This is a genomic window from Paeniglutamicibacter terrestris, from assembly GCF_012271785.1.
Taxonomy (GTDB): domain Bacteria; phylum Actinomycetota; class Actinomycetes; order Actinomycetales; family Micrococcaceae; genus Paeniglutamicibacter; species Paeniglutamicibacter terrestris.
In genome coordinates, this window is the sequence record NZ_JAAWVT010000003.1 from 56,600 (window position 1) to 113,660 (window position 57,061).

The 57,061-nt window shown below is 61.3% G+C and carries 55 protein-coding genes (1 of these 55 only partly in view); 32 read left to right on the forward strand and 23 right to left on the reverse strand.

Annotation, left to right across the window (positions count from 1 at the left end; translation table 11 throughout):
• Together HED64_RS07995 and HED64_RS08000 are read right to left on the reverse strand one after the other, a co-directional pair.
• Nucleotides 1-82: the beginning of a YigZ family protein gene (locus HED64_RS07995; RefSeq protein WP_168151527.1), read on the reverse strand. 593 nt of this gene lie to the left of the window's left edge; only the first 82 of its 675 coding nucleotides appear in the window; its start codon is at nt 80-82; its stop codon lies off the left edge, out of view.
• A gap of 12 nt (nt 83-94) precedes the next feature.
• A complete protein-coding gene (locus HED64_RS08000; RefSeq protein WP_168151528.1) occupies nt 95-241 on the reverse strand; it encodes a hypothetical protein in 147 nt (48 codons plus the stop codon).
• Here HED64_RS08000 and coaE point away from each other — a divergent pair.
• From coaE to HED64_RS08030, 6 genes are all read left to right on the forward strand, one after another.
• Nucleotides 240-848, forward strand: a complete 609-nt coding sequence (gene coaE / locus HED64_RS08005; protein ID WP_168151529.1) for a dephospho-CoA kinase — start codon at nt 240-242, stop codon at nt 846-848. The genes HED64_RS08000 and coaE overlap by 2 nt on opposite strands.
• A complete protein-coding gene (locus HED64_RS08010; RefSeq protein ID WP_168151530.1) occupies nt 838-1,179 on the forward strand; it encodes a hypothetical protein in 342 nt (113 codons plus the stop codon). Before coaE ends, HED64_RS08010 begins: the two co-directional genes overlap by 11 nt.
• Nucleotides 1,176-1,649 carry a hypothetical protein gene (locus HED64_RS08015; protein WP_168151531.1) on the forward strand — a complete coding sequence of 158 codons (474 nt, stop codon included), beginning with the start codon at nt 1,176-1,178 and terminating at the stop codon, nt 1,647-1,649. Before HED64_RS08010 ends, HED64_RS08015 begins: the two co-directional genes overlap by 4 nt.
• 47 nt (nt 1,650-1,696) lie before the next feature.
• Nucleotides 1,697-3,799: an excinuclease ABC subunit UvrB gene (gene uvrB, locus HED64_RS08020; RefSeq protein ID WP_168151532.1), complete on the forward strand. Its 2,103-nt coding sequence runs from the start codon at nt 1,697-1,699 to the stop codon at nt 3,797-3,799.
• Between the two features lie 315 nt (nt 3,800-4,114).
• On the forward strand, nt 4,115-5,131 hold the full coding sequence (locus HED64_RS08025) for a TerC family protein (protein WP_245325842.1): 1,017 nt from the start codon (nt 4,115-4,117) through the stop codon (nt 5,129-5,131).
• A gap of 100 nt (nt 5,132-5,231) precedes the next feature.
• Complete coding sequence (locus HED64_RS08030; RefSeq protein ID WP_168151534.1) at nt 5,232-6,557, forward strand: MFS transporter; 1,326 nt, start codon at nt 5,232-5,234, stop codon at nt 6,555-6,557.
• On the opposite strand, the gene HED64_RS08035 is transcribed toward HED64_RS08030, so the two are convergent.
• Both HED64_RS08035 and HED64_RS08040 read right to left on the reverse strand, forming a co-directional pair.
• Complete coding sequence (locus HED64_RS08035) at nt 6,554-7,837, reverse strand: alpha/beta fold hydrolase (protein WP_168151535.1); 1,284 nt, start codon at nt 7,835-7,837, stop codon at nt 6,554-6,556. The genes HED64_RS08030 and HED64_RS08035 overlap by 4 nt on opposite strands.
• A complete protein-coding gene (locus HED64_RS08040) occupies nt 7,834-8,313 on the reverse strand; it encodes a GNAT family N-acetyltransferase (protein WP_168151536.1) in 480 nt (159 codons plus the stop codon). Before HED64_RS08040 ends, HED64_RS08035 begins: the two co-directional genes overlap by 4 nt.
• A gap of 114 nt (nt 8,314-8,427) precedes the next feature.
• Between HED64_RS08040 and HED64_RS08045 the strand changes: the two genes are divergently transcribed.
• Entirely contained in the window at nt 8,428-9,282 is an 855-nt protein-coding gene (locus tag HED64_RS08045; RefSeq protein WP_168151537.1) for a metal-dependent hydrolase, read from the forward strand.
• A 69-nt stretch (nt 9,283-9,351) separates the two neighbouring features.
• Here the strand turns inward: HED64_RS08045 and HED64_RS08050 are convergent, their stop codons facing one another.
• A complete protein-coding gene (locus HED64_RS08050) occupies nt 9,352-11,886 on the reverse strand; it encodes a DEAD/DEAH box helicase (protein WP_168151538.1) in 2,535 nt (844 codons plus the stop codon).
• Nucleotides 11,887-11,938: 52 nt separating this feature from the next.
• Between HED64_RS08050 and HED64_RS08055 the strand changes: the two genes are divergently transcribed.
• The 3 genes from HED64_RS08055 (at nt 11,939) to HED64_RS08065 (ending at nt 14,642) form a co-directional block, all read left to right on the forward strand.
• Nucleotides 11,939-12,727, forward strand: coding sequence for a trans-aconitate 2-methyltransferase (locus HED64_RS08055; RefSeq protein ID WP_168151539.1), 789 nt, complete (start codon nt 11,939-11,941; stop codon nt 12,725-12,727).
• Between the two features lie 35 nt (nt 12,728-12,762).
• A complete protein-coding gene (locus HED64_RS08060; protein WP_168151540.1) occupies nt 12,763-13,059 on the forward strand; it encodes a hypothetical protein in 297 nt (98 codons plus the stop codon).
• Nucleotides 13,060-13,190: 131 nt separating this feature from the next.
• The gene (locus HED64_RS08065) at nt 13,191-14,642 is read left to right on the forward strand and encodes an HNH endonuclease (RefSeq protein ID WP_168151541.1); all 1,452 of its coding nucleotides are present in this window, start codon (nt 13,191-13,193) and stop codon (nt 14,640-14,642) included.
• On the opposite strand, the gene HED64_RS08070 is transcribed toward HED64_RS08065, so the two are convergent.
• On the reverse strand, nt 14,629-15,291 hold the full coding sequence (locus HED64_RS08070; protein ID WP_168151542.1) for an MBL fold metallo-hydrolase: 663 nt from the start codon (nt 15,289-15,291) through the stop codon (nt 14,629-14,631). The two genes, HED64_RS08065 and HED64_RS08070, sit on opposite strands and share 14 nt — an antisense overlap.
• An 84-nt stretch (nt 15,292-15,375) precedes the next feature.
• Between HED64_RS08070 and HED64_RS08075 the strand changes: the two genes are divergently transcribed.
• From HED64_RS08075 to secG, 13 genes are all read left to right on the forward strand, one after another.
• On the forward strand, nt 15,376-15,759 hold the full coding sequence (locus HED64_RS08075) for a GntR family transcriptional regulator (protein ID WP_168151543.1): 384 nt from the start codon (nt 15,376-15,378) through the stop codon (nt 15,757-15,759).
• 62 nt (nt 15,760-15,821) lie between these two features.
• Entirely contained in the window at nt 15,822-18,704 is a 2,883-nt protein-coding gene (gene uvrA / locus HED64_RS08080; RefSeq protein WP_168151544.1) for an excinuclease ABC subunit UvrA, read from the forward strand.
• 80 nt (nt 18,705-18,784) lie between these two features.
• Nucleotides 18,785-19,504 carry an HAD hydrolase-like protein gene (locus tag HED64_RS08085; protein WP_168151545.1) on the forward strand — a complete coding sequence of 240 codons (720 nt, stop codon included), beginning with the start codon at nt 18,785-18,787 and terminating at the stop codon, nt 19,502-19,504.
• A complete protein-coding gene (locus HED64_RS08090; RefSeq protein WP_168151546.1) occupies nt 19,505-20,173 on the forward strand; it encodes a lysophospholipid acyltransferase family protein in 669 nt (222 codons plus the stop codon).
• A 15-nt stretch (nt 20,174-20,188) separates the two neighbouring features.
• On the forward strand, nt 20,189-22,150 hold the full coding sequence (gene uvrC, locus HED64_RS08095) for an excinuclease ABC subunit UvrC (RefSeq protein ID WP_168151547.1): 1,962 nt from the start codon (nt 20,189-20,191) through the stop codon (nt 22,148-22,150).
• A gap of 36 nt (nt 22,151-22,186) precedes the next feature.
• Complete coding sequence (rapZ, locus tag HED64_RS08100; RefSeq protein ID WP_168151548.1) at nt 22,187-23,080, forward strand: RNase adapter RapZ; 894 nt, start codon at nt 22,187-22,189, stop codon at nt 23,078-23,080.
• Between the two features lie 6 nt (nt 23,081-23,086).
• Nucleotides 23,087-24,127 (forward strand): gluconeogenesis factor YvcK family protein, encoded by a 1,041-nt coding sequence (locus tag HED64_RS08105; protein ID WP_168151549.1) that lies wholly within the window; start codon nt 23,087-23,089, stop codon nt 24,125-24,127.
• A gap of 10 nt (nt 24,128-24,137) precedes the next feature.
• Entirely contained in the window at nt 24,138-25,118 is a 981-nt protein-coding gene (whiA, locus tag HED64_RS08110) for a DNA-binding protein WhiA (RefSeq protein ID WP_168151550.1), read from the forward strand.
• A gap of 92 nt (nt 25,119-25,210) precedes the next feature.
• Nucleotides 25,211-25,840 carry a superoxide dismutase gene (locus HED64_RS08115; RefSeq protein ID WP_168151551.1) on the forward strand — a complete coding sequence of 210 codons (630 nt, stop codon included), beginning with the start codon at nt 25,211-25,213 and terminating at the stop codon, nt 25,838-25,840.
• A 243-nt stretch (nt 25,841-26,083) separates the two neighbouring features.
• On the forward strand, nt 26,084-27,097 hold the full coding sequence (gene gap / locus HED64_RS08120; RefSeq protein ID WP_168151552.1) for a type I glyceraldehyde-3-phosphate dehydrogenase: 1,014 nt from the start codon (nt 26,084-26,086) through the stop codon (nt 27,095-27,097).
• Nucleotides 27,098-27,125: 28 nt separating this feature from the next.
• Nucleotides 27,126-28,358: a phosphoglycerate kinase gene (locus HED64_RS08125; protein WP_168151553.1), complete on the forward strand. Its 1,233-nt coding sequence runs from the start codon at nt 27,126-27,128 to the stop codon at nt 28,356-28,358.
• The gene (tpiA, locus tag HED64_RS08130; RefSeq protein ID WP_168151554.1) at nt 28,355-29,170 is read left to right on the forward strand and encodes a triose-phosphate isomerase; all 816 of its coding nucleotides are present in this window, start codon (nt 28,355-28,357) and stop codon (nt 29,168-29,170) included. Before HED64_RS08125 ends, tpiA begins: the two co-directional genes overlap by 4 nt.
• 28 nt (nt 29,171-29,198) lie before the next feature.
• Nucleotides 29,199-29,450 carry a preprotein translocase subunit SecG gene (secG, locus tag HED64_RS08135; protein WP_168151555.1) on the forward strand — a complete coding sequence of 84 codons (252 nt, stop codon included), beginning with the start codon at nt 29,199-29,201 and terminating at the stop codon, nt 29,448-29,450.
• Between the two features lie 99 nt (nt 29,451-29,549).
• Here secG and pgl read toward each other — a convergent pair whose 3' ends face one another.
• The 6 genes from pgl to tkt all read right to left on the reverse strand — a co-directional run bounded on the left by pgl (nt 29,550) and on the right by tkt (nt 37,857).
• Nucleotides 29,550-30,314, reverse strand: a complete 765-nt coding sequence (gene pgl, locus HED64_RS08140; protein WP_168151789.1) for a 6-phosphogluconolactonase — start codon at nt 30,312-30,314, stop codon at nt 29,550-29,552.
• Entirely contained in the window at nt 30,304-31,245 is a 942-nt protein-coding gene (locus HED64_RS08145; RefSeq protein WP_168151556.1) for a glucose-6-phosphate dehydrogenase assembly protein OpcA, read from the reverse strand. The genes pgl and HED64_RS08145 overlap by 11 nt, the downstream gene beginning before the upstream one ends.
• Nucleotides 31,242-32,801: a glucose-6-phosphate dehydrogenase gene (gene zwf, locus HED64_RS08150; RefSeq protein ID WP_168151557.1), complete on the reverse strand. Its 1,560-nt coding sequence runs from the start codon at nt 32,799-32,801 to the stop codon at nt 31,242-31,244. The genes HED64_RS08145 and zwf overlap by 4 nt, the downstream gene beginning before the upstream one ends.
• Before the next feature lie 131 nt (nt 32,802-32,932).
• Entirely contained in the window at nt 32,933-34,564 is a 1,632-nt protein-coding gene (locus HED64_RS08155; protein ID WP_168151558.1) for a glucose-6-phosphate isomerase, read from the reverse strand.
• Nucleotides 34,561-35,676, reverse strand: coding sequence for a transaldolase (gene tal, locus HED64_RS08160; RefSeq protein WP_168151559.1), 1,116 nt, complete (start codon nt 35,674-35,676; stop codon nt 34,561-34,563). The genes HED64_RS08155 and tal overlap by 4 nt, the downstream gene beginning before the upstream one ends.
• Before the next feature lie 39 nt (nt 35,677-35,715).
• On the reverse strand, nt 35,716-37,857 hold the full coding sequence (gene tkt / locus HED64_RS08165; protein ID WP_168151560.1) for a transketolase: 2,142 nt from the start codon (nt 37,855-37,857) through the stop codon (nt 35,716-35,718).
• Nucleotides 37,858-38,141: 284 nt separating this feature from the next.
• Here tkt and HED64_RS08170 point away from each other — a divergent pair, with 284 nt between their 5' ends.
• Nucleotides 38,142-39,128 carry a heme o synthase gene (locus HED64_RS08170; RefSeq protein ID WP_168151561.1) on the forward strand — a complete coding sequence of 329 codons (987 nt, stop codon included), beginning with the start codon at nt 38,142-38,144 and terminating at the stop codon, nt 39,126-39,128.
• A gap of 285 nt (nt 39,129-39,413) precedes the next feature.
• Here HED64_RS08170 and HED64_RS08175 read toward each other — a convergent pair whose 3' ends face one another.
• From HED64_RS08175 to HED64_RS08185, 3 genes are read right to left on the reverse strand one after another with little or no spacing between them, the layout of a single operon-like run.
• Complete coding sequence (locus tag HED64_RS08175) at nt 39,414-40,376, reverse strand: COX15/CtaA family protein (RefSeq protein WP_168151562.1); 963 nt, start codon at nt 40,374-40,376, stop codon at nt 39,414-39,416.
• Between the two features lie 19 nt (nt 40,377-40,395).
• Complete coding sequence (locus HED64_RS08180; RefSeq protein WP_168151563.1) at nt 40,396-41,169, reverse strand: ABC transporter permease; 774 nt, start codon at nt 41,167-41,169, stop codon at nt 40,396-40,398.
• Complete coding sequence (locus HED64_RS08185) at nt 41,159-42,115, reverse strand: ATP-binding cassette domain-containing protein (RefSeq protein ID WP_168151564.1); 957 nt, start codon at nt 42,113-42,115, stop codon at nt 41,159-41,161. The genes HED64_RS08180 and HED64_RS08185 overlap by 11 nt, the downstream gene beginning before the upstream one ends.
• 153 nt (nt 42,116-42,268) lie before the next feature.
• Here HED64_RS08185 and HED64_RS08190 point away from each other — a divergent pair, with 153 nt between their 5' ends.
• The 5 genes from HED64_RS08190 (at nt 42,269) to HED64_RS08210 (ending at nt 46,981) form a co-directional block, all read left to right on the forward strand.
• On the forward strand, nt 42,269-43,057 hold the full coding sequence (locus HED64_RS08190) for a helix-turn-helix transcriptional regulator (RefSeq protein WP_425351791.1): 789 nt from the start codon (nt 42,269-42,271) through the stop codon (nt 43,055-43,057).
• Nucleotides 43,054-44,514: a Fe-S cluster assembly protein SufB gene (gene sufB, locus HED64_RS08195; RefSeq protein ID WP_132365278.1), complete on the forward strand. Its 1,461-nt coding sequence runs from the start codon at nt 43,054-43,056 to the stop codon at nt 44,512-44,514. The genes HED64_RS08190 and sufB overlap by 4 nt, the downstream gene beginning before the upstream one ends.
• 2 nt (nt 44,515-44,516) lie before the next feature.
• The gene (sufD, locus tag HED64_RS08200) at nt 44,517-45,800 is read left to right on the forward strand and encodes a Fe-S cluster assembly protein SufD (RefSeq protein ID WP_168151566.1); all 1,284 of its coding nucleotides are present in this window, start codon (nt 44,517-44,519) and stop codon (nt 45,798-45,800) included.
• 75 nt (nt 45,801-45,875) lie between these two features.
• Nucleotides 45,876-46,634, forward strand: a complete 759-nt coding sequence (sufC, locus tag HED64_RS08205) for a Fe-S cluster assembly ATPase SufC (RefSeq protein WP_168151567.1) — start codon at nt 45,876-45,878, stop codon at nt 46,632-46,634.
• 2 nt (nt 46,635-46,636) lie between these two features.
• Nucleotides 46,637-46,981 carry a metal-sulfur cluster assembly factor gene (locus HED64_RS08210; protein WP_132365281.1) on the forward strand — a complete coding sequence of 115 codons (345 nt, stop codon included), beginning with the start codon at nt 46,637-46,639 and terminating at the stop codon, nt 46,979-46,981.
• Nucleotides 46,982-47,054: 73 nt separating this feature from the next.
• Here HED64_RS08210 and ypfJ read toward each other — a convergent pair whose 3' ends face one another.
• From ypfJ to HED64_RS08240, 6 genes are all read right to left on the reverse strand, one after another.
• The gene (gene ypfJ, locus HED64_RS08215; RefSeq protein ID WP_168151568.1) at nt 47,055-47,969 is read right to left on the reverse strand and encodes a KPN_02809 family neutral zinc metallopeptidase; all 915 of its coding nucleotides are present in this window, start codon (nt 47,967-47,969) and stop codon (nt 47,055-47,057) included.
• 64 nt (nt 47,970-48,033) lie between these two features.
• Nucleotides 48,034-48,660 carry a CbiQ family ECF transporter T component gene (locus HED64_RS08220; RefSeq protein WP_168151569.1) on the reverse strand — a complete coding sequence of 209 codons (627 nt, stop codon included), beginning with the start codon at nt 48,658-48,660 and terminating at the stop codon, nt 48,034-48,036.
• On the reverse strand, nt 48,657-49,319 hold the full coding sequence (locus HED64_RS08225; protein WP_168151570.1) for an energy-coupling factor ABC transporter ATP-binding protein: 663 nt from the start codon (nt 49,317-49,319) through the stop codon (nt 48,657-48,659). Before HED64_RS08225 ends, HED64_RS08220 begins: the two co-directional genes overlap by 4 nt.
• A 113-nt stretch (nt 49,320-49,432) precedes the next feature.
• Nucleotides 49,433-50,041 carry a biotin transporter BioY gene (locus tag HED64_RS08230; protein WP_132365285.1) on the reverse strand — a complete coding sequence of 203 codons (609 nt, stop codon included), beginning with the start codon at nt 50,039-50,041 and terminating at the stop codon, nt 49,433-49,435.
• A gap of 133 nt (nt 50,042-50,174) precedes the next feature.
• Nucleotides 50,175-51,629 (reverse strand): cardiolipin synthase, encoded by a 1,455-nt coding sequence (cls, locus tag HED64_RS08235; RefSeq protein WP_168151571.1) that lies wholly within the window; start codon nt 51,627-51,629, stop codon nt 50,175-50,177.
• Nucleotides 51,626-52,660, reverse strand: coding sequence for an AI-2E family transporter (locus HED64_RS08240; RefSeq protein WP_168151572.1), 1,035 nt, complete (start codon nt 52,658-52,660; stop codon nt 51,626-51,628). Before HED64_RS08240 ends, cls begins: the two co-directional genes overlap by 4 nt.
• A gap of 135 nt (nt 52,661-52,795) precedes the next feature.
• Between HED64_RS08240 and soxR the strand changes: the two genes are divergently transcribed.
• Genes soxR through HED64_RS08255 form a run of 3 tightly spaced genes read left to right on the forward strand, consistent with a single transcriptional unit; the run spans nt 52,796 to nt 54,559 of the window.
• Complete coding sequence (soxR, locus tag HED64_RS08245) at nt 52,796-53,260, forward strand: redox-sensitive transcriptional activator SoxR (protein WP_210149445.1); 465 nt, start codon at nt 52,796-52,798, stop codon at nt 53,258-53,260.
• Nucleotides 53,257-53,871: a flavin reductase family protein gene (locus tag HED64_RS08250; RefSeq protein ID WP_245325826.1), complete on the forward strand. Its 615-nt coding sequence runs from the start codon at nt 53,257-53,259 to the stop codon at nt 53,869-53,871. Before soxR ends, HED64_RS08250 begins: the two co-directional genes overlap by 4 nt.
• 58 nt (nt 53,872-53,929) lie before the next feature.
• Nucleotides 53,930-54,559, forward strand: coding sequence for a superoxide dismutase (locus HED64_RS08255; RefSeq protein WP_168151551.1), 630 nt, complete (start codon nt 53,930-53,932; stop codon nt 54,557-54,559).
• A gap of 98 nt (nt 54,560-54,657) precedes the next feature.
• Here the strand turns inward: HED64_RS08255 and HED64_RS08260 are convergent, their stop codons facing one another.
• Both HED64_RS08260 and HED64_RS08265 read right to left on the reverse strand, forming a co-directional pair.
• The gene (locus tag HED64_RS08260) at nt 54,658-56,106 is read right to left on the reverse strand and encodes a DUF5129 domain-containing protein (protein WP_168151573.1); all 1,449 of its coding nucleotides are present in this window, start codon (nt 56,104-56,106) and stop codon (nt 54,658-54,660) included.
• A 96-nt stretch (nt 56,107-56,202) separates the two neighbouring features.
• Nucleotides 56,203-56,967, reverse strand: coding sequence for a LysE family translocator (locus HED64_RS08265; RefSeq protein WP_168151574.1), 765 nt, complete (start codon nt 56,965-56,967; stop codon nt 56,203-56,205).
• Nucleotides 56,968-57,061: the final 94 nt, after the last annotated feature.

A 57,061-nucleotide genomic window follows, 5' to 3' on the forward strand; every position in this document is an offset into this window, starting at 1 on the left:
AGCGCGAGCGCTTGATCTCCAGCTCGGCCACATGCTCGCCGTCCAGCGTTGTATAGGCCGTCGCCACAGAATCGTTGTCCATTACCGATCCATTCTAGTCAATCGGCGCGTGGCCTTCGCTGCGCCGGTGCGCGGTGGTTGAATCGCTGAGCACCATGCTGGAGGAGGGAAACGAACCCAGCCGCGCCCAGCGCATGGTCCACAGCTGAATGTTGTAGTGGCGACGGTAGGCTAGAAGCATGCTTAACGTTGGTCTGACAGGCGGAATCGCCGCCGGAAAATCTGCTGTGGCTGCCCTGCTGGTGAAACACGGCGCCGTGCTCATTGACGCCGATGCCATCGCTCGCGCCGTGGTGGCGCCCGGGACCCCCGGGCTCGCCGCGGTGGTTGCCGCCTTTGGCCAGGACATCCTCACCCCCGCCGGGGCACTTGATCGGCCAGCGCTGGGCACGCTGATTTTTTCCGACACCGCCGCGCGACTGAAACTCAATTCCATCGTGCACCCGCTGGTGCGCGCACAGGCCGAAAAGCTGCGCGCCGACGCCGTGGAGCAGGCAGTCATCGTTCAGGACATCCCGCTGCTGGTGGAGAGCGGGCAAGCCGCGAACTTTGACCTAGTGATCGTGGTCGCGGCCCCGCTGGAGCAACGCCTGCAGCGGATGGTGCACGAGCGCGGCATGAGTGTGGAGGATGCCAAGGCGCGGATCGCAGCTCAAGCCACCGATGAAGAGCGTGCGGCCGTCGCCGACATCGTCATCACCAACTCCGGCACGCTCGAAGAATTACAACACCACGTTGACTCAGTCTGGGAGACCCACATTGTCCCGAATAACACCCATGCCCGCTGACGCCGAATCGGCCCCGACCTCCGCTGCTAGGGAGCACCTCGAGGCGCTCCTGGCCGCCGAAATGCTCAAGGCCCGCAACGAGATGCGGGTCATCCGCGGTATGTGGCTTTTCTCCGGGCTGGCCCTAGTGATCGCCATTCTGCTCTGGACACTGGCCGGGGGCCGTGAACAATTCATCACACGCGACTCGGGCTACGACGCCACGGTATTGCTGCCGGGGTGGCTGGCACTGGCCGGACTGCTGGCCGCGGGAACCGCCACGGTGCTGTTCATGATCAGGCTGATGCGAGCAACGCTCGGAAACATCGAGGAGCGCCCGGCCCGCAAGTGAAAACCTCCATGATCGCCGAATCCTTCCTCCGGCACGAACCCGCGGACGGCTCACCACCCCACCTGGTGAGCATCCAACGCGACCCCTCACGCGCGGCGGGCGTTGACGGCACCTTAGGATCCGTCCAGCTGCGCTACCACTCGCTGCAGCTGATCCCCGTCGAGTGCATCGATGAGCTGCCGGGGATCTGGCACGCGCTGCTGGACACCGTCGAGGGCTTCCTCACCGACGGGCGCGCGACGGTGCCCTACCCGTGTATCGAAGCGGAATTCACGCTGGAGTCCAGCGGGAGCCGGACCAAGTTCACCGCCGGGAAGGTACGCCACATCGTGGAGGCAGGCGAGCTAGTCAACGGCATCCTGGACGGGGCGATGGAGTACTTCGACTTCGTCTCCGGCACGCAGGATGCGGCGATGACACGCATCGGCCGGCTGCGTGAGCGGGCCAATGCGGCGGGTCTTTGCGCCTAAGGCGAGCATGCCCCCAAACGGTCGGTGTCAGGGCGTAGCCTAGATACATGTCTCTTGCGCAGCAGATCAATCGCGTCGTCGCCCCCTTCGAAGTCATCAGCGAGTTCTCGCCCGCCGGTGACCAGCCGGCGGCCATCAAGGAACTGACTAGTCGCGTTAACGCGGGGGAGAAGGACGTGGTGCTGCTCGGTGCCACGGGTACCGGCAAATCGGCCACCACCGCCTGGCTCATCGAACAGGTTCAGCGCCCCACCCTAGTGCTGGTGCAGAACAAGACGCTGGCCGCCCAGCTGGCCAACGAGTTCCGTGAGCTGTTGCCCAATAACGCGGTCGAGTATTTCGTCTCCTACTACGACTACTACCAGCCCGAGGCTTACGTACCGCAGACCGATACCTTCATCGAGAAGGACTCATCGGTGAACGAGGAGGTCGAGCGGCTGCGCCACTCGGCTACCAACGCGCTGCTGACCCGCCGCGACGTCATCGTGGTCGCCACCGTCTCCTGCATCTACGGTCTGGGTACCCCCGAGGAATACGTTGCGGGCATGGTCACCCTGAAAAAGGGTATGGAACTGAACCGCGACGATTTGTTGCGCAAATTTGTGTCCATGCAATATGCCCGCAATGACATGGACTTCCACCGTGGCACCTTCCGCGTGCGTGGGGACACCGTGGAGATCATCCCGATGTACGAGGAGCAGGCGCTGAGGATCGAATTCTTCGGCGACGAGATCGAATCCATCCATACGCTCCACCCGGTCACCAGTGAGGTGATTCGTGAAGAAAACGAGATGTACGTGTTCCCCGCCAGCCACTACGTGGCGAGTCCCGAACGGATGAATCGCGCCATCGGGGACATCGAGGACGAGTTACGTATTCGCCTTGACACCCTGGAATCGCAGAACAAGTTGGTGGAAGCCCAGCGGCTGCGCATGCGCACCACATACGACCTGGAGATGATGGAGCAGATGGGGTTCTGCAACGGCATCGAGAACTACTCGCGGCACATGGACGGCCGTGAGCCGGGCACATCCCCGCACTGCTTGATCGACTACTTCCCCGACGATTTCCTGCTGGTTATCGACGAATCGCACGTCACCGTCCCGCAGATCGGCGCGATGTACGAGGGCGATATGTCGCGCAAGCGCACCCTGGTGGAGCACGGCTTCCGGCTTCCCTCCGCGATGGATAACCGGCCGCTGAAATGGGACGAGTTCCTCGAGCGCGTCGGACAGACGGTGTACCTTTCGGCGACCCCGGGCAAATACGAGCTGGGCAAGGCCGACGGCGTGGTGCAGCAGATCATCCGCCCCACCGGTCTGATTGACCCGGAAATTATCCTCAAACCCACCAAGGGGCAGATCGATGACCTCCTTGATGAGATCCGCGTCAGGGTTGAACGCAACGAACGCATCTTGGTTACCACGCTGACCAAGCGGATGGCGGAGGACCTCACCGACTACTTCACCGAACACGGGGTTAAGGTCCAGTACCTGCACTCGGATGTGGACACGTTGCGCCGCGTCGAGCTACTGCGCGAGCTGCGGATGGGCCTGTTCGACGTTTTGGTCGGCATTAACCTTTTGCGTGAGGGACTCGACCTGCCCGAGGTGTCGCTGGTGGCGATCTTGGATGCCGATAAGCAGGGCTTCTTGCGCTCGGCGACCTCGCTGATCCAGACCATCGGCCGTGCCGCCCGTAACGTGGATGGTCAGGTGCACATGTACGGGGATAAGATCACCGCGGCCATGGCCCAGGCCATTGATGAGACCAACCGTCGCCGCGAGGTCCAGCAAAAGTACAACACGGATCATGGTGTTGACCCGCAGCCGTTGCGCAAGAAAATTGCCGACATCACCGATTCGCTGGCGCGTGAAGATGCCGACACGCAGGAGCTGCTGAATAACCAGCGCCTGACAAAGGATGCAAAACGTTCAAGTTCCGGCACCAAAAAGGCGCATGAGACGGTGCGTGCCGACGGCCTGGCCGCCGCCCCGGCGGAGAACCTGGTGGACATGATCAGCCAGATGACCGAGCAGATGCATGCTGCGGCCGCCGAGTTGCACTTTGAGGTGGCCGCCCGGCTGCGTGATGAAGTTTCGGAACTGAAGAAGGAGCTTCGGCAGATGAAGAACGCGGGTCACGCGTAAGCAGTCGTGGCGTTCCGGATCCGTGTGCAACTGCGCGCGCTGCAGGTGGATCCGGACCGGGTCGTAAAAGCTTCGCCTAGCGCGTGCACCGTACTTCAGCACATCCCAGCGAATTCACAAGTTCGAAACATGGATGCGATAGACTAGTCAGAGCGTAGGGGAGTATCCCAAAGTGCTGTGATCGTCAACACGCAAGGCATCGATGCCTCGCCGGGCGCAGCGGCCGATCCAATCTGAATGGGCGGCGGAGAGACTTGCGGTAAAAAACGTACCTCCCTTTCGAAAGGCCCCACATTGGGAAACCACGGTTTAACACTGCAGTTTGAGATTATTGCTCTCGCTGCTTTGTGTATCATTCTTCTTCTTGATTTGCTGTACGTCGTCAAGAAGCCGCACGAACCCTCAATGAAGGAATCTGGCCTTTGGGTCGCGTTCTACGTTGGACTCGCAGTCATCTTTGGCGTCGTTGTCTGGTTCCAGGCAGGCCCGGATCTCGGTCAGCAATTCTATGCCGGTTGGGTGACCGAGTACTCGCTGAGCATCGATAACCTCTTTGTCTTCATCATCATCATGGCCCGCTTCTCGGTACCGCGAAAGTACCAGCAGGAAGTGTTGATGTTCGGCATCATCATTGCCCTGATTCTGCGCGCGATCTTCATCGTCGCCGGTGCAGCCGTCATCGAGCACTACTCGTGGGTCTTCTACATCTTCGGTGCCTTCCTGCTCTTCACCGCCTGGAAGCAGGCCACTGACAACGGTGAGGACGAATCCGAGGGTGCCAACAACGGCATCGTTTACAAGCTGACGAAGAACCTGCCGATCTCCAAGGAATACGACGGTAACAAGCTGCGCACCGTCATCGACGGCAAGAAGATGTTCACTCCGATGGTGATGGTCTTCGTGACCATCGGCATGACTGACCTGCTCTTCGCCGTTGACTCGATCCCCGCGATCTTCGGATTGACTCAGTCCCCGTTCATCGTCTTCACCGCGAACCTGTTCGCGTTGATGGGCCTGCGTCAGCTCTACTTCCTGCTCGGTGGGCTGATGGACCGCTTGATCTTCCTCAAGCACGCATTGTCGATCATCCTGGCCTTCATCGGTGTCAAGCTGGTCTTCCACGCCATGCACGTGAACGAACTGCCGTTCATCAACGGTGGTCAGCACATCGAATGGGTGCCGGATATCTCCATCACCGTTTCCCTTACGGTCATCCTCGGTACCATCGTCATCGCGACGGTAGCCTCGCTGCTCTCCCCGGCCGGCCGCCGCGCCGCCGCCGAGCAGAAGGCTGCAAAGGCGGCAGAAACCGCTGAGATCGACGGCAAGTAACCACTTGCAGCTCTAGAACCACCCTTCTCGGGGCCCGTCTTCCTTATGGAAGACGGGCCCCGACGGTCTTAACCCGCAGCCCATTGCTAGGCTGGGGCAGGTGAACAACTCCCCGATCCCGCCGGTCGCCCTCCAGCTGCGAGACCGCGTCCGCGCCCAACGCCGCACCGTGGCCACGCTTTCTGCCTCGCAGCTGCTTTCCGGGGTGGGCAACGGCGCGGGACTGGCCATCGGTTCGCTCATGGCCGTGGAACTGACCGGGTCCAACGCTTTTGCCGGGGCGGCCACCACCGCGATCTCCGTCGCGGGGGCACTCAGTGCGCTGCCGCTGGCGGCGCTGGCGGTGAAGCGCGGACGCCGCGTGGCCCTGTCCTTCGGCTACTTCCTGGCCGCGCTGGGCGCCATCGGCATGATGCTGGCGCCGGTGGTGCAGAGCTTCGCCATGCTGCTGCTGGGGGCGGCGCTGCTGGGGGTGGGTACCGCGGCGAACCTGCAGGCTCGCTTTGCCGCCACCGACCTGGCCGCCGACGCCACGCGCGGGCGCGATTTGGGGCTGGTGGTCTGGGCCATCACCATCGGTGCCGTGGCGGGCCCGAACCTCATCGGACCCGGAGCGGTGCTGGGTCAGGGACTGGGGCTGCCGCCGATGAGCGGGCCGTTCCTCTTTTCGCTCACCGGTATGGTGCTGGCCATCGTCATCCTGAACATCGGGCTGCGCCCGGACCCCATCGACGTGGCCCGTGCCTGGGAGGCCGCCGATGGTACGGCCCCGGCCCCGGCCGCGCCTCAGGTTGGCCGCCGCCGGGGCTCACTGGCCAAGGGACTGGCGGCGGTGCGGGCCACGCCCGGAGCCACCCTGGGCATATCCAGCATCGTGGTGGCCCACCTGGTGATGGTCGGGGTGATGTCGATGACCCCGGTGCACCTCAAAGATTTAGCCACCATCCCCGGACACGAAATGCACGGCGGCAGCACCGACATTCTGATCGTGGTGGGTTTCGTCATTTCGCTGCATATCGCAGGAATGTACGCCCTGTCTCCGTTCATCGGCGCGCTGGCCGACCGGATCGGCCACCCAAGGATGATGCTCATCGGGCAGGGCACCCTGGTGGCGGCGGTGCTGGTCTGCGGGCTGGGCGCCAGCTCCCGGGCTGCCATCACGGTGGGGTTGGTGCTGCTGGGAGTGGGCTGGTCCATGTGTACGGTATCCGGCTCGGCCTTTTTGGCGCAGCGGGTAGAGCGCGAACGTCGGGTCCTGGTCCAGGGCGTGGCGGATACCCTGATGAGTTCCGCCGGAGCGCTGGGGGCCGCCGGCTCCGGAGTGTTGCTGGCGACCCTGGGCTACGCCGGGCTGGGCTACCTGTGCCTGGTCTTTATTCTGGCCGTGGCAGTTTTCACCCAGCGCGAGGTAGCGCGCTTGTCTTAGTCTTCGGTCTTGCTCAGCTCCAGCAGCTTCGCGAAGATCATCGGGCCATCATCACCAATCCCGTCGTGGTGGTACTCATCGGTCTCCCACACCCGGGTATTGCCCACCGCTGCGGCTGTTTGTAGCGACAGCTCCCTATCCACATAAACATCGTGCGTGTACACGGCGGCCGCCACCGGTACGGTATTGGTCGCCAATACCGCGGGGTCATAGAGCGGTTCCCAGTGTTCATGCTCGGCCAAGATGCGCGCGGTTTCCTCCAGCGGGCGTAGGGCCGGATCATCTTGGAAGTACCAGCGGTACACCATTTCGCCGGTCAGCAGCGGGGTGTCCGCCGTGGGGGAGAAGGCTTCGAATTCCTCCAGCACACGTTCGGCTGACCAATTCGTGGCCGCGCCCTGCGCATAGATCGATTCGTGCAGCAGCGCGTAGAGCGGGTTGGTGGTGCGCTCGGCCTGCTCGGCGATCACTGCCAGGAAGGTATCGGAGAGCCGTTTGCCACCCGGGGTATCGATGAAGGCACCCTCAAAGACATGATGCAGCGCGTGCACCCGGGTATTACCGCCCAGGAATTGACCCAACAGCTGTACCAGCGGCACGGTCAGTGCCCGGCCACCGGGCAGGTGTTCCTCGGTATGGGCCAGGTGGGCCACGATCTGTGTCAAGACCTCACGGTCGCGCGGGTACCAGGCGAAGTATTCCGCGTTGCGTTCGGCCATCCGCGCATAGGTCGCGCGGTACACGGTGTCCGCATCGGCGGTGATCGAGGCCAACCCGCCGGTGACGATGCAGCGCTCCAGAGCTCCCGGGGCGATCGAGAGGTAACTCAGCGTGCAGAAGCCACCGTAACTTTGCCCGAAGGTGCTCCACGTATCGATGCCCAGGGCCTCGCGGATGGCCTCGGCGTCGCGCACGATCGAATCGGCGCGGAAGTGCGTGAGGTAGGCGGCCTGCGCCGCGCCATCCCCGCGTAGCGGCAGTGATTGCCGGTTCGCCGGGGTGCTCAGGCCCGTTCCGCGCTGATCAAGCAGCAAGATCCTAAAGGTCTTGGCGGCCTCGGCCAGCCAGCCGCTCAGCGATGCCGGCCGGGGGGACTTACCGCCCGGACCACCCTGCAGGAAGAGCAACCACGGCAAGGCTGTGGGATCACTATGCTCGGTGGAGGAAATCTCCCGGGCGAAGACCGTGATCTTTTCGCCCTGCGGAACGGCGTGATCCAGCGGAACCTGGAAGTAATGTTCGGTGGTATTCATCCCACGGAAGCTGTAGCTGCGGCTCATGCGCCGGCCCCCAGTTCCGCTAGCGCGGCACCCTCGAGGCGACGGACGCTCCAGCCATCCATGGTTCCGGCGCCCAGGGAGTCGTAGAAGCCGATGGCCGGGGCGTTCCAATCCAGTACGCTCCACTCCACGCGCTTGTAACCGCGTTGTACCGCTAACCGCGCCAGCGTGCTCAACAGTGCCTTGCCGTGCCCGGCGCCGCGCTGGGTTTCGGACACATAGAGATCCTCGAGATGGATTCCGTGGGTGCCCTCCCAGGTGGAGTAGGTCAGGAACCACAGGGCGAAGCCGAGCACCGTGCCCTCCTCCTCCACCACGTGGGCGTATACCTGGGGATCCGGCCCAAAGAGGTGAGCCGTCAGCTGCTCCTGCGTGTTTTTGACGGCGTCGGGCTCGCGCTCATAGACCGCCAGTTCATGGATGAGGGAAAGGATCGCTGCGGCATCGTCGGGCCGCGCGGGGCGAATCAGTGACATGTGACCAAGCCTACCGGCGTGCCGCCGTGCCGTGAATCCAACGCGTGGGTGCCGCGGCCTAATGTTGGGGACGTTTCACCCGCTAGAAAAATCGTTAGGACGGCACCAACTACCATGATGGGCGGCCACCACGCGGCCACAGGCGCAGCAGCCTGGATCGCGATCACCACCAACTTCCAGCTTCCCACCGGGAGGCTCGCCGAGCAGTTTAGCTGGCTGCCCGACACCATCCCGCTGGGGTTTGGACTGCTGCAACAAAGCCCGATTGCGGGGGTGGCCGGGGCCATGGTGTGCGCCGGTGCGGCGTTGCTGCCCGACGCCGATCACCGCCGGGCCACCATCGCGCACTCATTGCCACCGGTATCCAACGCGATCTGCGCCGGCATCGGCGAGGTCTCCGGCGGACACCGCAACGGCACCCACTCGTTGCTGGGCATCGCGGCCTTCACCGTCATGGCCTGGATTCTGGGGCTGTGGACCATGCAGAACTCGCACTTCGGGCTGATTTACCCCGGCGCCGGGCTGCTCGCGGTGCTGCTGGTGTCCTTCGCGCTGAAGGCGTTAAAGTTCATTCCCGACACCATGGCCAGATTGCCGTGGATCATCGCGGTGCCGGCCGGCGTTTTTGTTGCGGTCTTCTCGCCCGATGAACAGCACTGGTTGGTGCTGGCCGTCGCCGTGGGCTGTGCGATCCACATCCTGGGCGACATGCTCACCGTGGGTGGCTGCAACCTGATCTGGCCCATTCGGATTCGCTCGCCGAAGTTGCTGCGGCGCGTGCCGCTGCTCAAGGATGTCTGGAAGCCCGGAGGTCGGGTGGCCTTTCCGATCCTGGGTAGGGCCGGATCGTGGCGCGAATGGTTACTCTGTGTCCCGGTGTCCATCTACGCCATCGCCGGGTTGGTGGTGCCGATGGTGCTCGTGGCCCACAACCAAGTTCAGCCGCTGACTAAGCTTTTGGGTTTCTAATGCACCAACAGCTGTGCCCGCCGGAATTAATCCGGCGGGCACAGCTGTTTAAGCTCGGTGGCGAACTAGTTACGCGTCTTGGCGTCCCACATTTGTCACGGTGATCACCGGGTAACCGGCCTCATCGGAGTCGGCCAGATTCACCGTGGCGTCGATGCCCCAGTCATGGTTGTTCGCCGGGTCAGCGAAGACCTGACGCACCTTCCAAGAGTCCTTGGTGGGGGTGATCATCAACAGGTTCGGTCCGCGGCCGCCGGGGCCATCGTCGATGTCCTCATGTTCCTCGAAGTAGGCGTCCATGGCGTCCGCCCAGGCGTCGGCGTCAAAGCCGCTGTGCCCATCAAGCTCGGCCAGTGCACCATCTTGCTCGTCGGCAAAGAGCTTCACGCGGCGGAACATCTCATTGCGGACCATCACGCGGAAGGCCCGCTGATTACTGGTGAGGCGTTCGGGGGCCGGTGGGATGATCTCTGCGTCGGGTTCGTGCAGCACCCCGTTGGCCAGTTCCTCCCATTCGTCCAGCAGTGAGGAGTCGACCTGACGGATCAGTTCCCCGAGCCATTCGATCAGGTCCTCGAGGTCCTCACGCAGCGCGTCCTGCGGGACGGTCTGGCGCAGCGCTTTAAACGCGTCGGTGAGGTAGCGCAGCAGCACGCCCTCCGAGCGGGTCAGGGAGTAGAACGCCACGTATTCACTGAAGCTCATGGCGCGTTCGTACATGTCGCGAACCACCGACTTGGGTGCCAGCTCAAAGTCGCCGAGCCACGGGGCGCCGGCGCGGTACTGCTCAAATGCGCTGCCCAGTACCTCGGCCAGCGGCTGCGGGTAGCTGACCTCTTCGAGGGCCGCCATCCGGTCGTTGTACTCCATACCCTCGGCCTTCATGGCGGCAATCGCCTCACCGCGGGCCTTCTTCTGCTGGGCTGCGAGCACCTGGCGTGGCTTTTCCAGCGTGGCTTCGATGACCGAGACGACGTCCAGCGCGTAGCTGGGGGACTCGTTGTCAAAGAGCTCCAGGGCCGCCAGCGCGAAGGGTGAAAGTGGCTGGTTCAGCGCGAAGTTCTCCTGCAGGTGCACCGTGAGGGCCAGCATATTGCCGTGCTTGTCCGGGTGATCCAGTCGTTCCACGACGCCGGTGGCCAGTAGCTCGCGCAAGATGCCCAGCGCCTTACGCTGCAGGATTCGCTGACGGACCGGGGGCTCGTGGTTCTCGGTGAGCAGCCGGCGGGCGGCGGCAAAGGAGTCGCCCTCGCGCGCCAACAGGTTCAACAGAATGGAGTGGGTGACGGTGAAGGAGGAGCTCAACGTTTCGGGGGTGGAGGCAATGATGCGGTCGAAGGTCTTCTCGCCCCAGCTCACAAAGCCCTGCGGGGGCTTCTTCTTGGTCACCTGACGCAGCTTCTTGGAGTCATCACCGAACTTGGCTAGTGCCTTCTCCATCGACTTCTTATTCTCGATGGAGTGCTCGGGTGCCTGCACCACCACGGTACCGGCGGTGTCGAACCCGGCCCGCCCGGCACGTCCGGCGATCTGGTGGAACTCGCGGGCATTCAGAATGCGGGTACGTACCCCGTCGTACTTGGACAGGGCGGTGATCAACACGGTGCGGATGGGCACGTTGATGCCCACGCCCAGGGTGTCGGTTCCGCAGATGACCTTCAGCAGGCCAGCCTGCGCCAGCTGTTCAACAAGGCGGCGATACTTCGGCAGCATGCCCGCGTGGTGGACGCCGATGCCGTGGCGCACCAGGCGGTTCAACGTCTTGCCGAAGCCTGCGGAGAACCTGAATCCGGCGATGAGCTCGGAGATGCGGTCTTTTTCCTCACGCGTGCACACATTGATGCTCATCAGTCCGCTGGCTCGATCGATGGCTTCGAGTTGGCTGAAGTGCACCACGTAGATCGGTACCTGCTTGGTGGAGAGCAGTTCCTCGATGGCTTCCTGCACCGCGTCCTGCGAGTAGTAATAGTGCAGTGGGATGGGGCGTTCGGCGTGTGCCACGGTGGTGGTGTCACGCCCGGTGCGCAGCGTGAGTTCATCCTCGAAGCGTCCGACGTCACCGAGGGTGGCGGACATCAGGAGGAACTGTGCCTGGGGGAGTTCCAACAGCGGAACCTGCCATGCCCAACCGCGTTGCGGATCGGCGTAGAAGTGGAATTCGTCCATCACGACGGTGCCCAGATCGGCGGTTTTGCCTTCACGCAGGGCGACGTTGGCCAAGATTTCCGCGGTGCAGCAGATGATCGGAGCATCCTGGTTCACCGAGGAATCGCCGGTGACCATGCCGACGTTCTCTGCACCAAAGATTTTGCACAGGTCAAAGAACTTTTCCGAGACTAGCGCCTTGATGGGAGCGGTGTAGTAGCTGCGCTCGCCGCGGGCCAGGGCGTAGAAGTGTGCGGCGACGGCCACCAGGGACTTTCCCGAGCCGGTTGGCGTGGCGAGGATGACGTTGTTGCCGGCAACATATTCCATGACGGCTTCGTCCTGTGCCGGGTATAGCCCGATGCCGCGGTCCTCCACCCACTTGATGAAGGCTTCATAGACTGATTCGGCGGTGGCGCCGCGCGGGGGAGTATTGGGCAGCAACTCGGTAAGTTTCATGATGTGTCCAAGCCTATCGTTTTACGCGCGGCATTCGGCTTACGCTGTGGTTATGAAATGGGATCCAAAAAAGTATGTGCAATTTGCGGACCACCGAGATCGACCGTTTTTCGATCTGACGGCCCGTATTACCGCTGCGACTCCGAGAGCTGTGGTCGATTTGGGCTGCGGCCCGGGCCCGTTGACTCGCTCGTTGGCTGAACGCTGGCCGGACGCCCATGTGTCTGGCCTTGACTTGTCGGCGGACATGATCGAAAAAGCGCGTAAGGATCAACAAGCGCCAAACCTCAATTTCGAGATCATTGACGCCACCACTTGGGTGCCCGAACCCGAAACCGATGTTTTGGTGTCCAACGCGATGCTTCAGTGGATTCCTGAACATCGAGAGCTCATAGCCAAGTGGCTGGAAGCGTTGGCTCCGGGAGCGTGGTTTGCCGCGCAAGTTCCGGGGAACTTTGGTTCGCCATCGCATGCGTTGATGCGCCAGCTCGCGGAATCCACACGTTGGGCACCACTGCTGACCGGAGTTCTTCGCCATGATGACGCAGTGGGGGAGCCTGCTGACTACCTGCGCATCATGCTGGATGCGGGATTTGAAGCCGATGTGTGGGAAACCACCTATGGTCAGATCCTTTCCGGAATCGATCCAGTGCTCGAATGGGTGCGCGGCACCGCCCTGCGCCCGATCTTAGCCAAGCTCGACCAGGCCGATGCCGCGGAGTTTGAGCGTGAATATGCAGAGCTGGTTGCTCAGGCCTATCCCTCGTTCCCGGACAAACAAGGCGGAGAGCTGACGTTGTTCCCCTTCCGGAGAATTTTTATGGTCGGTCGAAAGCGATGATGGATTCTCGCGGGCGTGGCATTCGGAAAAGAGTCATGCCTGCGCTCGCCGTTCTGGCCTTGGGACTTAGCGCCTGTGGTGGACCCTCTCTCGAGGACTTTCGTCAGGACGATCCCGACGGAAACACCGCTTGTATTCACTTTGTCAGCGGGTATACGGACGATGGTGCTGCCGGTAGAACCAACCTCGTGAAAGCGGCAGATCACGGCTCAAGGTCAACTACCGCGGCCATCAGGAATGCTGTCTCGACCGACGAATCTGGTACTCACAGCATCATCGACAAGGAATCCTTCAAGAAGGCCTGCAATGCCCAGGGGATGAACATCAAATAGTTCAGTTCTGCGGTGTCACCCGCCAATATTAAATTTCCGCCGTTGGAGTCGTACTCGAGCTGTCTTCTTGGCTCCCAACAATGGCCATATAGGGCTTCCTTACGTCATCCAACCGGCGTAAAGTAGTAAATATGTTCGAAGAGTACGAAAAATACTTATCGAACCCGACGCCTCTTTCAGTTGAAGCCGCCGGGGAACTCATCCTTGGCCATCGGCACATTCCGGCCGACATGACGAGGCCACCCAGAGAGCGTGCCGAGGCCGAGCAGCCCGACGATAGCTGCGTAGATTTCATCAACGATATGACGAGGGCCATGGCATGCCTGCCGCAAACTGTTGGTGAGGTATCAAGAGCTGCCCGCATTGCTGCATTGGAACGTGCCAAAGCGTCGGTCTGTGCCGCACAAGCCAAAGAAGCGTATGGACTAGAACAAGACGTAGTTGCTCGGCACGAGGATGATGGGGTTTATAAGGACTTCCCAGCGCGCGGCGTCGGTGCCGAGGTGGCTCTGGCGCGTATGGATGCCCAATATTTAGGGCCTCGGTTTAGTTCGTACGCCAAATCAATGATTGAGCATATGCCCTATACCTTCGATGCACTGCAGCGAGGCGAACTCAAGGAAAGTCGATCGATGCTCATCGTTCGAGAGACCAACAATCTTGATCCTGGAGTTCGCGAATTAATTGACCGGGAGATTGCCGGCGAACAGGGTTCTCTGGAAGGTGTGGGAGATAATGAACTGCGCTCTCGCATCCGGAAAATCGTCCTTGCCTTCGACAATACCGAAGACATGATCAAGCACGGTGATGCGGAGAATCGGCGTCGTATTTCGCTAACGCCGACGCCCGACGGGATGATGCGAATTAGCGGTGTGCTCCCCATTATTCAAGGTGTAGCCATGAAGCAAGCCTTGTTAGCCAAGGTCGCAAAACGTCGGGCCAAGGGGGACGCCCGAACCGATCAGCAGATCATGGCGGATACGGCCGTTGAACGAATCACCGGACAAGAAGTGGCATCCCGTCCAGGACTCTCGTTGAGTGTTTCGATGACTGATCGATCCTTGCTCGAGGGGGACAGCGAACCGGCATTTATTCAGGGATATGGAACGATCTCAGCCGAATACGTCAGGCGAATGATCGCCAGGGATCCTAAGCTTTCGAAGCGTAAGCAAAAGGCCAGAGTGTGGATGCGGCGCCTGTACACATCTCCCACCACCGGACAGTTAGTTGCGATGGATTCAAAGGCACGCATCGTGCCCCAGAAACTCAAAGACCTGATCAATATTCGAGATCAACATTGTCGTACCCCATATTGTGGCGCACCAATTCGACATATTGACCACATATTCCAATTCGCCAAGGGTGGGCAGACCACAGAATCAAATACCGATGGACGATGTGCTCGTTGCAACCAAACGAAGGAAACTTCGGGTTGGGAAGAGTTTGTCGTAATTGGACCTCGGCACACCATTCTGATCAAAACGCCAAGCGGCCAGACATACCGCTCTATCGCACCACCACCGCCGGGCACTCCGGCATATCCGCCGGAATCCGATATGTTCTTCAGGATTACCAGCCCCTGATTCTCCAGTCGTTCAGGCTGGGACGCTCCGCGCCCAATGTTGTGGTGACGCCGTGGCCGGGGAGAACTAAAGAATCATCTGGATATTGTTCGAAGATTCGTTGCGTAACGTCATCGAGCAACGTCGTAAATCGCTGAGCATCCTGCTGCGTATTGCCCACGCCGCCCGGGAATAGCGAATCGCCACTAAGGATGACGGTAGTTCCATCCTCGTCTCGAAGGACATAGGCGATGGAACCAGGAGTGTGACCTCGAAGGTGAACACATTCCAGAACTGTGGTCCCAACCGAAACGGTATCGCCTTGCTTCAGCGGTACATCGATATTTACGTTCGCGCCAGAAGCGATTCCCTCAACATCTTCCGCGCCGGCATACGTCGTTACTCCGGTGCGCTCGACGTATTCCTTCAGAGCTCTGATGTGGTCCCAATGTTGGTGAGTGGTGGCGATGCCGACCAACTTCGTTGGAACCGAGGCATCGGTCGCCGCAGAGTCGACCAACCGATCGATGGACGCCGCATCGTCCGCTGCGTCGATCAGTAGTTGCGAACCGTCGCTCTTAGATGTCACGAGATAAATATTGTTGGCCATTTCGGAAACGCTGATGGAGCGGACAGTTGCGTTCGATAGGTCTAAGAAGAGTTCAGTCATGGCAATACCTTACGTCGTACCAAATGGGGGCAAGATAGTCTGTGGCGCAGGCTTTGCCCACGATCTACCTGAAGGACGTTTCTCATGGACGTAAATCCCTTGGCATTCATTGCCCTCGATCCGACCGACAAAACAGCACCGTACCAACAAGTCCGCCAACAGATCCTTGTTGCCATCTCCAAGGGAAAGCTCAAAGCTGGCACCAAGTTGCCTTCAGTGCGGGCGCTCGCCGACCAACTGGGCCTCGCCGTCAACACCGCGGCCAAGGTTTATAAGGAATTAGAAGGCTCCGGAGCGGTGGTGACCCGCGGGCGGCACGGCACCATCGTTCAGGCAACTGAGGACGAGGGTTCCATCGCCGTGGCCGACGTTGCGTCGGAATTGGCAGCCATTGCGACACGCTGGGGAATTTCCGAAAAGGCAGCTGTTGCATACGTCCGAGCGGCCTTCACTTCGCAGCTCGGATAGTCCTAGGTCGCATTGCTCACAAGTGCTCCCCATTCGAAGTAGTTTTCGATTAGCATGTTCTGGTGCCTACTTCCCGCTCCCTCGAGACCCAGCGCCCGCACGACCTGACCCGCCTTGTGGTCAAGGGTGCGCGCGAACATAACCTACGCAATGTCGACCTCGATTTGCCGCGTGACGCGATGATCGTCTTCACCGGGCTCTCGGGCTCCGGTAAGTCCTCGCTGGCATTCGACACCATCTTTGCCGAGGGACAACGACGCTACGTCGAATCTCTCTCCGCCTACGCGCGCCAGTTCCTGGGTCAGGTCGACAAGCCCGACGTTGACTTCATTGAGGGGCTTTCCCCGGCGGTCTCCATCGACCAGAAGTCAACGTCGAAGAACCCGCGCTCCACGGTGGGAACCATCACCGAGATTTATGACTACATGCGTCTGCTCTGGGCTCGTGTGGGCAGGCCATATTGCCCGGTTTGTGGTGAGGCAGTCACCAAGCAGACTCCGCAGCAGATCGTTGACCAACTACTTGAACTTGCACCCAAGACCCGATTCCAGGTCCTTGCACCGGTGGTCCGTGGTCGCAAGGGTGAGTTTGTTGACCTCTTCAAGGAACTGGGTGCCAAGGGTTACTCCCGAGCACGTGTGGATGGGGAGACCATTCAGATCAGTGACCCGCCGAAGCTGGGTAAGCAGTACAAACACACCATCGAGGTGGTCGTTGACCGCCTGGCGATTAATGACAAGGTACGCCAGCGCCTGACAGATTCGATCGAAACCGCGCTCAACCTAGCCGAGGGCAGAGTCCTCATCGACTTTGTTGACCTTGATGCAGATGATGCCGGTCGGATCCGCACCTTCTCCGAAAACCTCGCCTGCCCCAACGAACACCCGTTGGCCATCGACGAGATCGAACCGCGGTCCTTCTCCTTCAACAACCCCTTCGGCGCCTGCCCCGCCTGCAGTGGCATCGGTACGCGCCTTGAGGTCGACGAGGATCTGATCATTCCGGACGTTGACATGCCCTTGGGACACGGCGCCATTGCGCCATGGTCATTGGGCACGGCAACCAGCGAATATTGGAATCGATTGCTCGAAGGACTGGGCGTCGAAATGGATTTCACGCTCGAAACTCCGTGGAACAAGCTGCCGGCCATCGCTCGGCAGGCCATTCTTCACGGCAAGGACCACAAGGTTGTGGTGCAGTACAAGAACCGCTTCGGACGCGAGCGCAAGTACTCCACCGGGTTTGAAGGTGTGGTGCAGTACATTCACCGCAAGCACCTCGAAACCGAGTCCGAGAATGCCCGGGACAAATACGAAGAGTACATGCGCCAGATCCCGTGCCCGGAATGCAACGGTGCTCGGTTGAACCCCGCCTCACTGTCGGTACTGATCAACGAGAAGTCCATTGCCGAGGTCTCGGCAATGCCGATGCGCGAGTGCTCGGATTTCCTCGAGAACCTGGTACTCACCGGCCGTGAGGCACAGATCGCCAATCAGGTACTGAAAGAAATTCAGGCCCGCCTGCGCTTCCTGCTCGACGTGGGGCTCGAATACCTGAACTTGGAACGCCCGGCAGGAACGCTCTCCGGCGGCGAAGCTCAGCGTATCCGCCTAGCAACACAGATCGGCTCCGGCTTGGTTGGGGTGCTCTACGTGCTTGACGAGCCCTCGATCGGTCTGCACCAGCGTGACAACCGCCGACTCATCGAAACCCTGACACGCCTGCGTTCGCTGGGCAACACCCTGATCGTCGTCGAGCACGATGAAGACACCATCGCCGAGGCGGACTGGATTGTTGACATCGGTCCGGGCGCCGGCGAACACGGCGGTGAGGTGGTGCACTCCGGATCGTTGGAAGGTTTAAAAGCCAACACCCGCTCCATCACCGGCGACTACCTCTCGGGGCGCAAAAAGATCGAGATTCCGGACAAGCGCCGAAAGATCGATAAGAAGCGACAGATCACCGTCATCGGTGCCCGCGAGAATAACCTTGAGGACCTCACCGCTCACTTCCCGCTCGGGGTTCTGACCGCCGTCACGGGCGTCTCGGGTTCGGGCAAGTCCACACTGGTGAACGACGTGCTCTACAAGGTGCTGGCCAATAAGCTCAATGGTGCCAAGCAGGTTCCGGGGCGTCACACCCGCGTTGAAGGCCTTGAGCACCTCGACAAGGTCATCCACGTTGACCAGTCGCCCATCGGCCGCACCCCACGCTCCAACCCGGCTACCTACACCGGTGTTTTTGACCACGTTCGTAAGCTCTTTGCGGAGACCAACGAGGCCAAAGTTCGCGGTTACCTGCCGGGCCGCTTCTCCTTCAACGTCAAGGGCGGGCGCTGCGAATCGTGCTCGGGTGATGGCACACTGAAAATCGAGATGAACTTCCTCCCGGACGTTTATGTCCCGTGTGAGGTTTGCCATGGAGCGCGCTATAACCGCGAGACCCTGGAAGTCCAGTACAAGGGCAAATCCATTGCCGACGTGCTGAACATGCCGATCGAGGAGGGTGCGGAGTTCTTTGCCGCCTTCACCCCGATCTCTCGCCACCTGCGCACCCTGGTGGATGTGGGACTGGGCTACGTCCGTCTGGGACAGGCTTCGACCACTCTCTCCGGCGGCGAAGCGCAGCGCGTGAAATTGGCTGCCGAGCTGCAGAAACGCTCCAATGGTCGCTCTATCTACGTGCTCGACGAGCCCACCACCGGCCTGCACTTCGAAGATATCCGCAAGCTCCTGCTGGTCCTTCAGGGGCTGGTCGACAAGGGCAACACCGTGATCACCATCGAGCACAACCTCGACGTGATCAAGTCCGCGGACTGGGTCATCGACATGGGTCCAGAAGGCGGCAGCGGCGGCGGCGAAATCATCGCCCTCGGCACACCGGAACAGGTCGCCAAGACGGCCGGAAGCTACACCGGAAAGTTCCTCGCGCCACTGCTTGGCTAGGCATCAACGTCGTGCGTGTATGCCGATTCGGGCATGCACGTACGGCGAAGCCGCCAGGTTCATGCGAGAATACCAAGGTGATGATTGCTCCCTCTGCCGTGCTACTTGACCTCGACGGAACCCTTGTGGACCCCGCCGGGGCGATAACCTCGGGCATCCGCCATGCGTTGACGCAGGCGCAGATTCCCGACCCGGGTGAAGAAAAACTCCTGTCCCTCATCGGACCGCCACTGACCATCGGGTTGGCCAGTATCCAGGGCGTCACACCGACGAACATCGGGTCGCTGATCTCCACCTATCGCGCGCAATATGCCAGCCATGGCATGGCGTCCTCGCGGCCCTACCCGGGCGTGTTGGAATTACTCGGCTCATTACGTGAAGCCGGAATCACGGTGCTGGTCGCCACGGCCAAGCCCACGCACATTGCCGCAGAACTGTTGGAGATCCAGGGGATTACTCCACTGCTTGACGGGATTTTTGGCAACGACGACGAGGGCGATGGGCATTCCTCCTCCAAGACTCACATTGTGGCCGCTGCCCTCAGCGCGCACGACCTAGACCCCGCGCACTGCGTGATGGTCGGGGATCGGCGTTATGACATCGAGGCGGCCAACGAAAATTCCATGACCTCCATCGGTGCCGAGTGGGGCTTCGCCGAAGCCGGAGAACTAGCGGCCGCGGGAGCATCGGCCCACGCAGTGGATGTCCCGGCGCTTGCCGGGCTGCTGCTGGGATCACTCGCCGAAGAATCGCTGCGCGCCGCGTTGGCGTCCGTCTCCAGCTCGGGAGCTAACGCTTAGATGAGTTTGTACACCATGACCCGCTCATCGATCCGCGGGCTACTGACGGGGCTGTGCCGCCCCACCATCACCGGGCTGGAGAACGTTCCGCGCACCGGACCGATCATCGTCGCCTCCAACCACCTGTCCTTCTTGGACTCGATCATCATCCAGGCGCTGACCCCGCGCGATGTTGCGTTCTTCGCCAAGGCCGAATACTTCACCACGCCCGGGCTTAAGGGCAAGGCCATGAAGACCTTCTTCGAATCCGTAGGCTCCATCCCGGTGCAGCGCGGGGAACAAGCGGCATCCGTTGCGGCCCTTGAATCCCTGGTGGACATCTTGGAATCCGGCAGTGGCATCGGCATCTACCCGGAGGGAACCCGCTCGCGCGATGGGCAACTGTACCGCGGCCGCACCGGCGTGGGCTGGCTGGCGCTGACCACCGGTGCCCCGGTGATTCCGGTGGGACTGATCGGTACCGAGAAGCTGCAGCCCGCGGGCAAAAACACCATCAAACCGCACCACTTCACCATCGCCTTCGGCAAACCACTGCAATTTGAGCATCTGGGACGCAAGCACCCACTGCCGCAGCGGCGTGCCGCCACCGACCAGATCGTTGACGCCATCGCTGAACTCACCGGCCAGGAGCGGGTGGACGCGTACAACCAGTCACCCATCGCCGAGTAGAAGCGAAAAAACACCGTGGCAGATCCCAAAAGTTACCGCCCCGCGACGGGAGATATCCCCATCAACCCGGGGGTCTACCGCTTTCGTGATGAGGTGGGCCGCGTCATCTACGTCGGCAAGGCCAAGGTGCTGCGATCACGATTGAATTCGTACTTCGCCAATCCCGCCACGCTGACCGCCAAGACCCACACCATGGTGCATACCGCGGTGTCGGTTGAATGGACGGTTGTCGGTTCGGAACTTGAGGCGTTGCAGCTCGAATACACCTGGATCAAGGAATTTAACCCGCGGTTTAACATCGTCTTCCGCGACGATAAGTCCTACCCGTACCTCGCGGTGACCATGGGGGATAAGTACCCCCGCGCGCAGGTGATGCGTGGGGACAAGCGCAAGGACACCAAGTACTTCGGCCCGTTTTACCCGGCCAAGGCCATCCGCGAGACCCTGGATACGCTCTTGCGCGTCTTCCCGGTACGTAGCTGCTCCACCGGGGTCTTCAATCGGGCACAATCCTCCGGACGTCCCTGCCTGCTGGGCTACATCGACAAATGCGCCGCCCCCTGTGTGGGCCGCGTCAGCCCCGAGGAACACCGGGAGCTCGCCGCAGATCTCTGCCAATTCATGGGCGGTGAGGGAACCCGCTTCATCAAGGAACTTGAAACCAAGATGGCCGATGCCGTCTCGCGGCTCGAATATGAGCAGGCAGGTCGTTATCGTGACGACATCGCCGCGCTACGCCGAGTATTCGAGCGTAATGCCGTGGTGCTGAGCGAAAATACCGAGGCCGACATCTTCGCCGTGCACGAGGACGAGCTCGAGGCCGCGGTGCAGGTATTCCACGTGCGCAACGGGCGCATCCGCGGCCAGCGCGGCTGGGTCGTGGAAAAGGTCGAGGACTCGACCCCCGAACAATTCATCGAGCACCTGCTCACTCAGGTCTACGGTGAGGCAGCGGGCGATGACCGGATCCCGCGCGAGGTACTGGTCCCGGTGCTCCCGGAAAACGCCGACGACGTCGCCGCCTGGCTACACGAACGCCGCGGCTCGGCCGTCTCGCTGCGCGTGGCACAGCGCGGGGACAAGGCAACACTCGCCGAAACGGTGCGAGAAAACGCCGAGCAGTCGTTGCGCCTGCACAAATCCCGCCGCGCCGGGGACCTGACAACGCGCTCCGCCTCACTCCAGGAGTTGCAGGAATCCCTCGGGCTGCCGATTCCGCTGCTGCGCATCGAATGTTACGACGCCTCACATACCCAGGGCACCAACGTGGTGGCCTCCATGGTGGTGTTCGAAGACGGGCTGCCGAAAAAGAGTGACTACCGCAAATTTGCCATCACCGGTGAGGCGGCCCGCGATGACACCGCCTCGATGTATGACGTGATTTCTCGCCGCTTCAAAAACTACTTAGAGGAATCGGCCAACATGGTGCCGATGGTCTCCGGAGAGGTGGATATCTCCGACGCCGCGGCCAAGGCCCCGGCACGACGATTCGCCTACCCGCCCTCGCTGGTCATCGTTGATGGTGGACCACCCCAGGTCGCCGCAGCCTCCCGTGCCCTGGCCGATCTGGGTATCGATGACATCTACGTGGTGGGCCTGGCTAAACGTCTGGAGGAGCTGTGGCTACCGGAGGATGAGTTCCCGGTCATCCTGCCACGTGCCTCCAACGCCCTGTACCTGGTTCAGCGAGTGCGTGATGAGGCGCACCGTTTTGCCATCACCTTCCACCGCAAAAAGCGTTCGGCCTCGATGACCACCTCGCTGCTTGATTCCATTTCCGGTCTGGGTCCCGCCAAACGCGAGGCACTGCGTAAGCACTTCGGGACGATGAAAAAGATGCGTGCGGCCTCCGTTGAAGAACTGGGGCAGGTTTCGGGCATCGGTCCGGTGCTGGCCGCCACGGTCTTTGCGGAACTGTCCAAGGCCGATACGGGTGCGCCGGCAGTGAACATGACTACCGGTGAGGTCCTTTCCTAACGCCTCGCGCCGTCCGGGACGACTAGGCTAGGGGGTATGACCACCGAGCTTGCCCCAGTGAAACCTCCCGAGTCCGAGATCCTAGTCATTACCGGCATGTCGGGTGCCGGACGCACCACCGCCGCCCACGCCCTGGAAGACCACGGCTGGTACGTGGTAGAGAATCTTCCCCCGACGCTGCTGGGTATGCTCACCGAAATCGTTGCCCATTCCGGGGGATCGCTCCCAAAGCTGGCCGTGGTCATGGATGTGCGCTCCAAATCACTCTTCCCGCAGCTGCGGGAGGCCTTGGCATCACTGACCAGCGCCGGGATCAAGTACCGTGTGCTCTTCTTGGATGCGGCAGATGATCTGCTGGTGCGACGCTTTGAACAGGGCCGGCGTCCGCACCCGCTGCAGGGTGATGATCGGATCAGCGACGGCATCGCGAGGGAACGCGATGTCTTGCGTGAGATGAAGGAGGCGGCAGAAATTGTCGTCGACACCACCGAAATGTCGGTGCATGATCTAGCACGCACCATCACCGAACTCTTCTCGGAGTCCGGCCCCATTGTGCTGCGCTTGAACGTGATGAGCTTTGGCTTTAAGTACGGTCTGCCCACCGACGCCAACTTCGTGGCAGATGTTCGCTTCATCCCCAACCCGCACTGGGTGCCGGAACTTCGTCCGTTTACGGGCAAGGAGAAAAAAGTCTCCGACTACGTGCTCACCGCCAAGGGTGCCGGCGAATTCATCGAGCGCTTCATCTCCAGCCTCGAACCCGTTTTTGAGGGCTACCGCCGTGAAAACAAGCACTACGCCACCATTGCCGTGGGCTGCACCGGAGGCAAACACCGCTCGGTGGCCACCGCCGAGGAGATTGGCCGCCGCCTGTCGCAGCTGCCCAGCGTGCGAGTGAACGTCACGCACCGGGACCTGGGCCGGGAGTAGGCATCCATGGCGTTTTTTACCGGACCCATCCCCATCCAGCCCCCCTCGCGTTCCCCGGGTGAAAACAAGGTGGTGCGCGTGGTCGCCCTGGGCGGCGGCCACGGCCTCTCGGCATCACTGTCGGCCTTGCGCCGACTCACCACCGATCTGACGGCCATTGTGACGGTGGCCGACGACGGTGGCTCCTCCGGGCGTCTGCGCGAAGAACTCGACGTGCTTCCCCCCGGTGACCTGCGAATGGCCCTGGCAGCCCTGTGTGATGACACCGACTGGGGGAGGACCTGGCGCGATGTCATGCAGCACCGTTTTGTCTCCAAACCCGGTTCCAGTGCCTCCCTGGACCAGCACGCGGTGGGCAACCTGCTCATCGTCGCCCTCTGGGAATTGCTGAAGGATCCCGTGGCCGGGCTGCGCTGGGCCGGAGCACTGCTCGGTGCGCGCGGTCAGGTCCTACCCATGAGCATCACCCCGCTGACCATCACCGGGGATGTGCTGGAAGAATCCGGGGATGCAAAACTGGTCAGCCGCCGCATCTCCGGTCAGGCAAAGCTTGCCATGGTCGGTGAAAGCATGCGGGTCACCAACGTGCGCCTGGAACCTGCCGATGCCGCCGCCTGTACCGAAGCACTTGACGCCATCGAGCTGGCGGACTGGGTGATCCTGGGACCGGGATCCTGGTACACCTCGGTCATCCCGCACCTCCTGCTACCCGAAATGCGCGAGGCGTTGGCACGTACGCCAGCCCGCCGACTGCTGACCATGAACCTATCCACAGATACCGCCGAGACCGCCGGAATGGATGCCGCGGCGCATCTTGAGGTCATCTCGCGTTATGCTCCTGAATTGCGCTTGGACGCAGTATTGGCCGATCCGGCAACGATTTCAGACCACGAAGCATTCACTCAGGCGGCGGCCCGGCTAGGTGCCCGGACCTTTTTCGGTAAAGTAGGGGTTGGTGCCGGACGCGCAGTCCACGACCCCTTGAGACTTGCCGCCGCCTACCACGACGTGTTCACCACGTTTAGCACAGACGAGCCCAGCAGTTAGGAAACAATCCATGGCACTGACGGCTTCCGTTAAGGACGAACTGTCCCGGCTTGAAATCCGGCGGTCATCCGAACGCAAGGCAGAGGTATCCACCATGCTGCGTTTTTGCGGTGGACTGCACATCATTTCCGGTCGCATCGTGATTGAGGCGGAAGTTGATCTGGCCTCCACCGCGAGACGCCTGCGTGCGGCCATCGCAGAAGTGTATGGCCACACCTCCGAGATCATTGTGGTTTCAGGCGGCGGTTTGCGCCGCGGCAACCGCTATGTGGTCCGGGTGGTACGTGACGGTGAGGCACTGGCCCGCCAGACCGGCTTGCTTGATGGCCGCGGCCGGCCCGTGCGCGGCCTGCCCTCGGTCATCGTTAATGGTTCGGCAGCGGATGCCGAGGCCGTGTGGCGTGGCGCCTTCCTATCCCACGGATCACTCACCGAACCGGGGCGCTCTTCGGCCCTGGAAATTACCTGCCCCGGCCCCGAGTCCGCGCTGGCTCTGGTCGGCGCGGCGCGCCGATTGGGTCTGGTGGCCAAGGCCCGCGAGGTCCGCGGGGTTGACCGCGTCGTCATCCGCGACGGCGAAGCCATCGCTCAGCTCCTGACGCGCATGGGAGCCCACGACGCACTGATGGTCTGGGAAGAACGCCGGATGCGTAAGGAAGTGCGCGCGACGGCTAACCGTCTGGCTAACTTCGACGATGCCAACCTGCGCCGTTCTGCTCAGGCTGCCGTTGCCGCCGGAGCTCGAGTGGACCGCGCCCTGGAGATCCTTGGCGACGAGGTTCCCGAACACCTCAAGTACGCAGGTGCCCTGCGCGTGGCGCACAAACAGGCGTCACTGGATGAGCTCGGTCGCATGGCCGAACCGCCCATGACCAAGGACGCCATCGCCGGACGTATCCGAAGACTTCTTGCCATGGCCGACAAAAGGGCCATTGAAATGGGAATACCTGGCACCGAGGCGAGCGTTCCCTTGGATGTGATGGAGCACTAACCACGATTTTTCCGCGTCAGCGGAGATGCAGTAATGAAGATGAGCGCATCCACATCACGCTGGGTGTACGAAACACGATTTGAGGAGTCATTTTGGCTATTTATACCTTGCCTGAGCTGCAGTACGATTACGCCGCTTTGGAGCCGAATATTTCGGCGCGGATCATGGAGCTGCACCACTCCAAGCACCACGCTACGTATGTTGCTGGAGCGAATACTGCGTTGGAGCAGTTGGCTGAGGCCCGCGAGAAGGGCGAGTTCGGAGCGATTCCGAAGTTGTCCAAGGATTTGGCGTTCCACTTGGGTGGTCACACCAACCACTCGATTTTCTGGAACAACCTGTCTCCGGAGGGTGGCGATAAGCCTGAGGGTGAGTTGGCTGCTGCGATTGATGACGCTTTTGGTTCTTTTGATGCTTTCCGTGCGCACTTCACCGCTGCTGCGATGAGCTTGCAGGGTTCGGGTTGGGCGTTGTTGGGCTTTGAGGGCTTGGGTGGCCAGTTGGTCATTGAGCAGCTTTATGATCAGCAGGGCAACGTTCCGGTCGCGACGACTCCGTTGTTGATGTTGGACATGTGGGAGCACGCGTTCTACCTGGATTACGTGAATGTTAAGGCCGACTATGTGAAGGCTTTCTGGAACATTGTGAATTGGGCGGATGTGTCGGCTCGTTTTGATGCTGCGCGCGCTGGTGCGGCGAAGCTGATCGTCCCCGGCAAGTAAAACGCAACACCCCGAGGAGTAACCCTCCTCACATCGAACGCCAAAATGGCGTAAGATAAAAACATCGTGTTTTGCGCATCTTGCGGCTAACCCCGCAAGATGCGCAATAACCGGTCGGTATCTACGCCGATGACACAACGGAGTGTCCAATCTTTCCAAGTCACTCCGTTTCCTGTGCTCCCTTAATGTGGGATCACTCCCGGTACGGCAGTGGCAACACCACTCTGTCTAGGAGATACACACGTGACTACCCGTGTTGGCATTAACGGTTTCGGACGCATTGGCCGTAACTTCCTGCGAGCTTCTCTCGCCAAGGGCGCAAACATTGAGATCGTGGCAGTAAACGATCTCGGCTCCATCCAAGACCTGGCCATGCTGGTCAAGTACGATTCCGTTCTGGGCCGTCTGGCCGAAGACGTGAGCGTTGACGGTGCCTTCATCGTCATCGGAAAAAAGCGCATCAAGGTCCTCTCGGAGAAGAACCCCGCACACCTCGGCTGGGGAGAGCTTGGCGTTGACATCGTCATCGAATCCACCGGTCTGTTCACCAAGGCCGCCGACGCCGAGAAGCACCTGCAGGCTGGCGCCAAGAAGGTCATCATCTCCGCACCGGCTTCCCACGAAGACATCACCATCGTGATGGGCGTTAACCACGAGAAGTACGAAGCTGACAAGCACCACATCATCTCCAACGCTTCGTGCACCACCAACTGCCTGGGCCCGATCGCCAAGGTCCTGAATGACCAGTTCGGCATCGTCGACGGTTTGATGACCACCATCCACGCTTACACCGCGGATCAGCATCTGCAGGATTCCCCGCACAAGTCCGATCCGCGCCGTGCCCGCGCCGCTGCATTGAACATGATCCCGACCTCCACCGGTGCGGCCAAGGCCATCGGCCTGGTGCTCCCGGAGCTCAAGGGCAAGCTCAATGGTTACGCCATGCGCGTTCCGGTTCCGACCGGTTCGGCCACCGACCTAACCGTCAACCTGGCCCGCGAGGCCTCGGTTGAAGAAATCAACGCAGCCTTCAAGAAGGCAGCAGCTGAGGGACCGCTGGTCGGCTACCTGAAGTACTCCGAGGATCCGTTGGTTTCCACCGACATCGTCCACGACGAGCACTCCGCGATCTTCGACGCCGGATTGACCACCGTCATCGGCACCACCGCAAAGATCGTTGCCTGGTACGACAACGAGTGGGGTTACTCCTCGCGCCTGGTCGACTTGGTCGACTACGTCGGCGCGCGGCTCGTTTAGTCTCGTCGAGTTCAGATAACCTAGTCACATGACTTCCCACACTCTCGACGAATTGATCGCCGATGGTGTCCAGGGGCGGCACGTTTTGGTCCGTAGCGACCTGAACGTGCCGCTTGATGGGCTCACCGTCACCGACGACGGGCGCGTACGCGCCTCCATCCCGGTGGTGCAGAAGCTGGCTGAGGCCGGCGCTCGCGTCATCGTGATGGCCCACTTGGGTCGCCCCAAGGGCGAACCCGACCCCCAGTACTCTATTTCTCCCGCAGCCACCAAGCTTGCCGAGCTCTCCGGGCTCAACGTGGTTGTTGCCACCGACGTGGTGGGTGCCTCGGCCCAGGAGCTGGCAGCCAAGCTCACCGACGGTTCGGTCCTCGTTTTGGAAAACGTGCGTTTTGATGCGCGCGAAACCTCCAAGGTCGAATCCGAGCGTGCCGCGCTGGCCGCGGAACTGGCCGCATTAACCGGGGACAACGGTGCCTATGTGAACGATGCCTTCGGCGCCGTCCACCGCAAGCACGCCTCCGTTTATGACATCGCTGCCTTGCTGCCCGCCTACCAGGGCGACCTGGTGGCCACCGAGGTGCGGGTGCTCAAGACCCTCACCGAGGCTCCCAAGCGCCCCTACGTGGTGGTTCTTGGCGGTTCGAAGGTCTCGGACAAGCTGGCTGTTATTGACAACCTGCTCGGACGCGCCGATCACCTGTTGATCGGCGGCGGCATGGCCTTCACCTTCCTCAAGGCCCTGGGCCACGAGGTGGGCGGCTCGCTGCTGGAAGTTGATCAGCTCGAGACCTGCCGCGGTTACCTCTCACGAGCCAAGGAACTTGGCTGCGAGATCGTGCTGCCCACCGATGTGGTGGTGGCATCGAAGTTTGGTGCCGATGCGCTCTCCGAGGTGCGGGCGGCCGACGACATCACCGGTGGTACCTTCGGGGACACCGGCCTGGGCTTGGACATCGGTCCGGACTCCGGGGAGAAGTTCGCCAGCTACATCCTCAGCGCCAACACGGTGTTCTGGAATGGCCCGATGGGCGTCTTCGAGATCCCGGCGTTTGCCAACGGCACACGTGCCGTGGCCGGTGCGCTGGCCGAATCGGAAGCCTTCAGTGTGGTTGGTGGTGGCGATTCGGCCGCCGCCGTCCGCACCCTGGGCTTCAACGATGACGAATTTGGACACATCTCAACCGGCGGCGGTGCCTCCCTCGAATACCTCGAGGGCAAGGAACTGCCGGGTTTGATCGCCTTGGAGGCACGTAAGTGACATCATCGACAAACGGCACCTTCGACCGGAAGCCGCTGATTGCCGGCAACTGGAAGATGAATATGGACCACGTCCAGGGCATCACGCTGCTGCAGAAGCTGGCCTGGACCTTGGCCGACGCCGAGCATGACTTCGCCCGGGTTGAGGTGGCGGTTTTCCCGCCCTTCACCGACCTGCGCGGGGTACAGACGCTGACCATGGGCGATGATCTCCCGGTGCGTTACGGCGCCCAGGATCTCTCCGCCCAGGATTCGGGAGCGTACACCGGAGAAATCTCCGGCCAGTTCCTCTCCCGTCTGGGTTGCAGCTACGTTTTGGTGGGGCACAGTGAACGTCGGGCCCTCCACGGTGAGTCGGACGCGTTGCTGGCTACCAAGGTCGCTGCCGCCTACCGCCACGAGCTGACACCGGTGTTGTGTGTGGGGGAGGGCCTGGAGATTCGTCAGGCCGGAACCCATGTTCAGTACACGCTCGAGCAGTTGCGCGGTTCCCTGGAGGGAATCACCGCCGAGCAGGCAGCCACACTCGTGGTCGCCTACGAGCCGGTCTGGGCCATCGGTACCGGAGAAGTTGCCGGTCCCGATGACGCACAGGAACTCTGTGCAGCCATCCGCACCGAACTCGGGCTGCTCTACGATGCCGACATCGCCTCGAAGGTCCGCGTGCTCTACGGCGGTTCGGTCAAGGCCTCAAACGTTGCCCAGATTTTGGCCCAGCGCGATGTTGATGGCGTGTTGGTCGGTGGCGCATCACTTGATGCCGCCGAGTTTGCTAATATTGTTAGGTTCGAGCACCACCTGGTGACCGACTAATCGCCACCGAGCTGATTGAAGGGCAATTATGGACGTCATCAAGTTGATATTGCAGATCTTGTTGGGCATCACCAGCCTGTTGTTAACACTGCTGATCCTGCTGCACAAGGGCCGCGGAGGCGGCATGTCTGACATGTTCGGCGGTGGCATGACCTCATCACTGGGGTCCTCCGGCGTTGCCGAGCGTAACCTCAACCGGGTCACGGTCGTACTGGGTCTGATCTGGGTCGCCGTCATCATCGGCCTGGGACTGCTCATGCGCTTCGGCGTCGAATCCTAATCTTTAGCACCACGCTCTTCTGAGCAAAGCAAAAAGCGCGGTCCGCTGAGCTTCCCCTTCAACGGGAACTCAGCGGACCGCGCTTTTGTTTTGCTCCGCCTAGATCAGGGCCGCCGCTGCCGCATCCAGCAGCCACCAGGTACCGGTAGTGCCCGACACGCCCGAAGCGGGAACGCGTTCGCGAGTCACCGGCGTCTGGCCCAGGGCCACACCGGCGGCCGGCGCCTTGTCCGCCCCGGCCACCACCAGCCACACGGCGCGGGCGGAATTGATGGCCTCAAAACTCAAGGACACGCGCAACGGTGGCGGTTTGGGTGAAGCGTGCACCCCGATGACCTTGGCACCGGTCGTTGCCGCTCCCGCATGGTCGGGGAAGAGTGATGCCACGTGGGAGTCCGGGCCCATGCCCAGCATCAACACATCGAAGATCGGCAACTCCCCGGCTGTTCCCTCGTTCGACGCTTCGTCGGCCAAGACGTTTGCGTAGGCTACGGCAGCCTCCTCGGGAGTACCGAAGTCATCGGTTGAGCCCATGGCGTGCACCCGGCCGCGATCGAGGCCGTGGCCATCAAGCACCGAGAGTAAGACCTCCGCTTGGACCGCGTTGCGATCCGCGGAGCCGGATTCGACAAAGCGTTCATCTCCCCAATAGATGTTCACTCGCGACCAGTTGACCGCACTCAGCGCGGGGGAGGCGGCCACCTGAGCCAACGAGGCGATGCCCAGCGTGCCGCCGGTGAGTACCACGCTGGCTTCGCCGCGTGCCGCCTGAGCGTCGATGATGGCGGTGATGAGCCGGGCGGCGATGGCCGCGGCGGTGCTGGGGAGATCCGGGTGGATCACCACGTGGCGTTTAGCGTTCACTGGCACGGATGCTCCTCAGATTGGTGAGTTTCAGTCCCTCACGCACCACCTCGCCAAAGAGCTCGTCCGGGTCAAGGCGGCGCATCTCCTCGGAGAGGCAGTCGGAGACCGAACGTTGTGGCAGGGAAATGAGTTGAGCCTTTTGCCCCGGCTGGTACAGCTCGGCCACGTCCCCCGGTGGGCGGCTGAGTTCCACGTCCCCGGCCGTGCGGCAGAAGCGCACCGAACGAACGCCGGTGCCCTCGGGTGTTGAGGCCAGGGTGACGGGGATGCGCAGGCGCAGCCGCAGCCACGCGGCCAGCAGCACCGTTGAGGGTGAATCTACCGCTCCGGTGACGGTGGCCGAGGTGACCAGGGACGGATCCAGCTGGTCAAAGACCGAAGCCAGCTGGGCACGCCAGAGGGTCAGGCGGGTCCATGCCAGATCGGTGTCTCCGGCACGGTAGGTTTCGGCCAGCGAGAAGAGCGCGGCGCGCGGGTCCTCCTCGGCACCGGAATCGGTGATGCGGCGGTGCGCGATACGGCCCAGCGGGGTGTTAGCCGCATCCGCGGGCACCCCATGCGGCCACCAGGCCACGATCGGGGCATCGGGCAGCAGCAACCCGGAGACCAGCGATTCATCCACCTTGGCGTCGGGGCCAAAGGTATGCAGCACGATGACTTCGGCGGCACCTGCTTCGCCACCGAGACGAATCTGTGCGTCGAGTCGGGTGTCCCCGGTGGGATCGCCCTGAACGATCACCACAATGCGGCAGGGGTGTTCGCGGCTGGCCAACGCGGCGGCCGAGATCGCGGCTTCCTCGAAGCCGGCACGGGTGATCACCAGCAGCGTTAATACTCGCGAAAGCGCGGAGGAACCACCGGCGCTGCGCATTGTGACCAATTTCTTGGAGATCTTTGAGGTGGTGGTGTCCTGCATCTGCACAATCATGGGCGGCGCCATGTCCTTCCGTCGCGAGCCATCAATTCGTCGGCCGAAGCCGGTCCCCAGGAGCCCGGGGCGTAGGGTTCTGGCTGTTCGGTGGCAGCCGCCCAGTACTCCTCAAACGGGTCAAGGATGCGCCAGGACTGTTCAACTTCTTCGTGCCTCGGGAACAGTGGTGGCTCGCCGAGCAAGACGTCCAGGATCAGTCGTTCGTAGGCCTCGGGGGAGGACTCGGTGAAGGCGTGCCCGTAACCGAAGTCCATGGTCACATCGCGCACCTCCATCTGGGTGCCGGGAACCTTTGAGCCGAAACGTAGGGTCACGCCCTCATCGGGCTGCACCCGGATGACGATGGCGTTCTGCCCAAACTCATCATCCTGGTGATCGCGGAAGAGCAGGTTGGGAGCGCGTTTGAAGACCACCGCGATCTCGGTGACGCGGCGGCCCAGACGCTTGCCGGCGCGCAGGTAGAACGGTGCTCCGGCCCAGCGGCGGGTGTTGATATCCACCTTGATCGCCGCGTAGGTTTCGGTCTTGGACGCAGGGTTAAAGCCCTCCTCGTCCAGGAAGCCGGTGACCTTTTCCCCGCCCTGCCAGCCGGAGGTGTATTGCCCGCGGGCGCTTGCCTGCCCCAGGTCCTCGGGAAGACGCACGGCGGCGAGAATCTTTTCCTTCTCGCTGCGCAGATGATCGGCGTCGAAGCTGATCGGCTCCTCCATGGCGGTGAGTGCCAACAGCTGCAGCAGGTGGTTCTGAATCACGTCGCGGGCGGCGCCCACCCCGTCGTAGTACCCGGCACGGCCGCCAATGCCGATGTCCTCGGCCATGGTGATCTGCACGTGGTCAACGTACTTGGAGTTCCACAATGGCTCAAAAAGCTGATTGGCGAAGCGCAGTGCCAGCAGGTTCTGCACCGTCTCCTTGCCCAAATAGTGGTCGATGCGGAAGACGGCATCGGGCGGGAACACCGATTCAACGATTTGATTCAGCTCGCGGGCGGACTTCAGGTTGTGCCCAAACGGCTTTTCGATGACCACGCGAGACCAGCCGGCATCCGGGGAAGCATCGTTGGCCAGCCCATGCTTGGAAAGCTGCTCGCAGACCTGCTCAAAGGAGTTCGGCGGGATGGAGAGATAAAAAGCGTGGTTTTTGCCGGTGCCGCGGGTGGTGTTCAGTTCCTCAAGGGTTTTGCGCAGCCTGATGAAGGCATCGTCATCGTCAAAACCACCGGAAATGAAACGCAGGCCGCTGGAGAGCTGCTCCCAGACCGTCTCGTTAAAGGCGGTGCGGGCGTGGGCCTGAACCCAGGCCTTGGCCTCGGCGGCAAATTGCTGTGCGTCCCAGTCGCGGCGCCCGAAGCCAACAATCGCGAAGTTGGGCGGCAGCAGGCCGCGGTTGGCCAGATCGTACACGGCGGGCATGAGTTTTTTGCGGGCCAGATCTCCGGTGATGCCGAAGAAGACCAGTGCCGAGGGACCGGCAATGCGGTCCAGGCGTCGGTCCCGACGATCGCGTAGGGGATTGGTGGTGGTTGACGCGGTGCGCCGAGAGGAATCAAGCATCAGCGGGGCAGAATCCTTCGCAGGAGGGAGGGGGGAAAGCAAAAAGGGTGGTACTGCGGTCAACAGCGCGCACCGGGTAGCAAATGTACCCGATGCGCGCTGTTGCGATACAGCGGAAGTACTGGTGTGGTTTAGGCCGTGGCCAGGCTCCGCACCAATTCTTCTAGCTGGCGGATTCCCGCGTCCTTGTCACGCAGGTGCAGACGCAAGACCGGGCGGCCCAGATCGCTGAGCACGTGGGCATCTCCGCTGGACTGCGCGGCGAGCAACTCACCGAAGGTGAAGTCTCGTCCGGGGATGGACAGATCCATGGTGGACTCGGCACTCAGCTGCAGGTAGGCGCCCACGCGCGGGCCACCCTTGTGGAACTGTCCGGTGGAGTGCAGGAAGCGCGGACCCCAGCCGAAGGTCACCGGGCGATCACTCGCGGCGGCCAGCAGTGGACGCAACTCCTCCAGTCGCCCATCGGCGTGACGGTTCAGGTAGGCCTGCACCGCGAGGTAGCCGTTGGAAGGCATGGCCGCCAACAGGGCATTAAGCGCCTCGGCGAGCGTGTTAACTCCGGCCAACAGCTCGGACGATCCGCTCACCTCGATGGCGCCCTCCACCAGCAGTGGCGTTTCGTCCTCCGGGGTAGCATCCAGGAACGAACGGGCTGCGACCTTGGCCGCCTCCACGTCGGGCTGGTTAAACGGATCGATCTCCAACAGGTGCCCGGCGATGACCGTGGCGTACTCCCAGAGCAGCATCTGCGCACCGAGGGCCCCGGAGAGGGCTACGGCGGAGCTGGATGCATCCAGCTCATCATCGGTGAGCAGGCCGGTGTCGGCCACCAGGCGAATCTGCAGGAAATCCGCCGCGGCGCTGGTGGTTTCCGGGGATCCGGCCTCCACCACTACGGGTAGCACCCCGCGCTGAGACTTGCCGGTGGATTCGGCGATGAGCTGTTCGGCCCAGTCGGCAAAGCCCACCAGTCCCGATCCCTCATCGCTGAAGATCAGCTTGTCACGCAGCGGGACGGTGCCGGCCATCGCGGCGCCCAGGGCGAGGGCGATGTTATCTTCATCGTCCTCGGCCAGGAACTCCGCTGCGTCGGCAGCCTCATCGAGGAAGGCAGCGATGTCCACGCCGGCCAGACCCGCCGGGACCAGACCGAAGGCGGTAAGCGCCGAGTAGCGCCCGCCAACGTTCGGATCCGCATTGAAGACCGCACGGTATCCGGCGGCACGGCTGGCCTCATCCATCGGGGATCCGGGATCGGTGACCACGATGATGCGGCTGGCTGCATTGATGCCCGCGTCGTTAAACGCCTGTTCAAAGACGCGACGCTGCGAGTCGGTCTCCACGGTGGAGCCAGACTTTGAGGAGACCACCAGCGCGGTGGTCGCCAAGCGATCGGTCAGGATGCCGGCGAGCATCTCCGGGTCGGTGGAATCGGCGACCACCAGCTCCACGTTATTGGTGGCGCAGATGACCTCCGGGGCCAGCGAGGAGCCGCCCATGCCGGCGAGCACAATGCGGTTGACACCCTCGGCGCGCAGCTCATCACGCAGCGCCAGAATCTCTGGCAGCAGGGCACGGGAGGTGCTCGGTGCATCGATCCAGCCCAGACGCGTGGCCGCCTCCTCGCGTGCCGAGGGGACCCAGATGCTGGTGTCCTTGTGGGTGATGCGGCTGGCTACCTGCGTGGTGACCAAGGTGGGTACATGCGCCTCGATGGCCGCCTGCGCGGCCCCCATGGCGATGAACCCGAGGGAACTCATTTCCCGCCAGCGTTCTTCAGCGAGGCTGCGAGGTCGGTGAGCAGTTCGTTCCAGGCGGTCTCGAACTTCTCCAGACCCTCAACCTCGAGCTTGGTCACAACATCGTTGTAGTCAACACCCAGTGCGGCGAGGGAGTCGAGCACGGCGTTGGCCTCGGCGTAAGCACCGGTGACGGTATCTCCGGTGATCACCGCGTGATCGGCGGTGGCTTCCAGGGTCTTCTCCGGCATGGTGTTCACGGTGTTCGGTGCGCACAGTCCGGTGACGTAGAGGGTGTCCGGCAGGGCTGGATCCTTCACGCCGGTGGAGGCCCACAGCGGGCGCTGTGCGTTGGCGCCGGCGGCGGCCAACAGGTTCCAGCGCTCGGAGGTGAAGGACTCCTCATAGACCTGGTAGGCCAGAATGGCGTTGGCCAGTCCGGCCTTGCCGCGCATCGACTCGGCCTCCGGGGTGTTGATGACGTTCAAGCGTGCGTCAATTTCCGAATCCACGCGGGAAACGAAGAAGGAAGCCACCGAGTGGATCTTTGACACATCGTGGCCATTGGCCTTCGCGGCCTCCAGACCGGTGAGGAAGGCGTTGATGACGGCGCGGTAGCGCTCCAGGGAGAAGATCAGGGTGACGTTCACCGAGATGCCGGCGGCCAGGGTTTCGGCGATGGCTTCCAGGCCCTCGACGGTGGCCGGGATCTTGATGAGCACGTTTTCGCGGTTCACCAGGTCGTAGAGCACCTTGGCTTCGGCGATGGTCTCCGCGGTCTTGCGGGCAAGACGCGGGTCGACCTCGATGGAGACGCGGCCATCGGCACCGTTGGTGGCTGCGGCGATGGGTGCGAACAGGTCGCAGGCGGCTGCGACGTCATCGCTGGTGATCTTGAAGACTGCTTCCTCGGCGTCCATGCCGGCGGCTGCCAGCTGCGCAACCTGCTGTGCGTAGGACTCGCCGTTGGACAGTGCGGCGTGGAAGATCGAGGGGTTGGTGGTCACACCAACCACGTTCTTCTCCTTGATCAGTGCTTCCAGCGAACCGGAGGACAAGCGTTCGCGTGAAAGGTCATCCAACCAGATGGAAACGCCAGCGTCGGACAGTGCCTGGGTGTTTGTGTTACTCACGATGAAAAATCCTTTGGGAAGTGGTGAAAGTCGGGGGGATTACTTGGCGGCCGAGATGGAATCAAGGGCCGCGGCGGTGATGGCCTCGGTGGTGATTCCAAATTCGGAGTAGAGGCGCTTGTAGTCAGCCGATGCCCCGTAGTGATCCAACGAGATGATGCGTCCGGCATCCCCCACGAGTTCGCGCCAGCCCTGGGCCACGCCGGCCTCGACGGAAACGCGGGCCTTGATCGCTGCCGGGAGCACCGATTCGCGGTAGGCGGCATCCTGCTTGTTAAACCATTCCAGGCAGGGGATCGACACGACGCGGGCGCCCACGCCCTGAGCCTGAAGCGCTTCACGGGCCTCGATGGCCAGGGAAACCTCGGAGCCGGTGGCCAACAGCAGGACCTGCGGGGTCACTACCTCGGAGTTGGCGGTGGCGTCGGCCAGCACGTAGGCACCCTTTTCGGTTCCCGATGCCGCGCCGAAGCCCAGCTCGCTGCGGTCGTAGACCGGCAGGTTCTGCCTCGAGAGGATGATGCCCGCCGGGTTGGAGGTGGTTTCCAGGATCTTCTTCCAAGCGAAGGAGACCTCGTTGGCGTCGGCCGGGCGAACCACATCAAGGTTCGGGATGGCACGCAGCGAAGCGAGCTGCTCAACCGGCTGGTGCGTCGGTCCGTCTTCACCCAGACCGATGGAGTCGTGAGTCCAGACGTAGATCGACGGAACGCCCATCAGTGCCGAGAGGCGGATGGCCGGGCGCTGGTAGTCGGAGAAGATCAGGAAGGTACCCGAGTAGGCGCGAGTCGGGGAGGCCAGGGTGATGCCGTTGACGATGGCTGCCGCGGCGTGCTCGCGGATGCCGAAGTGCAGCACCCGTCCGTAGGGGTTGCCCTTCCAGGAATCGGTGGAGCGTGATTCCGGAATGAAGGAAGAAGCGCCCTCGATGGTGGTGTTGTTCGAGCCGGCGAGGTCGGCCGAGCCGCCCCAGAGCTCGGGCAGTACCGAAGCGACGGAGTTGATGACCTTACCGGAGGCCGAGCGGGTGGCGACGTCCTTGCCGGCTTCGAATTCCGGCAGGTTTTCGTCCCAGCCGGCCGGCAGCTCGCCGGATTCTAGGCGGGTCAGCAATGCCGCGTTTTCCGGGTTGGCTGCGCTCCAGGCGTCGAAGCCCTGCTGCCAGCTGGCGCGGGCAGCGGTGCCGCGCTCCTGGACGGAGCGGGCGTGGGCCAAGACCTCATCGGCGATCACGAAGGATTCTTCCGGGTCGAAGCCCAGAACGGTCTTCAGGCCGGCAACCTCGGAGCCGCCGAGCTTGGAGCCGTGGATGCCACCGGTGTCTTTTTTGGTCGGCGCCGGGAAGCCGATGATGGTGCGCAGGCTAATGATCGAGGGACGGTTAGTTTCTGCCTTGGCGGCGCGCAATGCTGCATCGAGCTCGGCCAGATCCTCAACGTAGTCACCGGTCTTGGTCCAGTCAACACGCTGCGTGTGCCAGCCATAGGCCTCGTAGCGGCCCAGAACGTTTTCGGTGAACGCCACGTCGGTGTCGTCCTCGATGGAGATGTGGTTCTCATCGTAAATGACAACGAGGTTGCCCAGTTCCTGGTGTCCGGCCAGCGAGGAAGCCTCGGAGGTGACACCCTCCTGCAGGTCTCCATCGGAGGCGATGACCCAGACGGTGTGGTCAAACGGGGAGGTGCCGGCGGGTGCTGCCGCGTCCATCATGCCGCGCATGCGGCGCTGGCCGTAGGCGAAGCCGACCGCGGAGGCCAGACCCTGACCCAGCGGGCCGGTGGTGATTTCCACGCCCGCGGTGTGACCGTATTCCGGGTGGCCGGGGGTCTTGGCACCCCAGGTGCGCAGGGCCGCGAGGTCTTCCATTTCCAGGCCGTAGCCGGAGAGGAAGAGCTGCAGGTAAAGGGTCAGCGAGGTGTGACCGGGGGAGAGTACAAAGCGGTCGCGGCCGAGCCACGCGGGATCGCTGGGGTCGTGGCGCAGGTGCTGCTGGAAGATCAGGTAGGCGGCGGGGGCCAGCGAGATCGCCGTTCCGGGGTGTCCGTTCCCGACCTTTTCGACCGCGTCGGCGGCAAGTACGCGAGCGGTGTCTACTGCTCGCTGGTCAAGATCGCTCCATGCGAATTCACTGTTGTCTGCTAGTGGCGCCACGATGTGGGGTCCTCCCTGTACGGTGTGCATTTCAAAGTCTGCTGGTTGCGCCGGTGCCGGGCCTGCTAAGCACAACGCCGCCGTCCGTCCGGTAAAGACAGGACAGTTTCGGCGGCGGCGCAACGCTCCCAGCTTAGCCGCTTTGTGCACGAAAGTGCCCCTTTGTGGCCTGTTATTGAGGCATGGCGAAAACTCCGCGAGCACCGCGTTGGCTTGGGCGTTGAGAGAGCACCGCTCAACCGGCCGATTTCTACGGGACGTAAAAGGGTATGATGAGTGGTGTCTGTCCTTATTACCCCCGTAGAACTGAGTAGATGTCTGTGAAGACCGTGTCCGTTGACTCCGCCACGAGGGCCCGCGCAGCTCGTCAGCATGACGAAGGTCTTGGTGACTTCGTTTCGCGTAAAGCGAAGGCCTACCTGGCGCTGACCAAACCCCGGGTTATCGAGCTATTGCTCGTAACCACGCTGCCGACCATGATGTTTGCCGAACGAGGTTTCCCCTCGATTTCCTTGGTGCTGGCCACCTTGCTCGGTGGCGGTATGGCGGCCGGAGCCTCGGGTTCCTTCAACTGCTATATCGATCGCGATATGGACAAGATCATGAAGCGCACCAAGGGGCGCCCGCTGGTGACCGGCGAGGTCACTCCGCGTGAAGCACTGATCTTCTCCTACCTGCTGGGCATTGCCTCGCTTCTGGTGCTGTGGTTTGGGACCAACCCGCTGACCACTGCCCTGGGCCTGGCCGCGATTCTTTTCTACGTGGTGCTCTACACCCTGATCCTCAAGCGCCGCACCGCCCAGAACATTGTCTGGGGCGGCATTGCCGGCTGCATGCCGGTGCTCATCGGTTGGGCAGCTGTGACCAACAAGGTGGAGTGGCCGGCGATCATCCTGTTCCTCATCATCTTCCTGTGGACGCCGCCGCACTACTGGCCGCTGTCCATGAAGTATGCCGATGACTACAACGCGGCTCACGTGCCGATGCTCGGCGCTATTTCCAGCGCTCGACGCGTCTCGGTACAGGTCGTTCTGTACGCCTGGGCCACCGTGGTCTGCTCACTGCTGCTGGCTCCGATGGGTTACGCGGGCATCGTTTACACGGTGTTGGCCGGCGTCTCGGGCCTCTGGTTCGTCTACGAATGCCACGTGCTGTACCGCGAGGCGCAGCGCGACCACGACCCGGCCGAGATGAACAAGAAGGCCATGAAGGTCTTCCACATTTCCATCACCTACCTGACGCTGGTCTTCGTGGCCCTGGCCATCGATCCGTTTGTCGGCGGTCCGCTCTTCGGCTCGTAGCAAGCAGCTAGAACCTAGGGTTCACAGTTCTATCGGCGGCCGGCACCGCGGGGATATTTACCCCGCCGTGCCGGCCGCTTTTTCTCTGCCCCCGGCTTGATCACGTGGCGGGTTGGTGAGGAGCGGATTGGCTGGGGGAGGGCCGCTGAGCCGCTGCCGCTGGCTTAGCGGAATCGCGAAGCGAGCACGATACCCACGGCCGTGGCCCCCGTCCATGCAAAACGCCCTCCGACTGAAGGACAGTCGGAGGGCGTTTTTAGCTCCGCACCAGGAGCGACAGGCGTCTTAGAAGGGGAACTTCGTGGTGCTGCGGTCCCAGAGGTTCACCGCGGCCGAGGCCAAGAGCGAGGCGCCAAGCATGTGAGCCAGCACCAAGAGGACCGGCAGGCCGGTGAAGTGCTGCACATATCCGATGATGCCCTGCAGAACCACGACAGCTGCCAGCAGGAGCAAGGGGGTGCGCAGCTTCTTGTCGCTGGCGTTGCGGTACGCCAGCACGAGTGCGGCGATGATCGCCAGCACCAGGAGGTACACCGGAACCACATGGATACGGGTGACGATGTACGGGTCAAACATATGGCGCGGAGCGTCAGCATCACCGGCGTGCGGGCCGGTGCCCGTGACGATGGTGCCCAGCACCAATGCCACGGCTGCTGCAGCAAAAATAACCCAGGCCAGGAAGCGCTGTGTGGTTCCGGCCGGTGCGCCAAGTGAGGATTCGCCGCGGCGTAGTGCTCCGGTGCGGGTGACCAGCAAGGTGGCCGCCATGACCAGGGCTGCGGAGACCAAGAAATGCAGCGAGACGACCCACGGATTCAGGCGTGTCCAGACGGTGATGCCGCCGATGAGCGCCTGCGCCGGGATGATGGCCAGCAGTGCGATGGAGAGCCGGAAGACCGTCTTGTGGGTGGCGCGCATACGCCAGAGTGAAACGATCATCGCCACCGCCACGGCGGTCAGGACGAAGGTCAGCAAGCGGTTGCCAAATTCGATGAGTCCGTGGATACCCATTTCGGCGACCGGAGTCATCGAGCCCGGGACACAGTTGGGCCACTGCGAGCAGCCGAGACCGGATTTGGTCAGGCGTACTGCGCCACCGGTAATAATGATGCCAATCTGCGAGGCCAGCGAGGCGATGGCCAGCCGATGCACCGTGTTGTTCACGGTGGTTGGCAGCTTGTCCGCCAACCGGGCAATGAGGTCGGCAAATAGGGCGTACCAGCGAGTGGCGGAAGCGTTGGTGCTCATGGTGTAGTGCTCCAGGATGCTAGTTCCACTTGAACCAGCGGGTTGCGGCGAAACCGGCAATGATTGTCCATGCCAGCAGGATGAGGATGCCGGAAACCGAGGTGGTTCCGGAGATCAGTGCCGCGCGCAGGGAATCACCCAGGGCGGCGGAGGGCAAGAGGTCAACAAACGGCTGCAGGTAATCGGGGGCTCGAGTGCTCGGGAACAAGATGCCGCCGGTTGCAGCGAGTAATACCCAAGCCAGATTGGTGATGGCTAGGGTTGCTTCGGGGCGGACGGTTCCGGCGACCAGTAATCCCAGCGCGGTGAATGCCGTGGCACCGAGGATGAGTAAAACGATGGCCGCGGGGATGCCCGCCGGCGCCGGGCGCCAGCCCATGAATGCAGCGAGTCCGCCGATGACCACCACCTGCAAAAAGAGCACGGTCAATACGGCGATGACCTTTCCGTAGATCAGGCCGGTGCGGCCCAACGGTGTGGTGGAAAGGAAACGCAGTACCCCATAGCGACGGTCAAAGCCGGTGGCGATGCCCTGCCCGGTGAAGGCGGTGGACACCACGCAGAGCGCCAAGACGCCGGGGGTGGCGGCATTCACGGCACTGTCGGCAACATCGCTCAGCAGATCCGTGAGGACTAAACCGATCAGCGCCAGCATGGGCAGTACCGCGGCAACAATGAGTTGTTCGCCGTTGCTGAGCATGCCCAGGGTTTCATAACGTCCCTGCAGCATGATGCGTTTGATGGTGCCCTGTGCATTGCTGGGGGCAGGCGGACGCTGCGTGCTAGTTCGCATGGTTTCCCTTGTCGGCAATTTCCAGGAACACGTCTTCAAGTGTTCTCGGCTGCATGGTCAGTGAGTTCGGCAAGATGCCTTCGCTGCTCCACCATCCGGTCAGAGCCGCGAGGTCAGCGGCACTGCGCACCCCATCAAAGCGGTAGTGCCCGGGCTTTGATTCGATCAGCTGCAGATGTTCGGGGAGGACTGGCAGCGCCATGGCAGCGGTAGCGCTAAAGGTGACTGCCTGCGCGGGAGACTCGTTGGCCGCGTGCGCGGTGAGTTCGGCAACGGTACCTTGGGCCACATTACGGCCATCATCAATGATGTAGACGTAGTCCGAGAGACGCTGAGCATCCTCCATCAAATGCGTGGTGAGCACGATGCACAGTCCGGCTTCACGCAATTCACCAATCAGGTCAAAAACAACTTGGCGTGACTGCGGATCGAGGCCGGCGCTCGGCTCGTCAAGGAAGATGACTTCGGGATTTCCGGCCAACGCGGCCGCCAGGGCAACACGCTGCTTCTGACCACCGGAGAGGCGACGGATCGAGGTGGTGGAAAATTCGTTGATGCCCAGACGCTCAATGAGTGAATTGATGTCGGCCGGGCGCTCGTACATCGAAGCGACGTGCTCCAGCAAGGGAATCGGGCGCAGCGAGGGAGGCAAGCCGCCGTCCTGTAGCATGACTCCCACACGTGAACGCAGGGCCGGGCTGGCTCCGAAGGGATCCTCGCCCAGCAGCCGGACGCTGCCTCCGTTGGTTTTTAGTAGGCCCTGCGCGCAGCCCAGTGTGGTGGACTTACCCGCTCCGTTGGACCCCAGTAGAGTGGTGACGGTACCGGCGTGTGCTGTCAGGCTGATGCCATGCAAAACACGCACCATACGACCATCAAGGGCGGGTACGGGGCCGAAATCTTTGAGCAAGTCCTCGATAACGAGGCTTGGAGACACATTGGACACCCCGATATTCTATGTCAGGTAGAAGTCGCGTGTGGCCGTGAAGCCGTTCTGCTTTCCCCTCCGCTCGCGCGTGTGATGAACATCATCGGGGGCCGCTGGGAAGTAAGCGGTGCCTTACTAGACGCGGCCACTGTATTAGCGCATGCTTGTGTTGTGTATTCATCGAATAAGTCCGTGGCTGTCTCCGATGCCCCGGCGCTCCACGTTCCCGTAACGGGTGAAGCCGAAGAACGCACCCGCGACCGCGTCCTGTATTCCGTCCTTGAAGACGGACCCATCAGTGCCGCTGAACTGGGCGAGCGCCTGGGCTTTACTCCAGCTGCCGTCCGTCGCCACCTTGATGCCCTCTCTAAGCAGGGGCTCGTTGAGGTCAAGCTTGTTGCCAACCAGCGCTCCGGCGCCGGGCGGCCGTCCCGTCGCTACGTGCTTTCGCACCGCGGCCAAACAAAAATGGGCAACGATTACCTCGACATCGCAACCGATGCACTGACCGAACTTGGCCGTGCCGCCGGACCTGCCGCAGTTGAGGCCTTCGCCGCCCGCCGTTTTGCCGCCATGGAGCAGCGTTATCGCCCGGCGGTTGAGGGAATCGAGGCGCTGGAGGACCGTGCCGAGGCTCTGAGCGAAGTGCTCAGCGCCGATGGTTTTGTTGCCTCCACTCGAAAGGTCGGGGCGGGATCGCCCACGGCCACCATGCTCAGCGTTCAGCTGTGCCAGGGGCACTGCCCCATTCAAGATTTGGCCAGGGAATTTCCCGTCTTTTGCGAGATGGAAACCCAAGCCTTTTCCCGCCTGCTGGGTGTCGATGTGCGAAGGCTCTCGACACTAGCCAGCGGCGGGCATGTGTGTACGACCCACGTCCCCGTGGGCCGGAACCAAACTCCTCAGCCAGCTGAGAAGAGAACTCGAATCAAGATCACGAAGCAGGAGAGGCCGCGATGACGGATCAGATTGCCCCCGAGTCCACTGACGCCGGCGTGATTACCGAGATCTTGGAGAAGAACCCAGAACTCCAGGGAATCGGTAGTTACGAATACGGGTGGAGCGACAAGAATGACGCAGGTGCCAATGCGCGCCGCGGCATCAACGAAGACGTTGTCCGCAACATCTCGGAGCTCAAGAGTGAGCCCCAGTGGATGCTGGACATGCGCCTGAAGGGCCTGAAGTACTTCGACCGCAAGCCCATGCCTACCTGGGGTGCAGACCTCTCGGGCATCGACTTCGATAACATCAAGTACTTCGTGCGCTCCACCGAGAAGCAGGCAACCAGTTGGGATGACCTGCCCGACGACATCAAGAACACCTACGACAAGCTCGGCATCCCCGAGGCAGAAAAGCAGCGCCTGGTTTCCGGTGTCGCCGCCCAGTACGAGTCCGAGGTTGTTTACCACCAGCTCCGCGAGGATCTGGAAAAGCAGGGTGTCATCTTCCTAGATACCGACACCGCGCTGCGCGAGCACGAAGACATCTTCAAGGAGTACTTCGGCACGATCATCCCAGTGGGCGACAACAAGTTTGCGTCGCTGAACACCTCGGTGTGGTCCGGCGGATCCTTCGTCTACGTCCCCAAGGGCGTCCACGTGGACATCCCGCTGCAGGCCTACTTCCGTATTAATACGGAAAACATGGGTCAGTTCGAGCGCACCCTGATCATTGCCGATGAGGACTCCTACGTTCACTACATCGAGGGCTGCACCGCCCCGATTTACACCTCGGATTCGCTGCACTCGGCAGTTGTGGAAATCATCGTGAAGAAGGGCGCTCGCGTCCGTTACACCACGATCCAGAACTGGTCGAACAACGTGTACAACCTGGTGACCAAGCGCGCTGTCTGTGAAGAGGGCGCCACCATGGAGTGGGTCGATGGCAACATCGGTTCCAAGGTCACTATGAAGTACCCGGCCGTTTACCTCGTGGGTGAAGGCGCTCGTGGCGAGACGCTCTCGCTCGCATTCGCCGGCGAAGGCCAGCACCAGGACACCGGATCGAAGATGGTGCACATCGCACCGAACACCTCCTCGAAGATCGTCTCGAAGTCGGTGGCCCGCAACGGTGGCCGCTCCGCCTACCGCGGCCTGGTCCAGGTTCGCGAAGGCGCCAAGGGTGCACGCAACTCGGTCGAGTGTGACGCGCTGCTGGTTGACCAGATCTCGCGTTCGGATACCTACCCGTACATCGACGTCCGCGAGGACGACGTGACCATGGGCCACGAGGCAACCGTTTCGCGCGTCTCCGAAGAGCAGCTGTTCTACCTGATGAGCCGTGGCATGACCGAAGAAGACGCCATGGGCATGATCGTGCGCGGCTTCGTCGAACCGATCGCCCGCGAGCTCCCGATGGAGTACGCCATGGAACTGAACCGCCTCATTGAACTGCAGATGGAAGGATCCGTCGGTTAATCATGACTGATACCGCAACTCACTTATCGGGCGAAAAGGCCCGTCTCGGTGCACCCAGCATTTCCGGATTCACCGAAGAGGGCGAAAACCTTTCGCCCTTGAACGCAGCAGAAGTTTCCTCCCCGCTGGGCGGCGACGCCTCCAAGGCGCACAGCCACGGTGCCGGCGCAGGAATCCCTGACTCCTCACGCGCTGGCCGCAAGACCAGCTACAACGTTGAGGACTTCGCGGCGCTGACCGGCCGCGAAGAGGACTTCCGCTTCACCCCGCTCAAGCGCTTGGGCGGACTGCACAAGAACGAGCTCACCGGCGCGGCTCCCGAGGTGTCCTTCACCGGCGCCAAGGCAGTCACCCTGGAAACCGTTGCCATGACCGACGCTCGCGTTGGCTCGGCCGGAATCCCGGAGGACCGGGTCTCTGCCAATGCGTGGAAGTACGCTGCAGAAGCCAAGGTTCTGACCATTCCCGCTGATTCTAGCGGCGAAGAAGTCACCGTGACCTTCACCGGCACGTCCACCGAGGCTGCAGCCAGCCACCTGGTGGTTATTGCGGAAAAGAACTCCGAATCGGTGCTCGTCATCGACCACGTGGGATCCGCAGTATTGGCACAGAACATTGAGATCGATGTTCGCGAAGGCGCCAAGCTCACCGTCATCTCGCTGCAGGCTTGGGCCGATGACGCAATTCACGCCTCGGCACACCTCGCCAAGGTTGGCAAGGATGCGCACCTGAAGCACATCGCCGTTACCTACGGCGGAGACCTGGTCCGTGTGACCCCCTCGGCACACTTTGAGGGTGAAGGCGGAGAAGTAGAGCTCTTCGGGCTGTACTTCGCCGATGCCGGACAGCACCTCGAGCACCGCCTGTTTGTCGATCACGCCACGCCGAACTGCAAGTCCAACGTTCTGTACAAGGGCGCGCTGCAGGGCAAGGACGCGCACACCGTTTGGGTGGGCGACGTACTGATCCGCAAGGAAGCCAAGGGGACAAACTCCTACGAGGCGAACCGCAACCTGGTTCTCACCGACGGGGCACGCTCCGACTCGGTGCCGAACCTGGAAATCGAGACCGGCCTGATTGACGGTGCGGGACACGCATCGACCACCGGCCGCTTCAACGATGAGCACCTCTTCTACCTGATGGCTCGCGGTATCGACGAGAAGACTGCCCGCCGTCTGGTGGTGCGCGGCTTCTTGAACGAAATCGTGCAGCAGATCCGGGTTCCGGAGATCGAGGAACGCCTCGCCGAAACCATCGAGCGCGAACTGGCGGCCACGGACAGCTAGTCCGAGGCCTTCCTCCACCACAAAAAACTTCGTCGATTCACTTCGACTTTACGACTGAGAGAACGGACTCAAGGTATGTCTACTCTGGAAATCAAGGACCTGCACGTCTCGATCGAGACCGAGCAGGGCGAAAAGGAAATCCTCAAGGGTGTTTCCCTCACCATCAAGACCGGTGAAACTCACGCCATCATGGGCCCCAACGGCTCGGGCAAGTCCACCCTCGCCTCGACCATTGCCGGTCACCCGCGCTACACGGTCACCTCTGGCTCGATCACCCTCGACGGTGCCGACGTCTTGGAGATGAGCGTTGACGAGCGTGCACGCGCTGGTTTGTTCCTGGCCATGCAGTACCCGGTTGAGGTTCCTGGCGTTTCGATGACCAACTTCTTGCGCACCGCCAAGACCGCCATCGACGGCACTGCCCCGAAGCTGCGGACCTGGACCAAAGAGGTCAAGACCGCTATGGAAGCATTGAAGATCGATGCGGAGTTCGCTTCGCGTAACGTCAACGAGGGCTTCTCCGGCGGCGAAAAGAAGCGCGTGGAGATCCTCCAGCTGGAGCTCTTCAAGCCCAAGTTTGCCATCCTGGATGAAACCGACTCGGGCCTAGACGTTGACGCGTTGAAGACCGTCTCCGAGGGTGTTAACCGCGCTAAAGAAGAGAACCAGATGGGCACGCTGCTCATCACTCACTACACCCGTATCCTGCGCTACATCAAGCCCGACTTTGTGCACGTCTTTGTTGACGGCAAGATTGCCGAGCAGGGTGGCGCAGAGCTGGCCGATCGCCTCGAGGACGAGGGCTACGACCGCTTCCTGAACGTCCCGGCCTAGCCATGAGCGTAGAAAACGAAGCGGCCAGCGGGTCGACTGAGACTCAAATTGAGGACGTCGAAGAGGCGCTCAAGGATGTTATTGACCCCGAGCTCGGGGTGAACATCGTTGACCTCGGCCTGCTTTACGGGCTGAAGTATGCCGATGATGGCGCACTGCTAATCGACATGACGTTGACAACGGCGGCATGCCCGTTGACCGATGTCATCGAGGAGCAGGTAGCTCAGGCACTGGATTCGGTTGTCGATTCCTACCGCCTGAACTGGGTCTGGATGCCACCATGGGGTCCGGAACGGATCACCGATGACGGTCGCGACCAGATGCGAGCCCTCGGCTTCAACATCTAGTCAACATCGAAAAGTCAAAGCGAGGCGCACTCCATGCGGAGTGCGCCTCGCTTTGTCTGTCTGGGGGCAGTGCTTAGGCTCCGGGACGATCCAAGTCTTTGGCACTGAGGGTGTCGCATTTGTTGATGTCCCCGGTGGAGTAGCCCTGCAGGAACCATGCCTGACGCTGATCCGAGGAACCGTGGGTCCAAACTTGGGGATTCACTCGCCCGGAGGAAGCCTCCTGGATCCGGTCATCACCCACGGCGGATGCTGCGGAGAGTGCCGAGCTGAGGTCGGCCTTGGAGAATGGCTCCAGGAAGGCGGTGCCGTTTTCGTCCTTGGTGTTTGACGCGTGGGCCGCCCACATTCCGGCGAAGCAGTCGGCCTGCAACTCAACGCGCACCGAGCCGGAGGTCGCTCCCTTTCCGCCCTGCTGGGAGGCCGAGAGTGTGCCGATGGTGTTCTGGATGTGGTGCCCGTATTCGTGGGCGACCACGTACTCTTCGGCCAGTGGGCCACCATCGGAACCGTAGGTGCTGCTCAACTCGGCAAAGAATCCGGTGTCGAAGTAGGCCACCTGATCACCGGGGCAGTAGAACGGGCCAACAGCGCTGGTCGCCGTGCCACAGGCGGTGTTCACCTGATCATCAAAGACCTCGACGCCGGGCTTCTGAACCTGGACGTCATATTGTGGCAGGTAGTCCAGCCAGAAGCTGTCCAAAGATTGCGTGGTTGCCAAGATTCGGCAATCGGCCCGAGCATTGGCATCCGCGCCGGTTTTGCACTCGGTGATGCTTGGCCCCCCATTTTCACCGGTGCTCTGTTCGGTGGTGGTGGAGCTGCCCAAGCCCAATTGTGTGAGCATGTCCGGGTTGATGCCTAACAGTGCGGCGAGCAGCACCACGATGATGCCGCCACCACCCGCGGCAATCTTTGTACCGCGGCCACGGCCGCGCGAATCCTTAATGCGTCCGGAATCCAAGCGTGCGTTGTCATTGAAACTCATGATTCATACACTACGTGCGCAAACCACTTTTTGGCGCCGTGTCGCAACAAGATCGTGGGGAGGCTTAGTTGCGTTCCATGATTCCACGCGCGGCCAATGCATCGGCCGTGCGCTGGGCGTAGGCAACGGTGTTGATGACCACCGGTGCGGCAAGAATGGCAGGGTTGCGCTTGATATCGCGGGCCTTGGCGGCGTCGGTGAGATCCTGCACGGAGGTAGCAATGGCGGGGATACTGCGTAACATCAGGGCCACAGCGAGGGCGATGGTGGCGGGGTTGCCACCGATGAATCGTACGGGGGCAGCGGCTGCCTCGAGTCCATCAAGCAGTGCCGACTGGGTGGTGGTCAGCAGGATCAAACGCCCGCATTGAATCACCGCGAGCATTCCACTGATGAGGCTCAGCGCGAACAGCGGGGAATTGAGGATTGCTTGATAGATCCCCAAGATGGCGAAGATCCACCAGAGCTGACGCAGCGGTGCAACCCAGGCGCGCAGTACCCTGGGGCCAGCGAGGGCAAAGAGGCCCACGCCGAACAAAAGAGTTCCGATGCCGACCGCGGGAATTCGAAAGATCAGCACCGCTGCGCCGATGATGAGAACCACGAGGTATTTAGCCAGCAGCGGGGCTCGGTGGATCAGACTGGTGCCGGGCAGATAGTGCCCCAGCAACATTTGGTGGTTGGCGCTCACGGGGTCACCCGTCCATCACGAACCAGCTGACGGTACGTAGCCACGGCCTCGGGGGCAGGACCATCAAAGATGATCTGTCCGTCGGAAACTAACAGTGCCCGGTCTGCTGAGGCGGCAAAATCCAGATCATGGGTGGCGTAGATGACCTGCTGCGTTAGTGCGTCGAATGTTGATTGAAGCAATTGGTTATTGGCCAGATCCAGCAGCGTGGTGGGTTCATCGGCCACCAAGATGTTCTGCCCGGCTGCTAATACGCTGCAGAGGGCCACTAGCTGACGCTCGCCGCCGGAGAGGTCGTAGATGCTGCGCTGAGCCAGATGTTTTAGGCCGAGCGTGGCGAGGGCACGTTGCGCGGCCTCGGTGCGCTGTGCACGGTTCTTGTGGCTGGCCTTCAGCGATAGCTCAACGTCTTCAATGACGATGGGCATCACCAATTGCGAGAGTGGGTCGGTGAATAAGAACCCCACCCGTTGACGCACCGCCTTGGCCTGCTGGACGGTGTTAAACCCATGGACTTCCACCGATCCGGTAGAGGGGGAGACCAGCCCATTGATCAAACGCAGCAACGTGGATTTTCCCGAGCCGTTGGCTCCGATGACGGCGATCCGAGGCTCGCTGAGTTCAACGGTGCAGGGGGAAAGAACGGTGCGCTCAGGCATAGATGGGTCTTCGGACGGAATGGATACGCCCGCAAGGTTAAATCGGATCACGCTTAACGGTATTCCCTGCTGGTGGTGTGGAGCGAATGTGGGTTGAGCTCGAGCCGCGCGGACTAACTCTGGTAGCGGCGGCGGGCGAAGGCTGGGAAGGCCTTGAACACGCTCACGGCAATCGCGGCGGCCAACAAGTTCTTCACCACGTCACCTGGCCAGTAGGCCATATCAAGGATGAAGGCCTTGCCCAGCGGGATCTGCGCATTGAGGCTCATGCCCAGGATGCCCATCGGGTGGATGATGAGAATCGATCCGCCCATGGCGGCCAAGAACAGGAAGAGAAAGCGGAAACGGCGGACCTTGCGTAACACGAGTGTCGCAAGCGCCCCGGTGACCAATGCGGCGATGGGGAAGGCCAGCAAGTAGCCGGCGCTCGGTGCTGCCAAGGAACCAACGCCGCCGGAGAATTTGGCGAAGATAGGTACTCCCGCCAGTCCCACCAGTAGGTATAGCCCGGTGGCGGAGAAGCCGCGTAGGGATCCAAGGATGAGCGCGGTGAGAGCCACGCCCATGGTTTGCAGGGTGATGGGGACACCCAATGCGCCTACCGGAACGGCCGGTACCAGCGTGAGCACAGCGATGAGCGCGGCGAAAACGGAAACGAGGGCAAGATCGCGGGCGCCGATGCGCGGAGTGGTTCCGGAGATACGCTGCGTGGGTGAAGTCATCGTGTGGTTCCTGACGGTGGAAATAATGGGGCCAATCGGTGGGCGGCCCGCAGGGTTATGACGCTGAAAAGAACAATACTTGAACGTCGTTCAAATGTCTTGATCACTGTTCAAGTGTTTCGTCACACGAGCCCTATTGGAGCATTGAAGTCAGTCGCGCTAAGTTGTCAGCAGTTCGCTGCCACAGCGTCCTGCTCAGCCACTCTTCGAGGTGCAGCTCGCGTGAACGCTCCCGATAGCCGTCCTGAACTGCCAACAGATCGTTGAGCAGTTCTGGGCCGTGAAGCAGCACCGAGACTTCCATATTAAGTGAGAACGAGCGCATATCCATGTTGGAGGAACCAACGATTGCCACCTCGTCGTCGATGGAGAAATGCTTGGCGTGGAGCACCTTGGGGGCGCGGTACAGATAGATGCGAACCCCGGCACGCAACAATGCCTCGTAGTAGGAACGCTGCGCATGATGAACTAGGGCTTGGTCCCCGATCTCCGAGACAAAGAGTTCAATCGGAACTCCACGTGCTGCCGTAGTTAAGATCGCTAACAGGATTGATTCGTCGGGAACGAAATAGGGGCTGGTGATGGAAACGCGCGTTGTGGCCTGGTGGATCATCAACGTGAAGAGCTTCAGGCTGTTGTCGTTTTCGAAGCTTGGACCACTGGGTAACACCTGCGCATCAATGTTTCCATTCCACGTTGGTGCACTGCTGCTCGGCGGGCGCAGCTCCAGAAGTGTTCCGGTTTCGCTATACCAGTCGGTGATGAAAACAGCGTCGAGTTCACGTACCGCGGGGCCCTCAATGCGCATCATCAGTTCGTGCCAGGTGAGCCCGCGTTGGATGTTTTTGGCCTTGTGGTAGCGCGGTTCGATGAGGTTCATGGAACCGGTGAATCCTACCGATCCGTCGATCACCAGAAGCTTGCGGTGATTTCGCAAATCTGGACGTTGCCATTGCCCCCGCCAGGGACGCAACGGCAACATTTGATGTAGTTGCGCGCCAATGGAATCCAAAAACCTGATGGTCTCTGTGCGTCGCGGATACATCAGCGAGGCCACATGATCAACTAATACGCGCACCTGCACTCCGCGTTCGCATGCGCGGGCCAGCGCACCAAAGAACGGCGCTGTGGCATCGTCGAGAACTCCAATGTAAAACTGAACGTGTACATGTTCCTGGGCGTCATCAATGGCTTCGGCCATCTCCTTGATGGTGCCCAGATAATCATCATTTAGTGTGATCCGATTCCCGCCCACCATCGGTAGGGCGCCGAGCGCCATGTTCAGTTCGGCCGCGGAGCTGAGCCAGTTTGGCCACAAAGGCGAATGAGTTTTAGGCCAGGAGCCACCGGTACGGCGGAGCATCAGCTCATTTACCTCGCGCTGCTTGGCTCGACGATGGGCGGGGAGTCGTCCAAAACCGATCAGCAGGTAGGCCGCGACGCCCAGAAAGGGAATAAAAACGATCATCATGACCCAGGCGATGGCCTCCGCCGGCTTTCGGTTGCGAGAAACCAGCACCGTGGCCAATAATCCCAAGACCACGTGGGTGATGCCGAGCAACAACGCCCAGATATCGATCTCGCTCATCGTTTTGCCTGCGCCGGAACTATGACCTTCTTGATGATGAGCAAGAGGGCCGCACTGGCGGGACAGGCAACTAGTGCGCCGAGCAGGCCAGCCAGTGTGCCACCGGCCATAGCCCCAATCAGCACCATGGAGGCGGGGATACTGATCGCCTTGCCCACCACGCGTGGGGTCAGGACGTAGGCCTCAACCTGCATGTAGATAATCATGACCAGCAGGACCGCCAGAGCGGTTCCTGGGGAATGGAAGAGGGCTACTGCGGTGATGATCGCAGTGCTGATGACGGATCCGATCAGCGGGATCATGGTGATCGGCAGCGCCAGTACCGCAAGAACGGGTGCGAAGGGAACCTGCAAGATGGTGAGTAGGAGGAAGGTGAAGGTCGCATTGATGGTCGCCAGAATCGCCATGCCGCTGAGGTAACTGCCCACGGAAGCGGCGATCTCTTCGGAAATTTCCACCGCCGCAGCGCGCCGGCTGGCGGGTATTAAGTCGTAGAAGCCATTCTTGATGGCATCCAAGCCGATGACGAAGTAGAGCGTCAGCATCGTCACGAAGAGCACCGCGAAGACGCCATTGGCCACGCCGAAACCGGCCTTAAGTGCGCCATTACCCAAAGCAACCCACAGCACCGGATCGCTGACCGCGCGCTGTAACCATTCGAGGCCGGGCACCAGTGCGCCGTCGAGCGTGTCATCCAGCGCCATGAACCAGCTTTGGGTTTCGATCCCTTCCAACCGGCCGGGCAATGAGACTAACAAGGCGCTGCCCTCGGTCACCATCAGCGGGACAATGAGACACAGGACCGCTGCCCCGAAGAGAACGATGGCGCCGGCGACGCAGACAACTGCTCGAACCCTGCCCATGCCCAGCCCGGCGAGTTTGCGCACCACCGGGTCCAATCCCAGAGAAATGAAAAGCGAGACGAATACCAACGTCAGTACATAGGTCAGTGATACGACGGCCGCGCCCAGGGCCAGAGCAGTCAGCACTCCCAATGTCACCACGAACCCCGCGCGAAAGGTGAGTCTCATGTTGCTGGCGCTCCTTGTCTGAGTGCGGTGTAGGGATGCCCTCCACTTGCCCGACTGTAGACGATCATCACATCTGGGTGAATACAGCGCGCCGAACGGCAAACGGGCAGAATGGCAAACGGGCAGAATAGAGACATGGACATGAATGATGGGATATCGCAGGACCTGAGCGTGGGACAGGTGGCGGCGCGTTCGGGTGTTGCCGTCTCGGCCTTGCATTTCTACGAGCGTGCGGGGCTGATCGCCTCACGGCGTACCGCCGGCAATCAGCGTCGCTATGACCGTAGCGTGCTACGTCGGGTAGCCGTCATTCGCGCGGCCCAGCGCGCGGGAATTCCGTTGAAGTCGATCGGCGAGATCTTTGCTGGACTGCCTAACGATGTTGCTCCCCTCAAGGAGGACTGGCAGGAGGTCTCCGCCGCATGGCGTGAGGATTTGCAGGAGCGTATCCACCAACTTCAATCTCTGCGTGATGGTTTGGGCGGTTGCATTGGATGCGGTTGCCTTTCATTGGCCGAATGTGGCTTCGTGAACCCCAACGATAAATTGGCCGATGAACTTGGTGGGGCCAGGTTGTTTAGGGATGACGACTCAATTTGACCTCAACCTTGGTTGAGGTTCTAGCGTTGAGGGAGAAGAAGGTCATCCCCGCCCATGTGGGGATGCTCAATGAAAGGATCTCCACACCCGCTATGCAAATCCTGAACCGGTCCGAGTTGGTGGCCGAGCAATTTCGTCTCGCCTTTGGGAACCATCCCGCAGGTGTCGCTGTCGTGACGGCCAGCGGAGCTCGGGGGCCTGTCGGGATCACCGTTTCGTCGCTGATTTCCGTATCCGCTGATCCCGCATATCTTGCCTTCAGCGTCGCCCGGGTCACTGGTTCGGCCGAAGTGATCCTTCAGGCCAAGAGTATCGTTGTTCACCTACTGACAGCGAGCAACGCCGAGATCGCCGCGTTGTTCTCTCGTCCAGGGGCGCAGCGATTTGCGCAGCTCGAACGGTGGGAAGAATTATCCACCGGAGAACCACTCATCCACGGAGTGGGCGCTGCCCTGCGTTGCACCATCGAGTCCCGGGTCGAAGCCGGGCCAGCCACGTTGGTGGTTGCCTCAGTTATGGAGATCCTTGACGGAGAATCCCTTGCCGCGCCGCTGGTTTATCACCGGCGCGGCTATCACAGCATCGGTGAGCATTCCCGCCTCACTGCTTGACCTGGCTCCCGAAAACCGGGTGTTCTGGGTTCCACGAAAGACGATTTGAGGAGTCATTTTGGCTATTTATACCTTGCCTGAGCTGCAGTACGATTACGCCGCTTTGGAGCCGAATATTTCGGCGCGGATCATGGAGCTGCACCACTCCAAGCACCACGCTACGTATGTTGCTGGAGCGAATACTGCGTTGGAGCAGTTGGCTGAGGCCCGCGAGAAGGGCGAGTTCGGAGCGATTCCGAAGTTGTCCAAGGATTTGGCGTTCCACTTGGGTGGTCACACCAACCACTCGATTTTCTGGAACAACCTGTCTCCGGAGGGTGGCGATAAGCCTGAGGGTGAGTTGGCTGCTGCGATTGATGATGCTTTTGGTTCTTTTGATGCTTTCCGTGCGCACTTCACCGCTGCTGCGATGAGCTTGCAGGGTTCGGGTTGGGCGTTGTTGGGCTTTGAGGGCTTGGGTGGCCAGTTGGTCATTGAGCAGCTTTATGATCAGCAGGGCAATGTTCCGGTGGCGACGACTCCGTTGTTGATGTTGGACATGTGGGAGCACGCGTTCTACCTGGATTACGTGAATGTTAAGGCCGACTATGTGAAGGCTTTCTGGAACATTGTGAATTGGGCGGATGTGTCGGCTCGTTTTGATGCTGCGCGCGCTGGTGCGGCGAAGCTGATCGTCCCCGGCAAGTAACAGGCACTAAAACCACGTCGGGCGGCTCTGAAGCTGGAGAATTTCTCCGCTAACAGAGCCGCCTTTTTGTGCAATTTATCAATGAGCAGTGTGCGAACTCAGAATCGCGATGAAGAACCCGATCCGGAGAAGCTGCCACCACTGGAGCCGTATCCGGTGCTCCCGCCGGAAGAAGTACTAGGAGAGCGACTTTCCTGAACACTGGAGCGGCCCGCCCTGAAACCGCTACTCAGGCCGATCACCGACCAGAATCTGGTCGAAGGATACACCGTTCCCAGAATGCTGTGCTCGGAGGCACCGCTGGCTTTTGAGGCATCTGCCGATCCCATGGCAGTGCGCATGAGTTCGGCCTCCTTGGTTGTTTTGGCGTATTTTTTGATCATGGTCTCGGAGTGCTGCTTCAGCAGTTCTGATAGTTCTTCACGGGACGCAGCGATCTTGTCCAGTGCGTCTTCCGGGGTCAATTCTCCGGAGCTAATATGGGCTGCCCACTTGTCCATTTCAATGGCCGTCAAGGATTCAAATCTGCTGAGGGCGAGCGCTGAGGCGGACTGCGGATCAGAGTCTTTCTCTGCCAAGAGTTGTTGGATGGCGGTGAGGTCCTCGCGTAGGGGAACCAGCTGGCGATCCCACGCTGCGCCCCAGCCCGATCCCATGTTTAGCAACATATTGGTATCCGCAATGACATCATCGAGGCGGTCTAGCTCCGTTGCTTTCTTGGCGAATTTTTCTAAGAGAAGTGCCGTTCGTTTGCTGTTAAGGTCTTTTGTCGTCAGTGCCTCGGCCTCGTGGCTCTGCTTTGTCAGTTGTGAATAGGCAACCATGAAACCGCGGTATTTTTCCAGAACTAGGCTCCCGTAGCGCGATGAACTATTGATGGTCTTGGCATTAAGCTCGGTGACTTCCAGATCCATGCTCACGTTCGCGTAGCTGGTATTTGCGGTTTGCAGTGCCTTTTTGGAGCGGTTCCGATAGATTCTGCGGACCGCCAGGGTGCTGCCCAGTGATATGCCACCAGTCATCACGAGAATACCTGTCCAGATATAGAGCACGGGAGACTTGTACCAGGGGCGATTCATCAATTGTGCTGCGCGTTCAACGCCTGTGATCGTCGCGTCGGTCCACTGGGCTTCGCGCAGTAGTTCTTTCGTGGATTCTTGGATGTCATCACGTTGACTGGGTGAGACCTTGCGGTCTTCTCCGAAGTAGGTGCCTACCTGACGCCCCGATGTGTCTAGTGCAAAAATGAATAACGAGTCCGCCCATTCTTGCCGGTTTGAACTGAGCCACTCGGGATGGGTTTCGCGGGCGAAACGTAGTACTTCCTCATTGAGGTTGTCATTGGGGTCGCCGGCACGGGTATAAATGACGACCTTGGTCGGCTCGTTGAAATTGATCTCTTCGATGGCAGGAATCAAGGACTTTGAGTCCAATGATCCAGCGGTGTCTTCAACGACGATGTCCGCCGCCGCGACGGCCTGCGCCGCAGGCGCTCCCGTCAGTAGCAACAGGGCCGCCACGGCCAGTGTGGTGTATATCTTTCGCATGTTAGTGCCGTTCCTCGGGTGCAGTCTCTGCTTTGCACCTTAGCTGGATTACCCTAACCGATCGACCGTACGTTCGTGGTGGCGCGCCGCGGTGAACTACGACAGTATCGAGCGAAGCAATTCCAGCAAGACGGGAGTCTGCTCGAGAATGAGCACTAGGCCCAGCGAAATCATGACGATGCCGCTGAACAGTGTGATGAAGCGGGCTGCCGTCGGGCGCTGACGCAGCAGGACTTTGGCACCAAAAGCAACACCTGCGTAGATGAACACCGTGAGCACCATATGGCTCGTGCCCAAGATGGCCGTCTGAAGCGGCACCGGAAGCGGTGCATCGGCGTGGATGAACTGTGGGATGAGTGCTAGGTAGAGCAGCAGCGCCTTGGGATTAGTCCCGCTGGTACCCAAACCACGGATGAAGGCCCGGCCAAAGAAGCGATCTTGATGTTTCGAGACTGTTTGAGCAGGAACGCGGGTCAGGACCATGGTGTCGGTGCGAGCCAGGGTGTCGGGTACTGGATTACTGGTCGACATGGCGCTGGGGCCTTCTCGATTCACCGCTGCATCGGCCGAGAACCCGGCCTTTCGCCATGACCTGCAGGTGCCGATTCCTAGCCAGATCAGGTATGCGGCTCCACCGAGAGTGAGCCAAGTCAGTAATTGCGGCATGCTCACAATCAAGGCAGCCATTCCGGCAACGATCAGAAGTGTATGGAAAACGTAACCGGCACCGAGCCCCACAATTGCGGAGGACATGCGGTATCGACCCAGCCCGGCGGAGATAGCGTAGGCCCAGTCGGCGCCGGGTGTCATTGCTAGCGCGAATGACACTGCCAAGAAGCCAAGTATGGCGTTCAGTTCCATGATGGATCACTTTCTTCGTTTGAATCTACCGGCAAGTTTAGGAAGAAAATGACGAAATGTGCTTGCCTGTTCTCCCATAAAAATTGACAATTGA

What these genes read in the sequence shown, in the direction of transcription:
- coaE (WP_168151529.1), top strand. Translation starts at nt 240, where the DNA reads ATGCTTAACGTTGGTCTGACAGGCGGAATCGCCGCCGGAAAATCTGCT.
- HED64_RS08000 (WP_168151528.1), bottom strand. Translation starts at nt 241, where the DNA reads ATGCTTCTAGCCTACCGTCGCCACTACAACATTCAGCTGTGGACCATG.
- HED64_RS08010 (WP_168151530.1), top strand. Translation starts at nt 838, where the DNA reads ATGCCCGCTGACGCCGAATCGGCCCCGACCTCCGCTGCTAGGGAGCAC.
- uvrB (WP_168151532.1), top strand. Translation starts at nt 1,697, where the DNA reads ATGTCTCTTGCGCAGCAGATCAATCGCGTCGTCGCCCCCTTCGAAGTC.
- HED64_RS08035 (WP_168151535.1), bottom strand. Translation starts at nt 7,837, where the DNA reads ATGAGCCGCAGCTACAGCTTCCGTGGGATGAATACCACCGAACATTAC.
- HED64_RS08040 (WP_168151536.1), bottom strand. Translation starts at nt 8,313, where the DNA reads ATGTCACTGATTCGCCCCGCGCGGCCCGACGATGCCGCAGCGATCCTT.
- HED64_RS08045 (WP_168151537.1), top strand. Translation starts at nt 8,428, where the DNA reads ATGATGGGCGGCCACCACGCGGCCACAGGCGCAGCAGCCTGGATCGCG.
- HED64_RS08050 (WP_168151538.1), bottom strand. Translation starts at nt 11,886, where the DNA reads ATGAAACTTACCGAGTTGCTGCCCAATACTCCCCCGCGCGGCGCCACC.
- HED64_RS08055 (WP_168151539.1), top strand. Translation starts at nt 11,939, where the DNA reads ATGAAATGGGATCCAAAAAAGTATGTGCAATTTGCGGACCACCGAGAT.
- HED64_RS08060 (WP_168151540.1), top strand. Translation starts at nt 12,763, where the DNA reads ATGCCTGCGCTCGCCGTTCTGGCCTTGGGACTTAGCGCCTGTGGTGGA.
- HED64_RS08065 (WP_168151541.1), top strand. Translation starts at nt 13,191, where the DNA reads ATGTTCGAAGAGTACGAAAAATACTTATCGAACCCGACGCCTCTTTCA.
- HED64_RS08070 (WP_168151542.1), bottom strand. Translation starts at nt 15,291, where the DNA reads ATGACTGAACTCTTCTTAGACCTATCGAACGCAACTGTCCGCTCCATC.
- HED64_RS08075 (WP_168151543.1), top strand. Translation starts at nt 15,376, where the DNA reads ATGGACGTAAATCCCTTGGCATTCATTGCCCTCGATCCGACCGACAAA.
- HED64_RS08085 (WP_168151545.1), top strand. Translation starts at nt 18,785, where the DNA reads ATGATTGCTCCCTCTGCCGTGCTACTTGACCTCGACGGAACCCTTGTG.
- HED64_RS08090 (WP_168151546.1), top strand. Translation starts at nt 19,505, where the DNA reads ATGAGTTTGTACACCATGACCCGCTCATCGATCCGCGGGCTACTGACG.
- rapZ (WP_168151548.1), top strand. Translation starts at nt 22,187, where the DNA reads ATGACCACCGAGCTTGCCCCAGTGAAACCTCCCGAGTCCGAGATCCTA.
- HED64_RS08105 (WP_168151549.1), top strand. Translation starts at nt 23,087, where the DNA reads ATGGCGTTTTTTACCGGACCCATCCCCATCCAGCCCCCCTCGCGTTCC.
- whiA (WP_168151550.1), top strand. Translation starts at nt 24,138, where the DNA reads ATGGCACTGACGGCTTCCGTTAAGGACGAACTGTCCCGGCTTGAAATC.
- HED64_RS08125 (WP_168151553.1), top strand. Translation starts at nt 27,126, where the DNA reads ATGACTTCCCACACTCTCGACGAATTGATCGCCGATGGTGTCCAGGGG.
- secG (WP_168151555.1), top strand. Translation starts at nt 29,199, where the DNA reads ATGGACGTCATCAAGTTGATATTGCAGATCTTGTTGGGCATCACCAGC.
- HED64_RS08145 (WP_168151556.1), bottom strand. Translation starts at nt 31,245, where the DNA reads ATGATTGTGCAGATGCAGGACACCACCACCTCAAAGATCTCCAAGAAA.
- zwf (WP_168151557.1), bottom strand. Translation starts at nt 32,801, where the DNA reads ATGCTTGATTCCTCTCGGCGCACCGCGTCAACCACCACCAATCCCCTA.
- HED64_RS08155 (WP_168151558.1), bottom strand. Translation starts at nt 34,564, where the DNA reads ATGAGTTCCCTCGGGTTCATCGCCATGGGGGCCGCGCAGGCGGCCATC.
- tkt (WP_168151560.1), bottom strand. Translation starts at nt 37,857, where the DNA reads ATGCACACCGTACAGGGAGGACCCCACATCGTGGCGCCACTAGCAGAC.
- HED64_RS08170 (WP_168151561.1), top strand. Translation starts at nt 38,142, where the DNA reads ATGTCTGTGAAGACCGTGTCCGTTGACTCCGCCACGAGGGCCCGCGCA.
- HED64_RS08175 (WP_168151562.1), bottom strand. Translation starts at nt 40,376, where the DNA reads ATGAGCACCAACGCTTCCGCCACTCGCTGGTACGCCCTATTTGCCGAC.
- HED64_RS08180 (WP_168151563.1), bottom strand. Translation starts at nt 41,169, where the DNA reads ATGCGAACTAGCACGCAGCGTCCGCCTGCCCCCAGCAATGCACAGGGC.
- sufB (WP_132365278.1), top strand. Translation starts at nt 43,054, where the DNA reads ATGACGGATCAGATTGCCCCCGAGTCCACTGACGCCGGCGTGATTACC.
- sufD (WP_168151566.1), top strand. Translation starts at nt 44,517, where the DNA reads ATGACTGATACCGCAACTCACTTATCGGGCGAAAAGGCCCGTCTCGGT.
- sufC (WP_168151567.1), top strand. Translation starts at nt 45,876, where the DNA reads ATGTCTACTCTGGAAATCAAGGACCTGCACGTCTCGATCGAGACCGAG.
- HED64_RS08210 (WP_132365281.1), top strand. Translation starts at nt 46,637, where the DNA reads ATGAGCGTAGAAAACGAAGCGGCCAGCGGGTCGACTGAGACTCAAATT.
- ypfJ (WP_168151568.1), bottom strand. Translation starts at nt 47,969, where the DNA reads ATGAGTTTCAATGACAACGCACGCTTGGATTCCGGACGCATTAAGGAT.
- HED64_RS08225 (WP_168151570.1), bottom strand. Translation starts at nt 49,319, where the DNA reads ATGCCTGAGCGCACCGTTCTTTCCCCCTGCACCGTTGAACTCAGCGAG.
- HED64_RS08230 (WP_132365285.1), bottom strand. Translation starts at nt 50,041, where the DNA reads ATGACTTCACCCACGCAGCGTATCTCCGGAACCACTCCGCGCATCGGC.
- cls (WP_168151571.1), bottom strand. Translation starts at nt 51,629, where the DNA reads ATGAGCGAGATCGATATCTGGGCGTTGTTGCTCGGCATCACCCACGTG.
- HED64_RS08240 (WP_168151572.1), bottom strand. Translation starts at nt 52,660, where the DNA reads ATGAGACTCACCTTTCGCGCGGGGTTCGTGGTGACATTGGGAGTGCTG.
- soxR (WP_210149445.1), top strand. Translation starts at nt 52,796, where the DNA reads ATGGACATGAATGATGGGATATCGCAGGACCTGAGCGTGGGACAGGTG.
- HED64_RS08260 (WP_168151573.1), bottom strand. Translation starts at nt 56,106, where the DNA reads ATGCGAAAGATATACACCACACTGGCCGTGGCGGCCCTGTTGCTACTG.
- HED64_RS08265 (WP_168151574.1), bottom strand. Translation starts at nt 56,967, where the DNA reads ATGGAACTGAACGCCATACTTGGCTTCTTGGCAGTGTCATTCGCGCTA.